Below are 57,671 nucleotides of genomic sequence, written 5' to 3'. Positions count from 1 at the left end.
CCGGCGATTTCCCGATCCCGGTATCTCAGCGACGCAGTGCAAGTATGAGCTGCTGGCCATTCACGGCCTTGCACACGCGATCGTTCAGTCGATTGCTTGCCAAAGGCGTCACTTCTTCGAGCGGCGTGAATTTTCCTGTGAGTTCAAGGAGCCGGATGTACCGCGGCATTTGTCCGTCAGATCGTCAGATCTGAAATTATGCTTGCAGATCAACGGCGAAGCGTCGTTCGAAATGAAGGAGTGGGAGTAGTGCTGCGGGCAGCTATCGCGTAGTTTGGCGTAGTCTTGGAAGTCTCTTGTGTAATAAGAATGCTGTGACCGAAGTGGTTAGCCCTTCTAAGAGCGGCCACAATGGCGCGCTTGACAATAGAGTGCGTCAGCGCAGTTGAGCATGCAAAGAGGACAGGGTGGTCAATGGCCTGCCGCTCAGCATGCACCTGAACGGCCGTACTTGTTGGAGGATTGCTCGCGCGCGCCGGGCAATCCTTCCAGTTCGTGACGGACCGATATACCCGCCTCGCTAGATCGACTGAGCTATTTCGGCTCCGCCAACTCGCCGGCGAGAGGCTGCAACGCCTTCGTCATCTCGTCGAGGCGCTTCTGCCACTCGGTACCGGGCATGAAGGCGAGCACCGGAGCATCACCAGGTGAGCTCTTGACGTAGTCGGGATCTCTTAGGCTCTCAGCGATTACAGCTTCGAGCTTTTTTGCGACATCGTCAGGTGCCCCCTTCGGTAGCGCAAAGCCGCGCTCCGCGGTCATGATGACGGAAACGCCGGCTTCTTCTCCAGTGGGTACGCCGGGCAAGGAGGTGGAACGAGCGTTCGACAAGATTGCGATGGCCCGGAGCGCTCCCTTGTTGGTGCCGTGCAGTTCGGGCACCTCGCTCAGGCTGACCATTCCGACATCGAGATGACCGCCAAGGACGTCGGTCCTCTGTGCTGCGGTTCCGCGATAGGAGATCTCGTTCGGCTCGACGCCAGCAGCCTTGGCGAGCATGCGGATAGCCAGATGGCCGTTCGTGCCGGCGCCGTTGTGGCCGAAGGTGACCGAACTGGGCTTCTTGCGCAGCGCGTCGAGCACGCTTGCCAAAGTCGTGAACGGGCTGTCATTGCGAACGACGATCACGCTGGGATCGTCGACCACGCGTGCGACCAGGCGAATTTCATCCATCGTATACTGGGTCTTCCGCGTCATCGGCAGGAAATTGTAGCCGGGCACGTTTACGACGCCCATCGAATAGGCGTCCGGGGCTGCGCGTGCGATCGCGGCGAACGCGATCTCGCCGCCGGCGCCGGGCTTGTTGAGAACGACAAATCGCGCGTTTCCGCCGAGCCGCTTTTCGACGAAGGGAAGCAGCTTGCGCGCCATGACGTCGGTGCCGCCGCCAGCGGCGAAGCCGACGACGACCTCGACCGGCTTGTCGTCGGGCCACGCGGCCATCGCGGCCCCCGAGGCGGTCAGGCCAAGCATCAATATTGCCGTTCGAACCTTCCTCAACATGAAGGCTGTCCTTTCATTCTTCGTAACAAACAGATTTGGGCTGCTCGGTCTCTAACCTTGCCAACCTGGTCCGGCACTATCGATGCGATGCCATGACTCGTCCAGCGACAGGAAGGCGCGCGACAAGCACGCAGCCGGTCTCGGATTCCGTGATGTAGAGATTTCTGTTGTCAGGGCCACCATAGGCCAAATTGGTGGTGGCGAGGCCCTGGCAGGAACGGACCCGATAGAGCGGCTCGCCGAGACGGCTGAAAATCCAGACGGTGCCGAGACCGGCGTGAGCGATGGCGAGATTGTCCTGCTCGTCCATCGCAAGGCCGTCCGGTCCGCCGAGGCTCCCTGAGAGCTGGATGAAGATGCCGACCTTCGATGCCGTACCGTCGGGCATCAGCGGGATCCGCCAGATCGCGTTGCCGCGCGTGGCGGCGACGTAGAGGATGTGTTCGCTGCCGTTGAGCACGAGACCGTTCGGGCTCGGGACGTTGTTGACGATCTGGTCGAGCGTTCCGTCCACGCGCAGACGATAGACACGGCCGGTCGGGTCGTGCATGCCGGTCTGCCCTTGGTCTGTGAAGTAGATATCGCCATTGCCGGCGAACACCAGGTCGTTGACGCCCTTGAAGCGCTCCGACCAGCGCCGCTCCAGCATGGAGGTGACCCTGCCGCTGGCCGGATCGAGCGTCATGAGGCCATGGCGATAGTCCGTGATGACGATCCGCCCGTCGCGCGCGATCTTCAGTCCGTTCGGCTCGCCGTCGTATTCGGCGACCAGCGCGAACTCTCCGGCGGGCGAGATGCGGAAGATGCGTCCGTAGGGAATGTCCACGATATAGAGATTACCGTCGCGGTCGAATGACGGGCCTTCAAGGAAGGAATCCGCGGCAAGTCCGCGGCGGTTGACCAGCGACCAGGCATTGTCGGGGTCCTTGCGGCGGAACTTGTCAGGCAGGCGGGCGAAGACCTCGGTCTTGATCTCTTCGGGTGGTGCGTACATCGGGGCAACTCGCTCAGGGAACGGCAGTGACTTGCGAGGGCAGCCACATTGCGATCTCAGGGAAGATCACGAGCAGGCCGAGCAGCACGAACATGATCAGGTGGAACGGGATGGTGCCCGCCACGACGTCGCTCAGCTTGCCGGTCCAGATGCTCTGGATCACGAACAGGTTGATGCCGATCGGAGGCGAGATCTGGCCCATCTCGATGAAGAGCACCAGGATCACGCCGAACCAGATCGGATCGATACCGTACTGCACCAGAACTGGATAGAGCAGCGGCACCGTAACCACAATCATGCCGAGGCTTTCGACGAGGCAGCCCAGCACCGTGTAGAGAACAAACAGGGCAAAGAAGAACTCCAGCTTGGAGAGCTTCAGGTTGACCAGGAACTGGGTGATCTGCTCGCCGACTCCGGCGTAGCTGATCGCGTAGGAGAACAGGAAGGCGGCATAGACGATGAACAGGATGTTGCCGCAGACGCGCACGGTGGTTTGCAGGGCGCGCCAGAGAATCGCGACGCTGAACTCGCCCCAGAACACCGCGATGATCATCGCCAGCACGCAGCCGACGGCCGCAGCCTCGGTCGGCGTTACCAGGCCCGAATAGATGCTGCCGATGGTGCCGCCGATCAGCACCATGAAGGGGATAACGTCGAGCAGGGCCGAGAGAAGTTCACGAGCCGACCGGGCGCCGTCTTCCCGCGGAGCGATTCCAGGCCTGAACCAGGCGTGCATGGCGATATAGGCCATGAACATCGCGGTCAGCAGCAAGCCCGGCATCACGCCGGCCATGAACAGTTTTGCGACGGACGTCTCGGTGAAGGTGCCGTAGACGATCATCGCGATGCTCGGCGGTATCAGGATGCCGAGCGTGCCGCCCGCTGCCAGCGAGCCCGCCGACAGGCGCGGGCTGTATTTGCGCTTCTGCAGTTCCGGCAGCGCGACGCGCCCGATCGAGGCGGCGGTGACCACGCTCGAGCCGCTGATGGCGGCGAAGATCGCGCATCCCGCGATGTTGGTTTGCAGCAGGCCGCCGGGGATCCAGGACACCAGCCTGGACAGGCCGTGATAGACCCGCAGGCTCAGCCGGCTTTCCTGGAGGATTTCGGCCATCAGGATGAACAGCGGGATCGCACTCAGCGTAAAGCTGTTCATGCTGCCCCAGCTGACGAGGCCGATGCCCTTCAATCCCGGCAGACCCGCGTGCAGCAGCAGATAAAGGACAGAGGGTACGGTGATTGCAAACGGGATCGTCATGCCCACGCAGAGCAGGCCGACGAAGATCGCGAGGACAAGGATCAGTTCGACCCCGGGGGTCATGGCTGCGCACTCCCGCGCAGGCGGCGAACCTTGGTCAGGATGGTCCGGACGATGGCGAGGCAGAGCAGGAACGTGCCGAGCGCCATGGTGGTCTGCGGCATCCACAGCGGCGTCTGCAGCGGCGTGGGCGCCACGTCCTCTGAGCGCCACGAGTTCATGACCAGGCGCGCGAGCTGCCAGGTGATGAAGGCGGAGGCGACCAGCGACATCAGGTCGAAGACGATCTGCGACACGAGCCGGGCGGATTGTCCGAGGCGGGCCTGGACCAGTTCGACCCGGTGAAACGCGCCATGGGCCTCGGCAACCGACATGCTCAGGAATGTCATCGCCACCAGCAGATAGCCACCGATCTCGTCGGTGATCTGGAGCGACGTCGCGAATACGTTGCGTGCGATCGCCTCGGCTCCGATCAGGATGATCATGGCGATCAGGAAGAGCGCGCAGATCGCTTCCGAGGCCTTCTCGACCGGACTGGGGCCCGACGAGACGTTGTCGATAAGGTGGACGGCGCCGTCAGGCGCCACCTCCCTGATCTCGATGCTGCTGGCCATGATCGATCACCGGCCGAGCGCCGCACGAACCTGCTTGAGCGCGGCCGCAGCATCCGGTCCCTTCGATTTCGCCCATTCATCCCAATAGGCCGAGATCGTCTTCGTGCCGACATCGAGATCGCCGGGCTGCTGCTCCGTCACCGTCATGCCGCCTTCCGCGAACTTCTTGCTCAGGCTGTCTTCCTCATCCGCCATGGCCTTGGTGATCAGCGGCATGTTGTCGGTGACGGCCTTGCGGACCTTGGCCTGGATCTCCGGCGTCAACTTGTTGAAGCGCTCCTTGTTCACGATGACGACGGAATTGAAATAGTTGATGCCGAGCCGGTAGTTGAACTTCAGCAGGTCCTTCCAGGTGTTTCCGCCGCCGGTGTTCGCGGTGAGCACGCCGTCGACGATGTTTCGGTCGAGCGCGGAGGGAACTTCGGGGGCGCCGAGCGTGACCGGCACACCGCCGAGCCGCTTGATGAACTCTCCCTGCTCGGGCGAGGTCACGCGGATCTTCTGGCCCTTGATGTCGGCCAGCGAGGTCAGCTTCTTGCTCGAGAAGGCAACCTGGTAGGGGTAGAGATATTGCCCCAGCACCAGGACGCCTTTTTTCTCGAAGGCCTTCTCCAGGTACGGCGCCATGATGTCCGCCGCCTTCTTGTATTCATCGAGCGAGCGGATCAGCATCGGCAGTCGCAGGACGCCGCCGATCGGCACGTTGCCGAGAAAATATCCGTCGTCGCCCATCTGCACGACGTCGTCGCTAACAGCCTGAGTGATGGTGGTGGTGTTGATCGGAAGCGAGCCCCCAAGGTGCAGCCGGACCGACAGCTCGCCGCCGGTGTCCTTCTCGATCTGCTCGGTGATTGCAGTCATGCCCTTGGCCGCCGCCACCGTCGCCACGGGATTGTAGATGTAGAGATCCCATTTCTCGGCGGCCGCAGCTGGCGCTGCAAAGCAGGCCAACGCAATTGCCCCCGAGATCACGCCTACAAGCTGGCGACGGCTCGTCGAAGTCATCGTTCTCTCCCGATCTTTTTCTCGTTGGGCGAACTATGTTGGATCGCGTTCCCCCCAGCAAGAGAGCGATGCAGCGTATTCAATCGCATATGTGATAATTGGCGCGATCGTGCCGAACCGTATTGATCGAATTGCAATCACGTAGAAGTTGGACGTCCCGCGCGGCACGCGCCAGCCGCGGCCAGTGAACAAGAGAGCTTCGGGATGGACACGACCCCTGCAGACGGCCCGTTGGGCGGAATCCGCGTCATCGACCTGACCAACGTGATCATGGGACCGTTTGCGACCCACATCATGGCCGATCTCGGGGCTGACGTGATCAAGATCGAGAGCGAAGAGGGTGATTCCTTCCGGACTTATCGGCCCAATCGCCATGAGGGCATGGCCGGCGGCTTTCTCCATCTCAACCGCAATAAGCGCAGCGTCGTGCTCGACCTGAAGCAGCCGTCGGGGATGGATACCCTGCGCAAGCTGATCGCGACAGCCGACGTGTTCGTCCACTCGCTGCGGCCCAAGGCCATCGACAAGCTTGGGCTTGGCTACAAGGCGGTCCGCGCCATCCAGCCTGATATCATCTATTGCGGCGCCTATGGATTCAGTGAGAAGGGGCCCTACAGCGACAAGGCAGCCTATGACGATATCATCCAGGCCGGCTCGGGGCTCGCGGCATTGCATTTGGCGGCGCGCGGTGAGCCGGCCTTTATGCCGACGGTGCTGTGCGACAAGCTGTCCGGGCAGGCGATCGCTTATTCGGTGATGGCGGCGCTGTTCCAGCGCGAGCGCGGTGGCGGCGGTCAGGCGATCGAGGTACCGATGTTCGAGACCACGGCGGAGTTCGCCTATATCGAGCATCTGCTGGGCTTCGCCTTCGAGCCGTCTCTCGGCAATCCCGGCTATAGCCGCGTCGTCAGTCCACGCCGGAAGCCGTTCCGTACCGGCGACGGATACATGTGCATCCTGCCTTACTCGGACCGCAACTGGCGCGACTTCTTCGATTTCGTGGGTCGCCCTGAACTGAAATCCGACGCCCGCTTCTTTCCTCTGGTCGAGCGGGCAGCCCATCTCGAGACACTCTACGAGATCATTGAGGAGGAAGCCCCAAGGCATTCCACGGCCGCATGGGTGTCGTTTTGCGACGACGTCAGCATTCCCTGCATGCCCGTGCTTGGCCTCGCCGATCTGCCTGAAGACGAGCACATGAAGGCGGTCGGGATGTTCAGCCGGGCCGAGCACCCGTCGGAGGGGGCCTACAAGTCCATCCGGGCGCCGGTGTCGTTCAGCTCGGCGCCGTTCCGGCTGCGCCGCCACGCGCCGCGGTTGGGCGAGCATACGGCCGAGATTCTTGCGGAGCTCGGCATGGACGCCGCGAACACGGTATTCGTCAGCAGCCAGAGCAAGTGAGGCAAGACATGTCGGACAGTGTAACTTACGAGCAGGATGGCGGGGTCGTCATACTCACGCTCAACGAGCCGGAGACGCGCAACGCGCTGTCGCCGTCCATCGTCGATGCGCTGGTCGGCCATTGCCAGCGCATCAATCAGGACATGTCGGTCAGCTGCGTGATCGTCACGGGGGCGGGAGAAAGCTTCTCGTCGGGTGGCAACGTCAAGGAAATGCGTGATCGTACAGGTCTGTTCGGCGGCATTCCCGCCGAAATCCGGCGCGGATATCACCACGGAATCCAGAAGATCCCGATGGCGATGTATGACCTCGAGGTCCCCGCGATAGCTGCCGTTAACGGCTTTGCCATCGGCGCCGGCTGCGACCTGTCGCTGATGTGCGACATCCGCATCGCGGCGGACGATGCACAGTTTGCCGAGAGCTTCATGCGCGTCGGTCTGGTGTCTGGCGACGGGGGTGCCTGGTTCCTGCCGCGCGTGGTCGGCCTCTCCCGCGCCTATGAGATGACGTTCACGGGCAACTTCATCAAGGCGGAGCAGGCGCTCTCCTGGGGGCTGGCGTCTCATGTCGTGCCGAAGGCCGAACTGATGGATGCCGCCCGCAAAATGGCACGGCAGATCGCGTCGAACCCGCCGCACTCGATCCGCATGTGCAAGAAGCTGGTGCGCGATTCCGGGGCGATTGATCTCGGCACCCATCTGGAGATGGCGGCCAGCATGCAGGCCCTGGTGCAGTATACAGCCGATCAGCACGAGGCGGTGACGGCGTTCCTGGAAAAGCGCAAGCCGGTGTTCCGGGGCGCTTGATGGCTGGAGTTCAGCTGAACGACAATATTCGATTGATGGAGGCTTGATTGCGCGCATTCCGGTTCGAATCCCTGACGTTGCCGCCCGAGGCCGACGAGATGAGGCGGAAGGTCCGCACCTTCCTGCAGGAGGAGCGTGACAATGGTGGTTACGCGGCCCACCGGACGTCTTGGTCGACATTCGATCCGGAATTCAGCAAACGCGCCGCCAAGGCCGGTTTCATCGGCATGACCTGGCCGAAGCGGTATGGTGGCGGCGAGTACTCCAACCTGCAGCGCTTCGTCGTAACCGAGGAGATGCTGGCGGCCGGCGCACCGGGCGGCGCGCATTGGATCGCGGATCGGCAGTCCGGCCCGCAGATCCTCAAGCACGGCAGCGAGCGGGCTCGGCAGCTGATCCTGCCAAAGATTGCCGCGGGCGAGTGCTATTTCGGTATCGGCATGAGCGAGCCCGACTCCGGCTCCGACCTTGCGGCGGCCCGCACCAAGGCGGACAAGGTCGAAGGTGGCTGGGTGATCAACGGCACCAAGATCTGGACCTCCAACGCGCATCGCGTGCATTACCTGATCGTGCTCGCCCGCACCGAGCCGCCCAACGAGAACCGTCATGCCGGTCTGTCCCAGTTCATCGTGAATACGGGCTCGGAGGGCATTGAGATCAGGCCGATCATGAACGTGTCGGGCGGCCACGAGTTCAACGAGGTGTTCTTCAAGAGCTGCTTCGTTCCCGATGACATGATGATCGGAAAGCCGGGGGAAGGCTGGACCCGCGTGACGGGCGAACTGGCGTTCGAGCGCGCCGGCCCGGATCGCTTCATGTCCGACATCAGGCTGCTGGTCGAACTCGTCGACAAGGTCGGGCGGGAGCCGAATGAGCGACAGGCGGTCGAGATCGGCCGGCTCGCATCGCACTTCGCCACGCTGCGTCGGATGTCGTCGTCGATCGCCGGGCTCCTGGAGCGTGGCGAGAGCCCGGAGACGGAGGCCGCCCTCGTCAAGGACGTCGGCACGGCGTTCGAACGGGAGGTTCCGGAAATGGTGCGGAAGCTGCTGCCGATCGAGGCAAGTCTCGATGACGACGACGAGTATTCACAGGCGATGGCGCATGTGTTGCTGCACGCGCCGTCGTTCACCATTCGGGGCGGCACGCCGGAAATCCTGCGCGGGATGATTGCCCGCGGTCTCGGCCTGCGCTGACGAGGAGGACGCCATGGAAGACATGTCCGCAATCGTGCTCGAGCAGGCCGACCGCCTGTTCGCACAACACATCGACAAGAAGGTCCTGTCGGCGGCCGACTCCGGTCAATGGCCAGATGCGCTTTGGCGTGCGGTAGAAGATGCCGGCCTGCCGCTGGCGCTGGTGACCGAAATGAAAGGCGGGGCGGGGCTGGCCGCGGACGTTGCGGCAAACCTGATCCGCAGATCGGCATTTCATTCCGTCCCGCTACCGCTGGCGGAGACCATGATAGCCAACGCGCTCTGGACCGACGCCGGCGGCGAGGTTATCGCAGGAGCGGTGACGCTTGCGCCGGTCAATCCGCAGGATCGCGTCGCGCTCGCATCAAGCGCCACGGGCGCGACTCTGCAAGGTGTGGCCCGGCATGTCGCCTGGGGCAAACAGGCAGCGACGGCGCTCGTCTTCGCACGCGACGCGAATGGCAAGGCCTTCCTCTGTCGCGTACCGACCGATAAAGCGCGTTCGAACAAGTTGCGGCGGAACGTCGCCTATGAGCCACGCGAAGATGTCGACTTCAGCGGTGTGCAACTCGCCACGAGCGATATCCTGCCGGCGCCCTCCTGTCTCGGCCCGGATAGCCTGATGCCGTTTGGCGCTGCCATCCGTGTCCAGCAGATGATCGGCGGGATGGAGCGGTGCATGGATTATGCGCTGTCCTACGCCAATGAGCGTGTCCAGTTTGGCCGCCCGATCGCGAAATTCCAGGCGATCCAGCACATGCTGGCGATTGCGGCAGGCCACTTTGCCGCCGCATCGGCGGCAGGCGATGCGCTGACGGAATCGCCGAGGCTGGGCGATGACGCGCTGGCTGTGGCGATCGCAAAATCCCGCTGCGGCGAATCCGCCGGGCAGGTCGCGGCCCTTTGCCATCAGGTCCATGGCGCGATGGGGTTCACCCAGGAGCATCCGCTGCATTACGCCACCCGCCGTCTGTGGTCGTGGCGCGACGAATGGGGGGCTGAACCCTGGTGGCAGGAAAAAATCGGCCGGATGATTTGCGCGCAGGGCGGCGAGGGCCTGTGGCCGCTGCTCGTCGACGGGCCGGCAGCTGCCGGTGCGCTCTAGCTCGAGGATATAGGGCGGAGATAGCGCTGCACGACATCGTTGAGCAGGGCCACGATCTCCGTCTGCCGCCGCGTGATATCCTGAAGAGGACCCGACACCGCGACAGCAAGCGCCCGGTTCCAGCCATCGATACTCGCGGGAAGCGGCACGGCAATCGATCCGGCGCCAGGGGTGACGAGACCCGCCGAGAAGAAGAAGCCTTCATGGCGCGTGCGCTCGACGTTCTCGAGCACCCGGTTGATGTCGATGCGCGGTATGTCGAGCGCGGCTTCCGCGTTGGTGCGCGTGCAGAGGCTGCGGATCTCCTTGTCGCTGCTGGCGCTCAGCAGCGCAAACCCGGTGGCCGACCAGACCACGAGGCGCCTGGACCCTGGCGGAACATGAAAGCGCATGGTCGCTCGCGCCTGCAAAACGTGGATATATTGCGCATAGATCCCGCTCCGGGCGGCGATGATGACGGTATCGCCAGTCTTTTGGGACAGCTCTTCGAGCATCCGTATCAGGCTGCCGTTTCTGACAGGCCCCTTGTCGAGCCAGGTTCCGAGCAAGGTGACGCGCGGCGAGGGCAGGAAGCTGCGGCTTTCCTGCAGATAGTCCATGTAGCCGAGCTCGACGAGGCAGTTGAGCAGGATCGAGGTCGACGATTGCGGAAATTCCAGCCGCTCGGCTACTTCTGCAACGCGCGCGTCGCGCTGGATCTCGTCGAAAAATTCGAGAATTCGCAGCACACGTCCCGCCGACTTGACCGATCCGGTCGCCGGAGGCCCGTAGCTCGTAGCTTCCGTGATGTGGCTATCCGCCAACGCTTTCTTTCTTGTCCTAGGCATGTCTAACCCATCGAAATCCGGTCGCGGCGCTATACCAGGGCTTAATTAATGCCCTCCTGAAGGTTCGGTCCAGTCATTAGCGGGGGACCTGTCCATTGCGACGGTCCGAAACAAACGGCGACGCTTCACAAGGGGAAATGTCACGATGCGCCTCACAAACGGAGTGGTTGCAAGTGGCGCATAAGCGTCTGACATCTCCGGTACATCTCAAAGGGCAAAACGCGAGTATAAGCTCCCTGGCCGATGTCGAGATTACTGCGGCTTAGGACAATCAAGAACAAACGACCCAAGGCCGAGCGGCGCAACAACTCGCAGCCATGGTCTTGGCAGGAGGAAATCTAGAAATGCAGAGAAGACAATTCGGGCTTGGCGCCGTCGCTCTATTCACAAGTTTCTGTGCCGCTTCGGCTGCAATCGCCGGAAGCTACGATACGGGTGCGACGGACACGACAATCAAGCTCGGCCAGACAATGCCGTATTCGGGGCCGGCCTCCGCCTATTCCGCGATCGGCCGCGCCGAGATCGCCTATTTCAAGATGCTCAACGACAAGGGCGGCATCAACGGCCGAAAGATCGAGCTGCTCAGCATGGACGACGGCTATTCGCCGTCGAAGACTGTCGAGCAGGTTCGGCGCCTTACCGAGAGCGACGAGGTGCTGGCGATGTTCTCGATGCTCGGCACCGGCCCGAACATCGCGGCGCAGAAATATCTCAACGCCAAGAAGATCCCGCAGCTGTTCCCGTCGAGCGGCGCCAGCCGCTGGAATGATCCGCAGCATTTCCCCTGGACCACCGGCTCGCAGCCGACCTACCGGACCGAGGGCCGAATCTACGCCAAATGGATTCTGGCCAACAAGCCCGACGCCAAGATCGCAGTCATCACGCCGAACGAGGATCCCGGCCGCGACTACCTCGCCGGCTTCAAGGAAGGTCTCGGCGAGCACGTCAACCAGATCGTCTCGGAAGCGGTGTACGAGACGACGGACCCGACCGTCGATTCCCAGATCGTCAAGTTCAAGGCCGCCGGCGCCGACGTTGTTTTCAACGAATGCACGCCGAAATTCGCGGCGCAGGCGATCAAGAAGATCGCCGAACTCGGCTGGAAGCCGCAGATCATCCTTCCTGCCGTCTCCAATTCCGTCGGCTCCGTGCTGGTACCGGCCGGGCTCGAAAATTCCGTCGGCATCGTCACCGGCGCCTTCCAGAAGGATCCCGGCGATCCGCGCTGGGAGAATGACGCCGGTATGAAGGCCTGGCGCGAATGGATGAAGACCTACAATTCCGGAGCGGATCCTGCCGACATCTTCAACGTCACCGGCTACACCATGGCACAGATCATGGAGCTGGTGCTGCAGCGCGCCGGCAACGATCTGACGCGCGCCAATCTGATGAAGCAGACGCAGTCGTTCAATGATGTCGAGCTGCCGATGCTGCTGCCCGGCATCAAGCTCAACACCTCGGCCCAGCAGGTGACGCCGATCCGTCAGTTGCAGATGGCGCGCTTCAACGGCAAGTCCTGGGAGCTATTCGGCGACGTGATCGGCGAATAGCGTCGACGCAATACAATGGGCGGGCAGGGCGGCAGCCTAGCCTGCTCGAACTTGCCCCCGCAACCGTTCCTCCAACGACAGTGAAGAGACGATGGCACCAACCGGCCCTCTCAGCGGTATCCGCGTTCTCGATCTGACGAGCGTGCTGTTCGGTCCCTATGCTGCGCAGATGCTCGGCGACTGGGGCGCCGATGTCATCAAGGTCGAACCGCCTGGAGGCGACACCTGGCGCTACACCGGGGTGTTTCGAAACCGCGGCATGAGCGGCCAGTTCATGGCGGTCAACCGCAACAAGCGCAGCCTCGCGCTCGATCTGAAGCATCCCGAAGGCAAGGCCGCGCTGGCGAAGCTGATCCCGACCGTCGACGCGCTCGTTACCAATGTGCGGCCAGCCGCGATGGCGCGACTTGGGTTCGGGTATGGTGATTGCGCAAAACTTAATCCACGGCTGATCTACGCCGCGGCGACGGGCTTCGGCCAGGACGGCCCGTGGGCAGCGCGCCCCGCGTTCGACGAGATCATTCAGGCCGCCTCCGGCCTAGCATCCTCGATCGGATCGGACGAGGAGCCGGAATTCGTACCGAGCCTGATCGGGGACAAGATCTGTGCGATGGCGATGGCTGGCGCCGTCTCTGCCGCCTTGTTCCGGCGCGAACGCAGCGGGCAGGGCCAGATGGTCGAGGTGCCGATGCTGGAGACCATCGCCGGCTTCAACAGCATCGAGATGCTGGGCGGCCATGCCTTCGATCCGCCGATCGGGCCGACCGGCTACAAGCGGATGAAGAACCGGCGCCCGGTCCGGACGAAGGACGGCTGGCTGACGATGCTGCCCTACTCCGGGGACAATTGGTGCGCTTTCTTCGAGGCTGTCGGCCGCCCTGAATTGAGCGACGAACTCGGCGTGCGCGATCCCGTGCTGCGCTCCCAGAACATCGACAAGATCTACGACCGCATGAGCGAGATCGGCCCGACCCGCACCACCGCGGAGTGGGAGGAATTGCTGCTGCGGCTGGACGTGCCGCACGCCGCCTTTGCCCGCATCACCGAGATCGGCGAGCAGCCGCATCTCGCGGCCGTCGGACTGTTCGCCGATATCGACCACCCCACCGAAGGACGTATCCGGCAGGCGCGCCCGGCCACGAAGTTCTCGGAAAGTCCGGCCGGCATCCATCGCATGGCGCCGCGCCTCGGCGAACATTCGCGCGAGGTGTTGCGCGAAGCGGGCCTGAGCGAAGCTGAAATCCAGGCGGCCATCGACGGCAAGGCCGTCACTGTCGCATAGCCATCCAGATCGGCTCAAGCGTGTCCGCTGGACTTGGGTTTCCGTCGTGTCCTGCCTGACGATGGTTGGCCCATTGCGAATGACTCGGAGACTTGCCGACTGCTGTCCGAGTATGACGACACAGCAGTGTCCATACTAGCATCGCACTAGCAAAACACGTGATTGACCAACCAGCCCGCTGCGCTTCGTTGCCTCAGAACCGATGCGAGCATCTCAGGGAGCAAAGTGAAGCGGAGTTACACGTATACTTGGCGACATCGGAGAGCGAGAAGTTCGCGTTGAACCAGCTCAACGGGCCACTGGGCACCGCATCAAGTACCTTAAAGTTGACGTGATACCGGCGATGAGGGTGCCCAACGAGGATATCGTAACGAGGAAATCGTAAAGCGATACCAGTTCGAGACCAATTCATTGAGGTGACCAAGGAGGAACTCGACGAGATCGCGCTGGAATCCACGCGGGCCATCGAGATGAGTTCGTTGGCAGGCGGATACCGACCCTCGCTACCTGATCCGACCTATTAACTGCGGCCCGACGGGAAGGTAGGCCATGACGCTTTCCTAGTAATTCGCGAGACCATTCGGGAAATGCGACTTGGGGCCTGCTGCTACTTCCACTCCCGCCCACGAGATTGGCGTTAGCAACGAATGGTGTCGAGGCCGATGTTGAGCGGAGCATCACCACGTAAGGCAGCAGCTTTCTTGCGCTCCTTGCCGGTCACGGCTGATCACAATATTGCCCCCGCCGAGCCGAGCCCGGCCGCCTCGATGATCGGGGGCAGGCGCTCAGCACGGACCTCACACCAATTTAAGATGACCACGAGCTCGCGTTTACTTGCCGGTGAAGCGCGGCGCGCGCTTTTCGACGAAATGGGCAACGCCTTCCTTGAAGTCTTCGGTTCCCCGGCAGATCGCGACTTCCCTGTTCGCTAGCTGCGTTGCTTCGGCGAGCGTTTGCCGAGGGGCTGCCGCGAGTTGCTGCTTGATGATGCGCATGGATCGGGGCGAGCAGAGATTGGCGAAATCCGACGCGGTCTGCTGAACCGTCTCGCGAAAAGTGTCTGCGGGCAACATTCGGACGAGGCCAAGCCGCTCGGCTTCCGCCGCCTCGACGACGCGCCCCGAAAGAAGAAGGTCCGCGGCATTCATCGGCCCGATGAGCTGACGTAACATCCAGGCGCTGCCGTGTTCTGCGATGAGGCCGCGCCGGGCGAAAGATGTCGTCAGCTTTGCACCCGCGGCCATGAAGCGCAAATCGCAATACAACGCGATGCAAAGACCAACACCTGCGATGGCGCCATTGATGCCCGCAATGATCGGCTTGGGGACGGCGAGCAGGTAGCTGTATCGCTGCGCCAGATCATCGTCACTTTCCGCGGGGACCACCGGGGGGGCGGCGCTCGTGTTTCCCGACGATGCGTCGGAGAGGCGTCCCATGTCGGCGCCGGCGCAGAAGCCCCGGCCCGCGCCGGTGATCACGATCGCGCGCACGCCGACGTCCTCGGACGCGATCGTCATCAGGCGGCGCAGCTCGCTCTCCATGACCGACGTCCAGGCGTTCATCTTGTCCGGCCGGTCGAACGTGATCGTCGCAACACGATCGGACACTTCGAACTTCATCTGTTCGGCGGAAACCATTGGCGACCTCTGTTGGCGAGCGCCTTGTAGCAAACACGAGGATTCCGCGAAATAACTTTCGTCCACGGGAAAACTTTTCTATCTATGTGAAAAAGAAAGCGAGGAAATATGTCCAAAGAGGTCATCAAGACGGCCAAGCGGCTGTTCGAAATACTGGAATATTTCGATGAAGTGCAGCGACCGTTGAGTCTCAAGGAGGTCGCGTTGCGCTTCGGCTATCCCGTCTCCAGCGCGTCCGCGGTCCTCAAGAGCATGGTGGTGCTCGGCTATGTCGATTTCGACCGCTATTCGCGGACCTACATGCCGACGATGCGGATCGTTCAGCTCGGACACTGGGTGCAGGGCGCGCTTTTCGGCGAGCGTGGAATTTCGGCGCTGGTCAACCACCTCAACAAGGAAACGGAAGAGACCGTCAGCATCGCAACGCAGAGTGACCTGTACATGCAATATATCCATGTTCAGCCATCACCGCGCACGATCCAGTTTTCGATCAGACCAGGGACGATCCGGCCCCTCGCGCGCTCGGGCCTTGGATGGATGCTATTGAGCGCCCGTTCGGATGATGTGGTCGAGAAGCTCGTGCGCCGCATCAACTTCGAAGAAGAGGACCGAAAGAAGAAGGTCGACCTGAAGGAGCTGATGCAAAAACTCCGTAAGATCCGCAAAGATGGCTACGTCATCTCCCTTCATACCGTTACAGCCGGTGCTGGAGTGATTGGCATGTTGCTCCCGGAGCGGCGTCATGGTCGCATCCTGGCGATTGGCGTCGGGGGCCCGGTTGAACGGCTGGTTTCCAAGCGAACGCAGATCCTCAGATCGTTGCGCGAAGGCATCGACAAATTCGTCTCAAGGGAGGACCTCACACCTGCGACGAAAGCCCGCGACTAAGCAGTTCATTTTCACATATCTGTAAATATCAACGCATATCTGTAATGCTCTAGCTTTCAGCATCGGCTCGGCACATTGTCCTCCCACTCCACGCCCCGAATGCGCGGAGATACTAAGATGGTCAATAAGGGTGGGATCGTGCAGGAGAAGGTCGTCGATCTGAAAACCAGGGATGGGGTGATGAACACGTATGTGTTTCATCCTGACCGTCCAGGACCGTTCCCTGTCGTCATCTTCTATATGGACTCGGTCGGTGTCCGCGAGGAGCTGTCAGACATGTGTCGGCGTCTCGCGACGGTCGGCTACTACGTCATCATGCCGAACATGTATTACCGCATGGTCCGCTGCGTTGATCTCGACGCCAATCGCCTGTGGGACCCGGCTTGCGTGGACAAGCTGGAGCTGATGTGGAAGCTCAACCGCCATCTCACCAACACGATGGTGATGGAAGACACTCAGGTCATGTTCGACTTCCTCGCCAATGAGGAGGCTGCGCGACAGGGCAAGACGGGATGCGTTGGCTATTGCATGAGCGGCCGCTACGTCTATCGCGCGATGGGCGTGTTTCCGGATCGCATGGCCGCAGGCGCGTCTGTCTATGGTGCTCGGCTCGTCACCGACCAACCAGATTCCGCACATCTCGTCACGGACAAGATCAAGGGCGAGATCTACTTTGCCCTCGCCGAACACGATCACTACGCACCGCCCGAGATGCTGGAGCAGGTGTCGCAGGCAATTAAGACGGCCGGTATTAACGGACGGTTGGAATACTATCCAGAAGCCGAGCACGGTTTCGCGTTTCCAAGCCGGCGCCTCTACCACAAGGCCAGCACCGAGCGACATTGGGAGCGCCTGTTCGATCTCTTTCAGCGCAATCTGAATTGAGTTCGAACATCTGAGCCGACCTGCATTCAAGGAACCCGCCGGGGCGTCGCAGCGCGTCCGGCAGAAAATCATAAGGGAAGAACGATGAAGCTTGCGGATCGTATAAAGGTCATGTTTTCGGCAGGGGCCGTCGTGGCCACCACTTTGCAGCTCGCTTACGCGCCCAGCGCGATGGCTGCGGACCCGGTAAAGATCGGCCTTGCGCTGCCGCTGAGCGGCGCGGCAGCGACTTACGGACAAGAGCTGCAGCGCGGCGCCGAATATGCAGCGGACCTCATCAATCAACGCGGCGGCATTCTCAGTGGCCGGAAGCTCGAGCTGGTTTTCGAAGACGAAAAAGGCACTCCGCAGGGCGGAGTCGCAGCGGTCCAGAAGCTGATGTCCGTCGGGCGCGTGAAGGCGATTACCGGTGGGACCAATAGCTCGGTCGTGCTCGCGGAATCTTCCGTGACGAAGAAGCGGATCCTGCAGGTGAACGCGGGCGCACAGGCCGATGCCATCACCGATCAGGGCAGCCCCTGGCTATTTCAAATCAACAATACCGTCTCGCTGAATTCGGAGGCGTTTAACGCCTATATCGTCAAGACGTTGAAGCCGAAGACGGTCGCCTACATGGGCGAGAATTCCGAGTTCAACAAAACTGTTCTCGAGAAGCTCAGAGAGAGCCTCAAGTCGGCTGGCATTGAGCTGGTCAGTACATCAACCTACGACGCGGAGACGAACGACTTCACGTCGATCCTCACCAAGATCAAGGCAAGCAATCCGGACATGATTTACGTCGCCGACGCCTATCCGGCGCGCGCTGCTCAGCTCTGGAAGCAGGTGCGCCAAATCGGTGGCTTCAAGACTGAGGTGATGTCGCCAGGCGTTGTGACGCCGGGCATGATCAAACCCTCAGAAGGCGCCATGAATGGCGTTATCACGGGTGAGATTTTCATGGCGTCCGATCCGGGGCCGGACGGGAAAGAATTCGTCGAGAATTACCAGAAGAAGTTCAACAGTGTCCCGGGCAAAGGCGAACTGGTGATCTTCGAAGCGATCAACCTGATTGCGTCCGCGATGGACAAGGCCGGCACCGATAGCGACTACGACAAGATCTCCAAGGTCATTCGCGAAGGCGCCTGGCAGAGCCCGCGTGGCCTGCTGAAGTTCGACGAAAAGGGCAGGGCGCGCGCGCCGTACTTCTACATTCAGCGGGTCGAGAACGGGGCTGTCGTTCAGCTCGAGCGCGTCAGCTCGAACTGAAGATCGACCGCAGATCAAAGTAGAAGGTACGTCGCCTTTGGAACTTCTGGCTCAAACCCTGGTCAACGGATTGGTGCTGGGCGCCGGCTATGCCGTCATCGCCGTCGGCCTGACGCTGATCTTTGGAATCGTGGGCATCGCAAACTTTGCCCATGGCGCGTTCTTCGCCATGGGCGGCTACGCCTGCTATTTGCTGACGTCGCAAGGCCTGAGCTATTTGGCCGCTGTTCCGCTGTCCGTCCTGATAGTCGTGATCATCGGAGCGCTGACCGAATGGATTGTCATCAGGCGAAGCCTCTACGGAGACTCACATCACGGCTCGTTGATCGTGACCTTCGCGCTCGGTCAGGCGGCGGTGGCCGGACTGATCCTGATCTTCGGGCCGGATCCGCTTCCTGTGCCGTCGCCTTTAGGGCAGAGCACGATGCGATTTTTCGGGATCTTCGTCACTTCGCAGCGCGCTTTCATCTTCGTTTTCTCGGTGCTCGTGCTCGGTGCCCTTGGCCTGTGGCTTCGTCTGAGCATCAAGGGTCAGCAGGTCGTCGCGGTTGCCCAGAACGCGCGCGGTGCGCTTTATTCCGGGATTGACGTGCCCTGGATACGCGCGCTTGCCTTTGTGCTCGGGGTCGCCGCGGCGGGTCTTGCCGGTGCCCTGCTGGCGCCGATCACGACGATCTATCCGACCATGGGATATAGCGCCCTGATCGTCGGATTTACTGTCGTGATCCTCGGCGGCATGGGCAGTATTCCCGGCGCGATGCTGGGAGCGCTTCTGATCGGTGTCGCCAACGCGCTGTTCGAAACTTATGTCTCGGTCTCCTGGACGCCCGCGTTGGGCTGGGCGCTTGTCATCGCCACGCTGCTGTTCCGTCCACAGGGACTGCTTGGTCAACTCCAGCAGCATCGGCACTAGTATGGCGACCCAGGACTTCGGCACGATGATCGACAGGAAGCAGCTCGCTGTCTCGGACAGGGAAAGGTCTGCACGCACCGCGCGGGAGGCCTCCTACGTCGCCTGCGCCCTCATTGTCATCGCCGTGTTCGCTTACACCTTCACCGACCCGTTTGTGGTAACTCTGGCAGGCTATACCTGCGCGTTCGCCTTGTTTGCCTTGAGCATCAACATCATCCTCGGCGGTGTCGGCGAAGTCCCGCTTGGCCAATGCTTGTTCTTCGGTGTCGGGGCTTATGGCGCGGCGATCGGAATGGGCAAACTGGGGCTGCCTTTCGAGGTCTCGGTGCTCATCGCGCTCGTCTTGTCCGTAGTGCTGGCCGCGATCATCGGCGTCATTACGCTGCGCCTGACCGGTGCGTATTTCTCGATCGTCTCGTGGGGGCTTACCGGCGTCGCCATGGTAGCGGCGACAAATCTCGAGGAAATTACCGGAGGTCCGCTCGGTCTGTTCGGGTTCCCGCCAATCGAGATCGGTCCACTTCAATTGTCGGATCCGCAAACCTACTTCGCGGTCACGGCCACTATTCTCCTGCTCGCAATCCTTTTTCTCGTAGCCCTGCGCCGGTCTCCCTTCGGCGCCGCGATGGAGAGTGTGCGCCAAAATCCCCATCTCGCCCGCTCGGTGGGCGTCGATGTCGCGCGTGTCCGGCTGAAGGCATTTATGCTGAGCGCGCCGTTCGCTGCGCTGGCCGGCGCTCTGGCTGTTCCCTACAGCCAGATCGTGACACCCGAGGTGTTCAGCGTTGCAAACACTGTGGACGGACTCTTGATGGTACTGCTGGGCGGCGCTCAGCTTGTGGTCGGTCCCGTCATCGGTGCAGCAATGTTCACGTTGATTCCGCAGGCCTTGAACCTCGATCCGAACATAAGGATCCTGGTGTTCTCGTCGATCATCATTCTGATCATGATGTTTGCCCCAGGCGGTCTGCATCAATTGGGTGTCGTCCTGCGGGATCGGTTCGGAGGGAAGACAGATGACGATCGCAGTCGCTGAGCGTCCGGCCGTCTCGGCCCGGGATATCGTCAAGCGGTATGGAGGCGTGACGGCCTTGAACGGCGTCAGCCTCGACGTTCAGGAAGGCGAGATTTTCGGCATCATCGGTCCGAATGGCGCGGGCAAGTCGACGTTGTTCGACATCCTCTGCGGTATCACAGCCCCGACAAGCGGATCGATCCGCATCATGGGCAGCGAGATCGCGGGGATGCCGCCGCACCACATCGCGCGCTCGGGTGTCGCCCGAACCTTCCAAAGGACAGCGGTGTTCGCCGAAAGCACGGTGCTCGAAAATCTCCTGTTCGGGCGCCATGCAAGCTTTCACCACGGGGTGCTGGGACGGATCGTCGGTAGCAAGTCGTATGCGGAAGATCAGCGGGCTTTCGAGGCCGGCGTCGAGGAGGTGCTCGCGCTGATCGGCCTCGACGGCGAGCGGCACCGCAAGGCCGGCGTGCTGGCCTATGGTGTGCAGCGCCGGCTCGCCGTCGGCATCGCCTTGATGTCCGATCCCAAGATCATGTTCCTCGACGAGCCCGCAGCCGGCATGAACGGCCGCGAGACTGCCGATTTCATCGCGCTGATCCGTGCGATAGCCCCGGGGCGGACGATCCTGATCGTCGAGCACGACATGGCCGTCATCCGGCAGCTTTGCGGCCGCGCGCTCGTCGTCGTCGACGGCACGCCGGTCGTGGTAGACGCGCCACATCACGTTCTCAATCATCCGGAGGTCGTGACCGCATATTTGGGGGCTGACGATGACGAGTGACGGCACGCTGCTGACCGTCAAGGACGTCTCGGCAGCTTACGGCAAGGTCGTTGCCCTCCGCGGAGTCTCGCTCTCGGTCAATCGCGGCGAGATCGTCGCCATCCTCGGCGCCAACGGCGCCGGCAAGACCACGCTCCTGAATGCCATCTCCGGCGTTCTGCCGATCACCGCGGGCCGCATCGAATTCGCCGAACAGCGCATCGATGGGCGCAAACCCTGGACGCTCAGCCGCGCGGGCATCAGCCACGTCCCCGAGGGACGCGAGATATTTCCGTCGATGACTGTCGAAGCGAACCTGAAGATCGTCGACGCGTTCGGCAGTGGCCCCGTGTTCTCGGTCGAAGACGTGCTGAACATGTTTCCGCGCCTGCGCGAACGTTTCCGGCAGGCGGCCGGAAATCTCAGCGGCGGTGAGCAGCAGATGCTGGCGATCGGCCGCGGCTTGATGGCGCGTCCGCGGCTCATCCTGTTCGACGAACCGTCACTCGGTCTGTCGCCGTTCTTCTCCAAATTCGTGCTCGGCGCGATTGGAGCGCTGCGGGCCAAAGGCCTCTCGGCGCTTCTGGTCGAGCAGAACATGCGCGCGGCGCTCAAGATTGCCGACCGCGCCTATGTCCTCAGAGTGGGCTCGATCGTGCGCGAAGGAACGGCCGGCGAAATCGCCGATGCCCCTGATATCCAGGAAGCCTATCTCGGCGCTTAGCGCAATCAGTTCGTTGCAGGGATTTGAGACAGACACATGCAAGGTCGACGCAATCTTCCACTCGATGGCCTCACGGTCATCGATCTCGGGCAGGTTTATCAGGGGCCGTACGCGACCTACCTGATGGCCAAGGCCGGCGCCAAGGTGATCAAGGTCGAACCGCTGGCCGGTGAGCCGGTGCGTCAGCGCGACAGCGTCAGCCGCGGCTCGGGCGCGCCGTTCGCGATGCTCAACGGCCACAAGAAGTGCATCACCCTCGATCTGAAATCCGCGAAAGGCAAGGAGATCCTCAAGCGTCTGGTCAAGGACGCCGACGTCCTCCTGGAAAACTACGCACCGGGTGTGATGGATCGTCTGGGCATCGGCTGGTCCGTGCTGCACGAGCTCAATCCCCGATTGGTCTACGCATCGGGATCCGGTTACGGACTGTCGGGTCCGGATAAGGACAATCTGGCCATGGACGTGACGGTTCAGGCCGTGTCAGGCTTGATGAGCGTCACCGGCTTTCCAGATAGTCCGCCCGTCAAGGCCGGCCCGGCCCTGGTCGACTTCATGAGTGGAATTCACCTCTATGCCGGGGTGGTGACGGCGTTGTACGAGCGGCAGATCACGGGCGTCGGCCGGCTGGTGGAAGTGGCGATGCAGGAGGCCGTGTTTCCCGCGCTCGCCTCGAACCTGGCGTACATGTACGACATCGGCAGGGCACCGCCGCGCACCGGCAATAGACACGGGGGGCTCTCCGCGGCGCCTTACAACGTCTATCCGGCAAGCGACGGCTACATCGCGATCATTGCGACCAACGACAAGCATTGGGGCAATCTGCTGCAAGCGATCGGACGGACTGAACTCGCGGACGATCCGCGATTCCGCGACAAGGTCGCGCGCGTTCGCAACATGGACGAAACCGACCAGTTGATCGCGGACTGGAGCTCGAAGATCACCCGCGAGGAGGCCTGCGCGGCCCTGGCGAAATTCAAGGTTCCGTCCGCGCCGGTCCGCGACCTCGAAGAGGTCTGCAATGACCGGCATATGCATGCGCGCGGGATGCTGGAATGGCTCGAGCATCCGCAATTCGGACGGATCGTGATTCCGGACAGCCCGATCCGCATCCACGGTGCCGACAGGCTGCCGGCCGCGATCTCCTCCAGATTGGGTGCGAACACCGACGAGGTACTGTCGTCTATGCTCGACATGTCGGAATCCGAAATCGCCGTGCTCCGAACCGAGGGCGTAATCGGCCCGCACCCTTCATCCACCTAACGAGAGAATGACGATGTCAGCTTCGGAAACCCTCGTCGTCGAAACTGCCGCGCGTGTCCTTGCGGATTTGGCCGATCCGCAGACCATTGTCCAAAGCCGCGACGATGCCTGGAAGGTACCGCTCTGGTCGTCGCTTCAGGAGATCGGGCTGGACCTTGCCTGGGCTTCCGAGACCGCTGGCGGGGCAGGGGCGTCGCTTGACGATGGCTTCGGCATCATTCGCGAGGCCGGCCGCGCGGCATTGGGAGTGCCACTCGCGGAAACGCTTCTCGCCGGGTGGCTGCTGGATCGTGCGGGTCTGACCGCGCCGGGCGGCCCGATGACGGTGGCGCCGGTGCGGCCGAAGGATCATCTCACGCTCGACAAGGCCGGCCGCGTCAACGGCCGGGCCCGCATGGTGCCCTTTGCAAGCGATGTCGAGCATCTCGTCGTTCTGGCCACCGGAGACGACGGGCCGTCAGTGGCTCTGGTCCGAACGGCCGATTGCAAGCTGAAGCCCGGCAAAAGCCTGGCGGGCGATGCGCGCGACACCGTGGAGTTCGCGAACGTGCTGCCGGTTCATCGTGCGCGCCTGAAGGAATCGGGAGCGCGCGAGAAGGACGTCCTCCTGCTGATGGGCGCAGCTGTGCGAGCGCAGCAGATTGCAGGCTCTCTGGACAGGATCCTCGAACTCTCCGTTCTTTACTCGCAGCAGCGTGTGGCGTTCGAGAAGCCGATCTCGAAATTCCAGGCGATCCAGCACAGCCTCGCGCGGCTCGGTGGAGAAGTTGCTGCGGCAGCGTCCGCTGCGGCGTCAGCGGCTGATACCATCGTCAATACCAGCTTCGATGACGACGCCGCATTGCTGGAGATCGCAGCGGCCAAGATCCGTTGCAGCGAGGCTGCGGAGGTCGGGACAGGCATTGCCCATCAAGTGCACGGCGCGATCGGCTTCACTGACGAGCATATCCTGCACCGGTTCACGCTCCGTCTGCTGTCGTGGCGGGATGAGTTTGGCGACGAAACGTTCTGGAGTCTCAAGCTCGGCGAGCTCATTGCAGCCAGAGGTCCCCGGAAACTCTGGCCCCTGCTGGCCTCTCGCTGAAAGGAGCCGCGATGTCCCTCATTCATTTCGATGCCATGCGCCTGCCGGCTCATTGCCAGGAACTGCGCAAGGAGGTCCGGGCGTTTCTGGAAAGCGAGATCGCTGCCGGCACGTTCGATCCGGACAGGCCGGAGGTCGGCGACAAGAACGCGGACGAGTTCTCGCGCCGCGTCGGCGCGAAAGGCTGGATCGGCATGACGTGGCCGAAGAAATATGGCGGTCAGGAGCGCAGCTTCCTCGAGCGCTATGTCGTCACCGAGGAGATGCGCATCGCCAATGCGCCCGTGCGGCGCTTCTTCGTCGCGGACCGGCAGAGCGGCCCGACCCTCATTCGATACGCCCATGAAAAGATCAAGCAGGACGTCCTTCCCCGCATCATCCGCGGCGAGCTGTTCTTCTGCATCGGCATGAGCGAGCCCAACTCCGGCTCGGACCTGTTCGCGGCAAGCACGAAGGCGACCAAGACGGACGGCGGCTGGCTGATCAACGGAACGAAGGTTTGGACGAGCAGCGCGCACATTGCGGACTACATGATCGGCCTGTTCCGGACCTCGGGTTCGACTAAGGAGAACCGGCGGCACGGCCTGACGTCGTTCCTGGTCGACATGAAGACGCCGGGCATCACCTGCCGGCCGATCGGGCAGATGAGCGGCCAGCGCGACTTCAACGAGGTCGTGTTCCAGGACGCTTTCATCCCGGACGATCACGTCATCGGCGAGGTCGACGGTGCCTGGAAGCAGGCAACCAGCGAGCTGGCCTATGAGCGCTCCGGCCCTGAACGGTTTCTCGAAACCTACGACGCGCTGCTTGCTCTCACTCACGCGGCGGGCGCGAAACCGGACGTGCGCGTGACCGTCGGCATCGGTCGGTTGGTCGCGCAGTTGCACACGCTGCGCCGCATGTCGGTCTCGGTGGCTGGGATGCTCGAAGCAGGCCGTGAACCGGTTGTGGAGGCCGCGATCGTCAAGGACCTCGGCACGGTGTGGGAGCAGGGCCTGCCGCACCGGGTTCGCGAGCTCGCCTCGTTGCTCGACCTCGAGGACGACGAGGAGGACACCTTCCGCAACAAGCTCGACTTCGAGCTCAAGATCGCACCGAAGCTGACAATCCAGGGCGGCACCACGGAAGTCCTGCGCGGCATCATCGCGCGCGGATTCGGACTTCGCTGATCAAGAAAAGGGAATCTGACACCACATGAGCACTGATATCGCGGTTACCACGCAGGGCCACGTCGCAATGATCGAGATCCAGCGGCCGCCGCTGAACTATTTCGATCTTCAGCTCATCCGCGACATCGCCGATGCGCTCGAAAAGATCGATGCAAACAGCGAGATCCGGTCCGTCGTTCTTGCCGCGCAGGGCAAGGCGTTCTGTGCCGGCGCGGATTTCAATACGCCGGCCCGGGACGCGCCGGCCAGTGGCGACCAGCGAGACGGCGGCCACCTCTATATCGAGGCCGTCCGCATCTTCCGGAACAGGAAGCCGATCGTCGCAGCGGTGCAGGGCGCCGCGATCGGTGGCGGCTTTGGCCTCGCGATGTCGGCGGATTTCCGTGTGACCTGCCCCGAGGCCCGGTTTGCCGCGAACTTCACGCGCCTTGGCTTCCATCCGGGCTTCGGACTGACCGTCACCCTGCCGGAAGCCATCGGCAAGTCGAACGCCGAGCTGATGTTCTACACCAGCCGGCGCGTCACCGGTGAACAGGCGCTGGCGATGGGATTGGCCAGCGTGCTGGTTCCTCAGGACCAGGTTCGCGCGGCCGCCATGTCGCTCGCGCAGGAGATTGCCGAATGCTCGCCGCTCGGCCTGCTGTCCACCCGTGCGACGATGCGTGCCGGACTGGCGGACCGCGTCAAGAAGGCGACGGACCATGAACTCGCCGAGCAGAACCGTCTGCGCGTGACGGACGATTTCCGTGAAGGCGTCAAATCCACGGCGGAGCGCCGATCCGCCAATTTCACCGGCAAGTGAGGGGGCAAAATGATCGAGAAGCTCGAAAAATTGCCGGATGGCAGCGCTGATTGCCACGTCCACATCTATGGGCCGTTTGATCGTTTCCCGGTCGACTATTCCGGCAAATTTGCTCCGAAGCAGGAATTCCCGGTCGAGATGCTATTCGAAGTCTGGAAGTCGATCGGCATTTCGCGCGGCGTGATCGTCCATGCAGGCAATGCCGGCTCGGATAATGAGGTGACGTTCGAGGCGTTGAAGCGTTTTCCGGACAAGCTGCGTGCAGTCGCTATCCTCAATCAGGACGTGACCGACAAGCGGTTGGACGAGTTGACCGATGCCGGCTTCAAGGGCGTGCGCATCAATCTCCTGTATCAGGACGGCAAGCCTGTGTTGTCGGGCGGCGGCATGAATCTGGACGACCTGAAGGCCTTGGCGCCGCGCATCGCCGAGCGTGGCTGGCACGCGCAGCTCTGGATCGAGACCGGCGATCTGCAGCAGCTTGCGCCGGAGATCGAAAAGCTCCCGCTCGACTTCGTCATCGACCACCAGGGCCGCACCATGGCAGACAAAACTGTCAGTTACAGCGGCTACCAGTGGTTCTGCGACCGCGGCCTCAAGAGCGGCCGCTATTGGTGCAAGCTGTCTGGCGCGGACCGCAACACGCGCATTGGCAGCCCGTACAAGGACACCGAGGACTTCATGAAGGCGCTGGTTGCCGCCAACCCGGACCGGCTGGTCTGGGGCAGCGACTGGCCGCATGTCGGGCACGCAGAAGACGCCGTCCCGAAGGAGTCCGTGCTGATGGATCTGTTCAGGCGTTGCGTGCCTGACGAAGCCGTCCGCAAAAAGATCCTGATCGACAATCCGACCCGGCTCTACGGCTTCTGATCGCCGAGAGCTGCAAAAAGATCACGCCGGGCTGGGCCCGGCGGAATTCCTGGGCCGTAGAGCCACCGTCGAACTCGCAGTTGCGATAAGCACGTCGTTGGCGTCCCGCAGCTCGGCCTCCATGAAGCCGATGCTGCGGCCCTGCCGAACGACCTTGCCATGGGTGCGGTACAGGCCGGGATGCGCCGGAAGCAGGAATGCGACCTTGATCTCCAGGCTCGCGACCGTGATCAGGTATTCACCGCGCAGCAAGCTGGCGGTCGCCATGGCCGCATCGAGCCAGCCCGTGACGATTCCACCTTGCACGATGCCACCCTTGGGATGGCCTTCAGTGGAATGACAATGCCGCGGCTCGGCATGCCATTCGATCACGACGCGATCGCGTGTCTGATCGTAGGCGACAGCGCCGACGCCGAGCAACTCCCAAGCCGCTGGCCGTCGGGCCTCGGTCTGCTTGATCAAATCTTGGTACGACATGTCTGGTGATGGCTCGCATTGCTGGATGTTCACGAGGCGAGCCGCAGCACGCTCCGCAAACAATCAGCACAGGCAATGTCGCTGCGCAACCACCCCCGGCGGTTATCAGCTATCCGCCGCGATGCCTTTCTGCCATGTGGAGGGATTTCCGCCAAAGCCGCGGCGGGCCCGCTTTTCGAGCCAGTAACCCATTTGCGGCGGGACCGCGCTGAAAGTCGGGTCGACGCCGAGTTTCTGCGCCGCATCCATCGCCCAGTTCGGGTTGTGGATGAACTCGCGGCCGACGGCGACGAGGTCGGCCTTCTTGTCCTGAAGGATCGCTTCGGCCTGGTCGCCGTGAATGATGAGACCGACTGCCATGGTCATGATATCGGCTTCGCGGCGGATATAGTCCGCGAACTGGACCTGATAGCCGTACTCGTTGAGGCGGAAGAAGTTGGGGACCTTGCTGTTGAGCCCGCCGGTGCTGCAGTCGATGACATCGACGCCCTTCGTCTTGAGGATGCGCACTAGCCTGGCGTTCTCCGTCGGACCCCAGCCGGCCTCGTCCTCTATCGACAGGCGGACGAACAACGGCTTCGACGCCGGCCAGTTGGCGCGCACGGACTCGGCGACCTCGATGGCAAACCTCATGCGGTTGGCTTCGCTGCCGCCATAATCGTCCGTGCGCTGGTTCGCTTCCGGCGAGAGGAACGAATGGATCAGATAACCATGGGCGGCGTGCAGCTCGACGACGTCGAAGCCGGCCCGATCGGCGCGCGCGGCCGCCTTGCCCCAGGCGTCGATCGCATCGGGAATTTCGCTGCGCTCCAGCGCGCGGGGCGTGAAATAGCCGTTGCCGAACGCAAGCGCGCTCGGACCGATCAGGTCCCAGCCGTCAACGTCATCGACGTCAGCAAGGTCCTGGGCGGAGAGGGTGCCATCTCCCTCCCAGGGCCGCCGGGCCTTTCCTTTCCGGCCGGTATGACCGAGCTGGATGCCGGCTGTGGCGCCGTTCGACTTGATGAAGCTCGCGATGTCACGGAGCGGAGCGATGAACTTGTCGTCCCAGATGCCGAGGTCTCCGACCGTTCCGCAGCCGCGGCGCTCGACCTTGGTCGACTCCACGATCACCATGCCGGCGCCGCCTGCGGCGAACTTGCCCGCGTTGGCGATATGCCAGGCGGTCGGAAAGCCGCGCTCCGCAACGTATTGCAGCATCGGCGGGACCACGATCCGGTTCTTGAATGCGACGTCCCGAATGCGTAGCGGCGAGAACAGCAGCGTTTCGTTCATCCCGGACTCCCTTGTTTGTTGCGGGGAAGATTAGGGGGCCGGTGTTCGCGTGCCAATGCGTGTCACTGACGGCGCAGCATTTCCATGGATGTGAAAAGGGACGCACGTTGACGACATCCGCGGCAGCGCCAGGCGGCAGCACTGCGTCCGCCGCCCGGCTTTCTCACAATACCTGGCGATCACGACTTCTTCATCAGCGAACACTTGCTTTGTTCGCGCGGAATGTTGGCGTCTTCGGCCGGGACGGTTGCGACGACGTCATAGAAATCCCACGGCGTCTTGGACTGCTCCACCGTCTTTGCCCGCAGCAGATAGTAGTCGTGGATGTGCATGCCGTCTTCGCGCACATAGCCCGTCTCCGAGAAGAAGTCGTTCACGGGCATTGAGCGGAATTTTGCTAGTACCGCAGCGGTGTCGAGCGTGCCGGCCGCCTGGACGGCCTTCAGGTAGTGCATGGTCGCCGAGTACATGCCGGCCTGAACCATGGTCGGCATGCGGCCGAGCTTGTCGAAGAACCGCTTCCCGAACGCGCGCGAGGCATCGTTGCGATCCCAGTAGAAGGCTTCCGACGTGTACAGACCCTGCATGTTCTTCAGGCCGACCGACTTGGCGTCGGTGATCTGAAACAGCAGCGCTGCAACTTTCATCTTGCTCTTGAGACCGAGCAAGCCGAATTCGTGAGCCTGCATCAGCGAGTTGGAGGTATCACCGCTGGCATTGGCGAGCGCCAGCACATTGGCGCCGGAGCTCTGGGCCTGCAGCAGGAAGGAGGAGAAGTCGCTGGTGTTGAAGGGGTGGCGCACCGAGCCGACGACCTTGCCGCCGTTCGCTTTGACCACAGCCGAAGCATCCGTTTCGAACGCATGACCGAAGGCATAATCGGCCGTCAGGAAGAACCATTCGTTACCGCCTTGGTTCATCAAAGCCTTCGCTGTGCTGCGCGCCAGCGTGTTGGTATTGTATGTCCACTGGAAAGTGTTGGGAGAGCATTTTTCGTTGGTGATCGTCGAAGCGCCCGCCGACGACACAATCATCATCTTGTTCTTGTCGCGGACGAGGTCCGCCAGGGCCAGCGCGACCGCGGAGTTGCCGATATCGAGAATGACGTCGACGTTTTCGGTATCGATCCATCGCCTGGCGATGCCCGAAGCAATATCCGTCTTGTTCTGGTGATCGGCGAAAGTGAGCTCGATCGGCTGTCCCAGCAGCTTGCCGCCGAAATCGGCGATCGCCATTTTGGCGACTTCGACCGCCGCAGGCCCGGCGGCATCCGCATACTGCCCCGACTGATCGTTGAGCACGCCGAGCTTGACCGGCTTCGATGCAGGCGCCTGCGCGTGAGCCGAAGCAAGGCTCAGGAAAACCATCGATGCTGCCAGCGCACTTTTCATTTCTTCACTCCCTTTGGAAATGTCTGTTTCTTGAACTTCGATTGATTTCGCGACGAGATCCGCGCGAGCGAGGTCTTATTCGGCCGCCTCGCGGTATCGCTCCACCCCGTCCAGGCTTTCGCCATTTGCTCGAAGGGCGCCGCCCCATTTCGCCAGCCACCAGCCATATTGCTCGGGCCATTTTTCGAAATTGCCGGTCAACCCGAAATGCTCTGCGGCGTGGAGAGCCCAGAACGGATCGTAGAGCATCTGGCGGGCGAGGAAGATGAGATCGGCCCGCCCGTCCTGCAGGACTTTCTCGGCGAAGTCAGGGGTCCGGATCATGCCGACGGCGCCGGTCGCAATGTCGGCGTCACAGCGAATGCGTTCGGCAAAGGGTACCTGGTAGCCGGGACCGCGGCCGAGATTGGCATTGGTCGATCCGGCGCGCAGATTGCCGCCCGTCGAACAGTCGACCAGATCGACGCCCAGCTTTTTCAATTCGCGGGAGAAGACAACGCTGTCCTCGATCTCCCAACCGCCGTCGATCCAGTCTGTCGCGGATATGCGCACGAACAACGGCGTGGATGAAGGAAGCGCAGCCCTTACGGCGCGCGTCACTTCGAGCGGAAAACGCATCCGGTTTTCGAGCTTGCCACCATATTCATCGTTGCGGAAATTGGCGAGCGGCGACAGGAACGATTGCAGCAGGTAGCCGTGCGCCATATGAAGTTCGATGACGTCGAAACCCGCGAGCACGGCGCGCCGCGCGGTCGCGACGAAGGCATCGCGCACGCCCTCGAGACCTTGCTTGCTGAGAGGAATAGGGGTCTGAAAACCATCGGAGAACGCGACATCCGACGGGCCCGTGGGCACCCAGGTTTCCTCGCCCATCTCGATATCGCGGTCGGTCAGATGGCTGTTGCCCCGGAACGCGCGCTGCTGGCTGGATTTGCGTCCGCCGTGATTGATCTGGATCGCGGCTTTTGAGCCTCCGGATTTGATGACATGAACGATCTGGCGCATGCCGTCGATCTGGCCGTCTTCCCATAATCCGGGATCGCCGTTGGTGATGCGCCCCTTCCGGGTGACCGATGTCTGCTCTACGAAGACGAGACCGGCGCCGCCTTGGGCGAACTTGCCGTAGTGAACCAGATGGAACGGCGTGACGTAACCGTTCACGGCCGAATACATCCCCATCGGCGAGACGACGATGCGGTTGCTCAGCTCGACGCCACGGAATGCGATGCTTTCAAACAGCTTGACCATTGTGATCTCCCCCTGAATTTCGCGGACCGAGACATTCGCCCCTCGATGTTCGTCATGCTTGTGCGATGGCGCCGGCGCGGCGGAGCGCATCGATCTCGCCGTCGGACAGGCCGAGATATTGCGACAGCACTTCGCCATTGTGCTGACCGAGACGCGCGGACGGGATGTAGTCCGGCGCCGCTGTATCATGCAGCACCAGCGGACTGCGATGAACGAGGATGTCGCCGTATTCGGGATGGGCGATCTCGCGCAGCATGCCGCGGGCGTGGAGATGCTTGTCTTCGGTCACCTCGCGCAGGTCGCGAACCGCGGCGCAAGGAACCCGGTTGGCGCGGCAGAGCTCGGTGATCTCGTCGCGCGTGAGCTGCGAGGACCAGTCGGACACCATCTGGTCGGTCAGGTCGATGTGCTTCAAACGGTCAAGCACCGTCTTGAAGCGCACGTCGTCGGCCAGTTCCGGCCGCCCCATCGCGCGCGTCAGTCCAGTCCAATGGGATTCGTTGACGCTGATGATGGCGACGTGGCCGTCGGATGCGGGGTAGACATTATAAGGCGCCTCGGCCAGTCCGCCGTGACGGTTGCCCGTGCGGGGAGCCGCCGCCTTGCGATTGAAGACATCGGCCAGATTCGAGGCCATTGCCGGATAGACGGTCTCGACCATCGCGATCTCGACCAGCCGGCCGCGGCCGCTCTTCTCACGGTCGTAGAGCGCGGTGAGGATGCCCGCGTAAAGATGTACGCCGCTGATGAAGTCGGTGATAGCCGGGCCGGCCTTGACCGGCGGACCATCGGAAAAGCCCGTCACGCTCATGATACCCGACACGGCCTGCACCGTCAGGTCCATCGCCAGATTGTCGCGGCTCGGACCCGACAGGCCGTAGCCGGTCGCCGAGCCGTAGATCAGCCGCGGATTGATCGCGCTGAGCTCGGCATAGCCGATGCCCAATCGATCGAGCACGCCCGGCGCGTAGTTCTCAATCAGCACATCGGCCTTCGCCGCGAGCTCCTTCAGGACCCTGACTCCATCAGGCGACTTCAGGTTCAGGCTGATGTTGCGCTTGTTGGCGTTCAGCATCGCGAAGGGGACGGCGTTGCCCTTGCTGATGCGGGCGCGATGACGCACCGGCTCGCCGTTCGGCGGCTCGACCTTGATCACGGTCGCACCGGCCTGCGCCATCAGGAAGCCGGCATACGGACCCTGATACACCTGGCCGAGATCGATGACGATCACGCCGTCGAGCGGCAATGTTTTGTTATTGTCCAAAGTGTCCCCGGTCCTGTCAGAAATTGTAGAGCCGCGCCGGATTGGCGATCAGGATCTTTCGGCGGGTGGCCTCATCAGGTACGCATTCGTGCAACAGACGAAGCAGGTCCTGGAGGTCGGGCATCGTCTCGGCGCTGTGGCCGACATGGGGCCAATCGCTGCCCCACACGACCTGGTCGGGCCCCGCCCGAACGATGGCGCGCATGAAGGGCGCCGTGTCCGCATAGGGACGGCCGATGCGCGTGTTGCGGTCGGCACCGGATATCTTGGTCCAGTAACGCCCGGTCTTCAGCCGGTCGGTGAAGGCCCGGAAATCCGGGTGCTCGTGGCCCTTGTCAGCCATCGTCCGTGACATGTGGTCGATCACGTAGTCGAGTGGCAGCTTCTCGAGTTCGGCCGCGGCGGCGGCCAGATCCGAGCTCTCGATCCAGAGCTGGGCGTGCCAGCCGCGCTCCGCGATGCGAGGGGCGAGCTTGACCAGATCGTCGTAGCTGGTGCCGAGCGTCGAGACTGGCTTGCCGTCCTGCCGGATCATGGTCACGCGCACCGCCTTGAAGCCGGCGTCGGTGAGTTCATCGAGCCGCCGATCCGAGACGTCAGGCCGCAGGATCGCGACGGCGCGAAGCCTGTCGGGGTAGCGACGCAGCGCGTCGTAAGTGACGGCGTTGTCGTCTCCCGATCCGACCGCATGGACAATGACACCACGCGTGATGCCGAGCTTGTCCCAGATGACAAAGGCGTCTTCGATGGTGAACGGCTTCGCGGCGGTAAATCGTCCCTCGTCTCCCTGCGGAAAGCGATCGAAGGGGCCGTAGATGTGAAAATGACAATCGCAGCTGCCTTCAGGCAATCTGTAGTCCATGCAAGCAAATCCCTGTTCGGTCCTAATGTTGCCGCTGCTGCGCGCCGTGGCCCGGTCAGCGTCACCGACGTGAATGCGACGGTCGACATTCGAGGAGAATCGTCGGAGGAGGTTCAACTTGGCGACGGGACGCCCGCGCAGCGGCCAGTCGACATCAGTCGATCGCAGCATTCCATTCCCGGCTCCATGACGTCTCCCTGCAGCACGCCCACCGGTGTGTGTGACGTTTGTTTTTTGAGCGGCTATGACGCCGGGCCTCGTCGACCAGGAAGAACACTAGGAGCGGCGCGGCTCAGAGTCCATAAATTACATATATGTAGTTTCATTTCCATATATATGGAAGAACTGGTTGCGAGGGAGGCCGGAGAATTGGTAATGCTCGCAACGCTCAGGGACCGCTTGACGAGGGTCGTCCCATAGTGCGGAACTCTTTCCAATGTGTAAGCGATGGATTCCAGCATCAAGTCGGCCAAGCGGATCTTCGAAGTCCTCGAGTACTTCGAGGATGTGAAGCGCCCGATTTCACTCAAGGAAGTCGCGACCAAGTGCGACTATCCGACGTCCAGTGCCGCGGCCCTGCTGAAAAGCATGGCGATGCTCGGATACCTGTTCTACGACAGCTACAATCGCACCTATATGCCGACGATGCGCATTGCGCAGATGGGCCGATGGCTGGACACCGGGCTCTTCGGCGACAGCGCCATCCTTGCCTTGGTTGATTTCGTTCATGGGAAGCTCGACGAGCTTGTAAGCATCAGCACACAATCTGATCTGCATGCTCAGTACATTCACGCCCTGCAAACCAGCAAGCGCCTGCGCTTTGAAGTTAAACCCGGTGATGTCCGGCCGCTTGCGATCAGCGGAATCGGACGCACGCTGCTCAGTGGTCATACCGACGTTGAGATTGAACGGCTCCTGCGCCGCATCAATGCCGTTTGCCCGCCGGAAGAGCACTTCGAACTGAAAGCGTTGATGAAGATAATTAACGGCATCCGGCGCGACGGCTACATGTTTTCAAAGCACATCATCGTCCAGGATGCGGGTGTGATTGCAGTCCTGCTGCCAAAGCGCGACTTTGGACGCAATCTGGTCCTCGGTGTCGGCGGGCCGGTCTCCCGTCTTGAGGAGCGGCAGGACGAAATCCTAGCCTGTATCCGCGAAGGTGTTGCGCGGTTCCTGGCGTGAACTCGGATGATGGGCGCGCTCAGAGACTTTGAATGCACACTCGCGTTCGCCGCGACCCCAAATGCGTCAGCTTTGACCCCGAACCGAATCAAGAAGACGGCGTTTTCTGATGCGGAGCTTTCCTCCACTGCTGCCGGATAGCAGCGGGACGGGCACCTTTCTGTCTTTGACGGTATCTTGAAATCTCCGTGCCTGTGAGCCTGTATCAGTCTTGGATACGCAAGCGAGGGGCGATCCTGTCGATAGACCCCAATAGGTAGCGGAATTGCTAGCGCTTCGGGTCGATGAATTTTTCCTGTGAATTCAAGAGCAAAAATTTGCAGCGGGTATACCGGCGGCATTGCTCCGTCGGAGTTGAGAATTTCTTCTTAGAAATCAATGACGAGCCGGCGTGCTAAACGACTGAGTGGGGGTAGTATGGGCGGCGGCTGTCTCGCAATTTGGCGTGGTTTGGTGGGGAGGTTCTCACTTCCTTTCGTATTCGAGCGTTGACCCCACTTAACCTCGATCGGTGCGTGAATTCCACGTGCTTCCACGAGCAGAGTACCGTGGCGCATTATAGCGTGCAGAATAGCAAGAGCCACGAGAGGCGGAGCCTCGGAGTCACATCGGCTCGATGCCGATTTTCTTGATGATCCTCGCCCATTTCGCGGCTTCCGAGGCCATAAATTCCTTCAGGCCGTGCGGGTCCATCACCAGCGGCTCCGCGCCCTGTTCGACGAAGAGGGCGCGCACTTTCGGGTCGTTCACGGCTTCGGCCATCGCTTTATACAGCCTTTCGACGACGGCTTTCTCGGTATTCGCCGGCGCAAGCAGCGCGAGCCAGGCCGCGCTCTCGTAATTTTTAAGGCCGGCCTCGGCCGCGGTCGGCACATCCGGCAGCGCCGTCATGCGCTTGTCGCTGGCAACCGCGAGCGGACGTGCATCACCGCTTTTGATCAGACCGAGGACGTTCGGCAGGAGTTGGAAGCCGAGCGGGACCTGTCCGGCAATGAAGTCCGGCGTGTAGGCGGCGATGTTGCGGTAGGGCACGTGCGTCAGTTCGGCGCCCGTGAGCTGCTCGAAGTAGGCAGCCGACAGGTGTTGCGAGGAGCCGACGCCGACGGTCCCGTAGTTTAGCTCGCGCGGATGCGTCTTGGCGTAGTCGATCAGCTCGGCCAGCGATTTTGGCGGCAGCTTCGAGTTGATCACGATGACATTCGGCAGCGTCGCAAACAGACCGATCGGGGCGAGATCTTTCAGCGGATCGTAGGGGAGGTCCTTGTAGAGAGACTTGTTCGCGGCCAGCGGACCGGAGGTGCTCATCAACAAGGTGTAACCGTCAGGCGATGCATGAGCCGCCGCGGCGGTGCCGATATTGCCGCCGGCGCCGGGGCGGTTGTCGACCACGAAGGCCTGCCCGAGCGATGTGGACATTCGGTTGAGCAGGATGCGCGTGACGACGTCGCTGGCGCTGCCGCCGGCAAAGGGCACGAGCACTTGCACCGGCCGGGCGGGATACTCCTGTGCTCGTACAGTACGAAGTCCCGTGGCGGCGAGCGCTGCGCCCGCGCCAAACGACAGCAAGGACCTACGGTTGAGGCGAAAGCCGTTGGCGCACGGCGCCGTGCTGTCCGCGATCTTGCTGCGACCGAACCGTGTCATCTCGGACTGGACCTCCCTGTGTCTTGTTCTGCAAGACCTGGAATCGTCCGGGACAGGAGTCATCGGGATGAGCGCCAGGTTCGCGAGCTTCTGCGCCTGGACTGTAGTTAGCAGGCCATTCCGGCCGTGATGTCGGCTGGTCTCAAAACTTACCAGCGCGTCTCATTTTGCAGCGGGCGTGACATCTTGTCCGCGCGGAATTCTGCATTCAGGAGATCGCCTTCCGACTCGGTTTCCTGCGCTCCTTACGTGAGGGCGAAGTTGCGTTACCCGAGGCAGGCTCCACGAACCCGCTCGCCACGGCGGCGGCCTGCGCAAGATCCTGGCTGATGACATCGAGCACGGCCTTGGCTGCGACTGAGACGGCGCGCCTTGGGTGATGCACCCATGCAATCGAGCGCACGATCCTCTGCTCGTCGAAGCGATGCGCCCGGATGCTGCCGCTGGCGAGCGATTGCCGGAGCGCGATGGTCGGCAGCACCGTCGCAAAGTCAGTGGTCGCGATCACGTCGCAAAGCGCGGGCAGGGTGTCGAGCTCCAGCCGCGGGCGCAGGTCGATGCCGATTGCGGCGGCGTGCTCGTCGAGAATCAGTCGCAGGCCGTGGCGCTTGGAGGGCAGCACGAGGTCGACATTCGCGATGTGGTCGAAACGCAGTTTTGCCGGCGGCCTGATCGGGCCGTCCTTGCGGCAGGCGAACACCATCTCCTCGTCCATCACATGATGCGCGGCCAGTGGCGTCTTGCGGCGCGGCACGTTGATGAGCGCGAGATCGAGTTGGCCGGTGTTGACCCAGTCGACCAGCGTCTCGGTGTAGCCCTCGCAGGCTGACAGCGTGATCTCGGGGTAGCGGCTCGCGACCGTCGCCGACGAGCTCGCCATGGTGCTCTGCGCCACCGAGGTGATGAGGCCGACCGAAACGCGGCCCGAGATGCGCCCGCCGAGCTGCGCCATCTCCTGCCGCGCATATTCGGCATCGCGCACGATCGGCGCCGTCAGCCGCACCAGCGCTTCGCCGGCGCTGGTCAGAGTCATGCCCTGGACGCTGCGGTCGAACAGTTTCTGGCCGAGCTCGGCCTCGAGCTTGGCGATCTGCATGCTCAGCGCCGGCTGCACGATGTTGAGCTGGCGCGCAGCCCTTGTGACGTTCTTCTCCTCGGCCAGGCACAGGAAATATTGCATTTGCCTGAGTTCCACGGGGCTGTCCTTCGTTCGCCGGTCTTGTCCTTTGTTATCATTTCAGATGATTGGTGACATAAGCAATCATTATTTGTTCTGATGGATGCGATTGCCTAGTCTGGTTATGGACCGCAGCCTCAAGGGCGCGTGCCCGAGGGAGCGAAACCAGACCTATGCAGGACTCAATGCCCAAGGGGATGATCATCGGCATTTCCGGCGCCTCCGGCGTCACCTATGGCGTGCGCCTGCTCCAGCTCCTGCGCAATGCCGGCGTCGAGACGCATCTGGTGATGTCGAAGACCGCCGAGCTGACCTTTGCCTACGAGACCGATCTGAAGATCGCGGAGGTGAGGGATCTCGCCAATGTCTGCCATGGGATCGACGACATGGCGTCCGCCATCTCCAGCGGCTCGTTCCGGACCGCCGGCATGATCGTGGCGCCGTGCTCGATGCGCTCGATGTCCGAGATCGCCTCCGGCGTGACCACGACGCTTTTGACCCGCGCCGCCGACGTCGTGCTCAAGGAGCGCCGGCGCCTGGTGCTGATGGTGCGCGAGACCCCGCTGCACACCGGGCATCTCAGAACGATGACGGCGCTCTCCGAGATGGGCGCGATCATCGCGCCGCCGGTGCCGGCCTTCTACGCCAAGCCCGAGAACCTCGAAGACATGGTGGAGCACACCGTCGGCCGCGTGCTCGACCTGTTCGACATCGATATCGGCGTCGTGCGCCGCTGGGGCGAGGACGAGGCGCTCAAGCGCCGCCCGCCGCAGCTGCGCAAGATCGCGCCCTGACCGTTAGACGCTAAGGATAAAGTTCATGCAAATGGAAAATCCGGCCAGGAAGAGCGCCACGGCGCAAGCCGATCTGCGCGGCTGGCTCGCTTACCTCGCTGAACGCGGCAAGCTCGCGATTGCCCGCGAGGGCATTGGCCTCGCCGATGAGCTCGCTGCCGTCGCCAAGCGGCTGGAGCGCGACAGCGCCGTGCTGTTTCCGCGCCCCGACGGGCACGAGATTCCCGTTGTCGCCAACCTGTTCGCCGGCCGCGACTGGGTGGCCGATTCCATCGGTGTGACCGAGGACGAGTTGTTGCCGGGGTTCCTCGCTGCCGCGAACCATCCGTTGCCGACGCATGAGGTGCCTACCGGGCCGGTGCAGGACGTCGTCCACGAAGACGTCGATCTGCTCCGCCAGCTTCCGGTGCCCAAGCACAATGAGCGCGACAGCGGTCCCTATATCACGGCCGGCCTGCTGATCGCGCGCAATCCCAAGACGGGCGTTCAGAACGTCTCGATCCATCGTTGTCAGATCAGCAGCAGGAACCGCATCGGCGTGTTGCTGCTGCCGCGGCATACTTTCTCCTATTATCGTCTCGCCGAAGAGCTGGGCCAGGCGCTGGAGATCGCGATCGTGATCGGCGCGCATCCGGCCTTGATGCTGGCCTCGCAGGCGATCGCCGCGCTGGACGAGGACGAGATGGCGATTGCCGGTGCGCTGTTAGGTGCGCCCGTCGATGTCGTGAAGTGCCGGACCAATTCGGTCCGCGTGCCCGCCCATGCGGAGATCGTGATCGAGGGGCGCATTCTCCAGGGCGTGCGTGAGCCCGAGGGCCCGTTCGGCGAATTCCCTCAATATTACGGTCCGCGCGCCAATCGCGAAGTGATCGAGGTCGATGCGATCACGCATCGCGCCAAGCCGATCTTCCACACCATCGTCGGCGGCGGTTTCGAACATCTCATCCTCGGCGGCGTGCCGCGTGAGGCGACGCTGCTGCAGCATCTGCGCCGCAGCTTTCCCAATGTGCTCGACGTCCGCCTGACGCGCGGCGGCACCTGCCGCTATCATCTCGCGATCATGATCGACAAGGCCAATGACGGTGAGCCCAAGAACATCATGATGTGCGCCTTCGGCGCGCATTACGACATCAAGCAGGTGATCGTGGTGGACAAGGATGTCGACATCTCCTCGTCCGACGAGATCGAATGGGCGGTGGCTACGCGCTTCCAGGCCGACCGCGACCTCATGGTCGTCGCCGGTGCGCTCGGCTCGAAGCTCGATCCGACCACCGACAACGGCATCAGCGCCAAGATGGGGCTCGATGCGACCGCGCCGGTCAGCGCGCCAGAGCTCGCCTTCAAGCGCATCCGCGTCAAGGGCGAGGAGGACGTCGATCTCGCCACCGCGTTGCAGGCCGACCCCAGTGCAGCGGTCGCGCGTCTGCTTGCGGAGGCGCGCGCATGAGCGGAGTACCACCCGCCTGCAACTTGCGTCTTTGTGCGCGGTTGGAATATGAAGCGGGTGCCGCTAATAGTGCCGCGCCAATGAAGCGATCATTTTGCAGCGCAATGCTGCCGGGAGGATGGAACTGATGTCGACGGCCCTGCGCATCGCTCATGGCGCTTTCGGCAGGGTCGCGCTGCTCGACATGGACCGTTCGCTGGTCCGCCACGCCCATCATCACTGTCACGTCCTGCTCAAGGTCGAGGGCGCGGACACGCAGTTCATGGTCGGCGACCAGGTGACGCCGCTGACTGATACAGCGGCCGTGCTGGTCGACGGCTGGAAACCGCATGCCTATGTGCATGACGCCAATCGTCCGCGCACGCTGATCATGGCGCTCTATATCGAGCCGGAATGGCTGAAGGAGTTCCGTCCCGGCTGGGCCGCAAGCGGCGCGCCCGGCTTCTTCGAGCGGCCCTCGGGCGAGGTGTCGCCGCGCATCCGCCAGCTCACGCTGCATCTGGCGGCTGAAATGATGGCGAATCCAGACGCCGTGCGCACCCACGTGCAGACGCTGTCCGACCTGATGATCGCGGTGATCGAGCGTTTCACGCCGTGGCGGAGCTTTCCGATTTCGATCCGCGGCATGAGCGCTGTGAGCTGCGACTGGCGCATCCGCCGCGCGATGGACGCGATGCGCGTGCAGGACTCTTACGGCAATGTCGATCAGTTCGTGAAGGGCGCAGGGCTCTCGCGCGCGCAATTCTTCCGCCTGTTCGAGACCTCACTCGGTATCTCGCCAAAGATCTATCTCAACGTCGTCCGCATGGAACGCGCGCTCGAAGCGGTCATGCGCGAGGACACGCCGCTCGGCGAACTCAGCGAGCGCTTTGGCTTTCCGGAGCCGGCGCATTTCACGCGCTTCTTTCGCGATCATGCCGGCGTCAGCCCGCGCGAGTTTCGCAACGTCTCGCGTCTTGCTGGTTGAGCCTCGCAGGCTGATATTGCGCTGCACGCTCTCGAATGAGACGATTTGGTAAGTCGTGAGAGCGGGCGGTATGGCCCGCGCCGCCGCCGTCCTGACATCTGTCACCGCCGCGTCAAAGAGCGCGTCGGGAGGTATGCCGGGACATGTTGCAGGCGGTCAAATCCGCAAATCCGGAACGAGGCGATGAGCCGTGGGTCGGGCGTTCGATCGAGCGCGTCGAGGACGCAGCGCTGCTCACGGGCCGCGGCCGCTTCATCGACGATCTCGGCGTCCCGCCCGGCACGCTGCATGCGACGATCCTGCGCTCGCCGCATGCCCATGCCGATATTCTCTCGATCGATGCTGACGCTGCAAAGCGCCTGCCGGGCGTCGCCGCGGTTTTGAACGGCAGCGACGTCAAGACCGTCACCACGAGCCTCGTCGTCGGCGTGAAGGCAGCGGTCGAGTGCTGGCCGATCGCCATGGACCGCGTGCGCTATGTCGGCGAACCCGTTGTTGTGGTGGTCGCAACCGATCGTGCGCGTGCCGAGGATGCGGCCGAGCTGATCAATATCGAATATCGTCCGCGCGTTGCGGTCGTCGATCCGCTCGGGACTCTCGCGCCCGGCGCGCCCATTCTCCATGACGGCTTTCCCGGCAATCTCGCCAGCGATCGCCACTTCCGTTATGGCGATCCCGAGAAGGCCTTCGCGGATGCGCCGCATCGCTTCTCCATCGACATCCGCTATCCCCGCAATTCCTGCACGCCGATCGAAACCTACGGCGTCGTCGCCTCGCACGATGCCGGCGAAGACGCCTATGAGGTGCTCGCCAATTTCCAGGGCCCGTTCAGCATCCACACGGTCATTGCGCGGGCACTGAAGGTCCCGGGCAACCGGTTGCGGCTGCGTACGCCGCCGGATTCCGGCGGTAGCTTTGGCGTCAAGCAGGGCGTATTTCCCTATATCGTGCTGATCGCGGCCGCAGCACGTATCACTGGTAAGCCGGTGAAGTGGATCGAGGACCGGCTCGAGCATCTCACCGCATCGGTGTCGGCGACCAACCGCGCGACGAAATTGTCGGCGGCGGTAGCCGCGGACGGGAAGATCCTCGCGCTGGACTGGGACCAGGTCGAGGATTGCGGCGCGCATCTGCGGGCGCCCGAGCCGGCGACGCTGTATCGCATGCATGGCAATTTGACCGGCGCCTACGACATTCCCCACGTCAAGATCCGCAACCGCGTCGTCGTCACCAACAAGACACCGACCGGTCTCAACCGCGGTTTTGGCGGCCCGCAAGTCTATTTCGCGCTGGAGCGATTGGTCCAGAGGATCGCAACCGGCCTTGGCCTCGATCCGCTCGATGTCATCAAGCGCAACCTGATCGACGCCGGCGCATTTCCCTATCGCACCGCGACCGGCGCGCTGCTCGATTCCGGCAATTACCAGGAAGCCGTCGCGCGCGCGGTGGAGCAGGGCATACTTGCCGAGCTGAAGGCGAAGCGCGACGCGGCGCGGGCGCAGGGCCGTCTCTATGGCATCGGCTTCACCGCGGTGGTCGAGCCCAGCGTCTCCAACATGGGTTACATCACGACCGTGCTGACAGCGGCCGAGCGCCGCAAGGCCGGTCCCAAGAACGGCGCGCAGGCGACGGCCACGGTCGGGCTCGATCCGGTCGGCAGCGTCACCGTTCATGTTGCGTCGGTGCCGCAGGGGCAGGGCCATCGCACCGTGCTGTCACAGGTCGTCGCCGATGTGTTTGGCCTCCAGCCGAAAGACATCCGCGTCAACACCGAGATCGACACCGCCAAGGACGCCTGGTCGATCGCATCGGGCAATTACGCCAGCCGCTTTGCGGCGGCGGTGGCGGGCACCACAAAGCTCGCGGCCGAGCGCGTCGCCGGCAGGCTCGCCCGCATCGCCGCCAGCCAGCTTAACGTCGAAGCCGCCGACATCGTCTTCGCAAAGGGCTTCGTCGCCTCGAAGCATAATCCGGAGAACCGCATTGCGTTCTCGCGCGTGGCCGCGCTCAGCCACTGGTCGCCTGGCTCGCTGCCTGACGATGCCGGCCAGACCATCCGCGAGACCGTGTTCTGGACGCCGCCGGAGCTGACGCCGCCCGACGAGGACGACCGCATCAACTCCTCGCTCTGTCACGGCTTCATCTTCGACTTCTGCGGCGTCGAGATCGATCCCGTCACCATGGAGACGCGGATCGACCGCTACGTCACCATGCACGATTGCGGCACCATCCTGCATCCCGGCATGGTCAACGGCCAGATCCGCGGCGGCTTTACCCAGGCGCTCGGTGCCGCGCTGCTCGAGGAATATGCCTACGCCGAAGACGGCAGTTTTCTGACGGGAACGCTCGCCGACTATTTGCTGCCGACCACGACAGAGGTGCCGGAGCCCGAGATCTTCCACCTGGAGACGCCGTCGCCGTTCACGCCGCTTGGCGCGAAGGGCGTCGGTGAAGGAAACTGCATGTCGACGCCGGTGTGCCTCGCCAATGCGGTCGCGGATGCGCTCGGCGTGGACGACCTCACTTTGCCGCTGGTGCCGGCGCGGCTTGCCGAACTGGTGCGCGGTGCCGAGCCGCCGCCGCCCGCTGGCGGTGCGACTGCTGCGCCGGTGCGCGAGGGTGACCGGCGGCTGCGCGGCGAGGGGCAGGCCTCGGTGAAGGGCGCGCCAGAGCAGGTCTGGGCGATGCTGCTCGATCCCGCCACGTTGCAATCGGTCATTCCCGGCTGCCAGAGTGTCGACAGGATCACCGACACGCATTTCCGCGCCGACGTCACGCTCGGCATCGGCCCCGTCAGCGGTCGCTATCGCGCCGATGTCGAGCTGTTTGATCTCGATCCACCACGCGCGGTCACCCTGCGCGGCGGCGCCACCGGCGCGCTCGGCTTCGGCAATGCTGAAGGACGCATCACGCTCGCGCCCGACGGCAATGGCGGAACCAGGCTGACCTACAGCTTTGACGCTGCGATCGGCGGCAAGGTCGCCAGCATCGGCGGCCGTCTGCTCGATGGCGCGACGCGCGTGATCATCGGCCAGTTCTTCACCGCGCTTGCTCGTAAAGCCGGCGGTGGTGGCGCGGAGGGCGGCGGCTTCTCGTTGTTCGCCGTGTTGGCGAAGCTCGCTAGCCTATTCGGGGGGCGCCGATGAAGCCGCCCGCATTCGACTATCTCCGCGCCGAGAGCGTTGGCGATGTCCTCGAAGGCCTCGCGCAGCAGGGCGGCGATGCCCGCGTGCTCGCCGGCGGGCAGTCGTTGATGGCGATGCTCAACATGCGCCTCGCCAAGCCAAAGCTGCTGATCGACATCATGCGGCTCAGGGAGCTGCGTCAGATGGAGCGGAAGGGCGATGCCGTCGTCATCGGCGCCGGGGTGCGCCAGGCCGATTTGCTGGCATGGCCTGATCTGGCCGAAACGCTGCCGCTGGTGTCGCTGGCGCTGCCCTGGGTCGGGCACGTGCAGACCCGCAGCCGCGGCACGATCTGCGGCTCGCTCGCACATGCCGATCCCAGCGCCGAGATGCCGCTCGCGCTGGTCGCGCTCGGCGGCGAGGTATTTTTGCGCAACGCCAAGCGACGGCGCCGGGTCGCTGCCAAAGACTTCTTTGCCGGCATGATGCTGACCGCGCGTGCCGATGACGAGTTGATCGAGGGCATCTCGCTGCCTGTGGTCAAAGGAGCGCGCGTCGCCTTCCGCGAGGTCGCGCGCCGTCACGGCGATTTTGCCATCGTCGCCTGCGCCGCGATGAAAACGTCAACGGGCGTGCGCCTCGCTGTTGGTGGTGTCGCCGACGTGCCAACCGCGCGCGACTGGCCGCGGCTGGAGGGCAGCGCGCTCGACGATGCGCTGAATGCCTTCGCCTACGAACTCGGCGCCCGCGATGACGTCCACGCCACCGCGCGTTACCGCCGCGACCTCGTGCGCAGGATCGGCCGCGACCTGATCGGCGAGGTGCTGCAATGACCCGTCTCAAGGCCGATCAGCGCCATGCGGTCCGCTTCACGCTCAACGGCAAGCCGGTCGAGGCAGAAGCCGAGCCGCGCATGCTGCTGTCTGACTTCCTGCGTCACCAGTTGGGTGCGACCGGCACCCATGTCGGCTGCGAGCACGGCGTCTGCGGCGCCTGCACAATCGTCGTCGACGGCATGCTGACGCGCTCTTGTCTTACGCTCGCGGCTCAGGTCGAGGGTTGCGAGCTGGAGACGGTGGAAGGGCTCGCACCTTCTGCCGACCGGCTCGGCGTGCTGCAGCAAGCCTTTCGCCGCAACCACGCGCTCCAGTGCGGCTTCTGCACCGCCGGCATATTGATGTCGCTCGATCATTACCTCGCGAAGAATCCGGCGCCGACGGAGGTCGAGATCCGCGATCTCCTCAGCGGGCATATCTGCCGCTGCACCGGCTACACCCCGATCATCCAGGCGGCGTTAGATGCCGCTGCTGAGCTTGCTTTATCCAAAAAAGAGACGTCGAATGCTTGATCTCGCCAGGAGCTTTATCGCCAGTGCCGCGCGCGATCCCCACGCGATTGCCCTGGTCGACGGCGACCTCCGTCTGACTTACCGGCAATGGTACGACAAGATCTCCGCGCTCGTGGCCTCGTTCGACCGTCTCGGCCTCAAGCCGGGCGACCACGTCGTCACGCTGCTGCAGAACCGCTGGGAAGCGGCGACGCTGCACTGGGCGTGCCAGTTCGCCGGCCTCGTGATCACGCCGATCAACTGGCGCGCCAAGGCGGATGAGCTCGATTACTGCATCGAGAACGCCGAAGCTTGCGCGATCGTCTATCAGGACATTTCCGCTGAGGCGGTGCAGGGCTCGGCGCTGGCGGGCAAGCTGCTGCGCGTGTCCGTCGATCCCGGCACCGGCGAGGCGACGAGCTTTGCCGATTTGATCAAAAACAGTGCGCCGGACGCCGCGCCGCGTGTCGGCACCGACGCCTGGTCGATCATGCTCTATACGTCAGGCACGACCTCGCGCCCGAAGGGCGTGCCGCGCCGGCATCGCGCCGAACGCGCCGCGGCGATCGCCCATGTCGCGCAAAATCTCTACGGCCGCGGCGAGCGCACGCTCGGCGTCATGCCGCTCTACCACACCATGGGCGTCCGCTCGCTGCTGGCGATGTCGCTGATCGGCGGCACGTTCATCTGCCTGCCGCGCTATGACAGCCGCCAGGCGCTGGCGCTGATCGAGCAGGAAGCGATCACCAACCTCTATCTTGTGCCCACGCTCTATCATGACCTCGTCCATCACGAGGCCTTTGCCAAAACCGACGTCTCCAGCGTGCGCAAGCTCGGCTTTGCCGGCGCCTCGATGACCGATGGTTTGCTGAAGAAGCTCAACGAGGCGTTCAAGCCGGAGTTGTTCGTCAATCACTACGGCAGCTCCGAGATCTACACCTTCACGATCGACCAGAACGCCGCTGCAAAACCCGGCTCGGCCGGCAAGGCCGGGCTGAACCAGCACGTCAAGGTCGTGCGTATCGGCGCGAAGTCGATCGCGGATATCGCCGCCGTCGGCGAGGAGGGCGAGATCATCGCGACCCTCGTCGGCGACGAAGCTTTCGAAGGTTACTGGCGCCGCCCCGAGGCCGACGCCAAATCGCTGCGGGAGGGCTGGTACTTTACCGGCGATACCGGCCTCATTGATCCCGACGGCGATCTCTTCGTCACCGGCCGCGTCGACGACATGATCATCACCGGCGGCGAGAACGTCTCGCCGGTCGAGATCGAGAGCTGCCTGTCGCTGCATCCCGCTGTTGACGAGGTCGCGGTGGTCGGCGTCGCCGACGAGAAATGGGGCAAGGTCGTCGCCGCCTTCGTCAAGCGCAATCGCGCGGTGTCGGAAAGAGAGCTGGAACAGTTTTGCCGCACCTCTGGCCTTGCCAATTTCAAGCGGCCGCGCCGCTACGTCTTCGTCGACGCGATCCCGAAATCGCCGGTCGGCAAGCTGCTGCGGCGACTGCTCGTCGCCGGAGAATACGAGGCCGAGCGCCTGCCGCCGCCGGACGCGGCCTGATCATCAACCATCAACAATCAACAGAAGGAAGACAACATGGCGTCACCCTATTCATTCACCGATCCCCGGCTCGCCAAGCTCGACGGGTTCAAGGTCGAGATCGACGAGGCGCGTGAGCGCGCCGACATCATCCTGGGGAGGCCGCCCTACAACGTCGTGGCGATGCCTCAGCGCGACCAGCTGCGCCTGACTTTCGAGACGCTGGACGAGGATCCGCGCGTGCGCGTCATCGTGCTGCGCGGCGAGGGCGAGCACTTCTCCAGCGGCGGCAATATCGGCGGCTTCATGGAGGCGAGCCCGGAGCACGTCTCCAAGCTCGCCTGGAACATCGCCGCGCCCGCGCGCTGCGCCAAGCCCGTCATCGTCGCGAACCGCGGCTATTGCTTCGGCGTCGGCTTCGAGCTGTCGCTGGCCTGCGATTTCCGTATCGCCTCGGAGACCACGCAATACGCGTTGCCGGAGCAGAAGCTCGGCCAGATCCCGGGCTCGGGCGGCTCGGCACGGCTCCAGAAGATGGTCGGCATCACCCGCACCAAGGACATCGTGATGCGCTCCAAGCGCATCTCGGCCAAGCAGGCCTATGACTGGGGCATCGCCACCGATTGCGTGCCGGATGCCGAGCTGGAGACGGCGACCGACAAGCTCGTCGATGAGCTCCGCACCTTCTCGCCGCTGGCGCAGCGCACCGCCAAGAAGCTCCTCAACGACACCGAGGATTCGACGCTCGCCATCGCCATCGAGCTCGAAGGCCATTGCTACAGCCGCCTGCGGCAGTCGGAAGACTTCAAGGAAGGCGTCGAGGCCTTCAACGCCAAGCGTCCGCCGAAGTTCACCGGCCGCTGAGACGCGACGAAACTGCCGCGGTTCGCAATGGTGCGAACCGCGGTGTCATTCAAAACGGGGGAGGTCAAACAACATGGCTGAGATGGATATGCCGGTCGCGGGTGCACAAGCATCGGCCGATAACAAGCAGATGGTCAACGCGATCATCGCCTCGGTGCTCGGATGGGCACTCGATCTGTTCGATTTGTTCATTCTGCTCTACGTGGCGCCGGTTGTCGGCGCGCTGTTCTTTCCGTCGAGCAATCCGGCACTGTCGCTGGCCGCGGTCTACGGCTCGTTCGCCGTCACGCTGCTGATGCGGCCGCTCGGCTCGGCGATCTTCGGCCATTATGCCGACGTGCACGGCCGCAAGCAGGCGATGCTGATCGCCATCATCGGCGTCGGCGTCAGCACGGCGGCGTTCGGCCTGCTGCCGACCATCGCGCAGGTCGGTGTGATCGCGCCGGTCATCTTCCTGATCCTGCGCCTGGTGCAGGGCATCTTCGTCGGCGGCGTCGTGGCGTCCACCCACACCATCGGCACCGAGTCCGTGCCGCCGCAATGGCGCGGTGCGATGTCCGGTCTGGTCGGCGGCGGCGGTGCCGGCATCGGCGCGCTGCTGGCGTCCTTCATCTTCCTGATCACGTCCTCGGTCTTCCCCGGCGATGCCTTCGCGGTGTGGGGCTGGCGCTTCATGTTCTTTTCGGGACTGCTGAGCTCGCTACTCGGCTGGTTCATCTTCCGCAACCTCGAGGAGTCGCCATACTTCAAGGAGCTCAAGCGCCAGCAGGGCAACAAGCAGGCGAAAGTCTCGAAAGCGCCGGTCAAGGACGTGTTCTCCGGCCAATATCGCGGCGTGCTGCTGGTCAATCTGCTCATCACCTTCGGTGGCGGCGCGGGCTACTACCTGACCTCGGGCTATCTGCCGAGCTTCCTGAAGGTCATCAACGCGGTCCCGAATCAGACCTCGTCGCTGATCCTGATGGGCGCGAGCGTGTCGGCGTTCTTCTCCGCGGTGCTGGTCGGCGCGCTCAGCGACCAGATCGGCCGCAAGAAGACGTTTTTGCTGATCGGCGTGCTGGCTGCGGTATTGCTGCCGCTGTGCTATCTCAATCTCGCAGCGACAACGGACACGACGCAGATCACGCTCTATGCGCTCGCCATCGCCTTCATCGGCAATGCCGGTTACGCCCCGGTGCTGATCTTCCTCAACGAACGTTTTCCAACGGCGCTGCGCGCGAGCGGCACCGGCCTGTCCTGGAATATCGGCTTTGCGCTGGGCGGCATGATGCCGACCTTCGTCTCGCTGGTAAGCGGCAGCCCCGCGGAGATTCCGATGTCGCTGGCCTACTTCGCGGTCGGTGTGTTCGTGATCTATCTGATCGGTGCGATCGTGATCCCCGAGACCAAAGGCGACTTCCGCTGAAGCAAACCGGCGCGGCCACGACGGCCGCGCCGACCATTGCACGACGAGACAGGAATGGATGAGCTGCATTTCGACGATGTGATCGTCGGCGGCGGGTCGGCGGGCTGCGTGCTCGCCAATCGGCTTTCCGCGGATGGGGGGCGTCGCGTGCTTCTGATCGAAGCCGGGATGGATACGCCGCCGGAGGCGACGCCGCCCGAAATCCTCGACAGCTATCCGATGACGCTGTTCTTCGGCGACACGTACATCTGGCCCGGCCTGTCGGCGGCGGCCGGCCGTAATGCCGAAGGCAAGCCTGTTATCCGCGCCTATGAGCAGGGACGGGTGATGGGCGGCGGCTCCAGCATCAACGTGCAGTCGGCCAATCGCGGCCTGCCGCGCGACTATGATGAATGGCGCGATCTGGGTGCGCGGGGCTGGGGCTGGGCGGATGTGCTGCCATATTTCCTCAAGCTAGAATCCGATCTCGATTTCGACGGACCGCTGCACGGCAAGCACGGTCCAATCCCGATCCGACGCATCGCGCGCGAAGCGATGCCGCCGTTCGGCCACGCCGTCGGCGAGGCGTTGTCCGCAACTGGCCTGCCATTCCGAAAGGACCAGAACGGCGAGTTCGAGGACGGCATTTTTCCGCCGGCGTTTTCGAACCGCAATGACCAGCGTGTCTCCACGGCCGCCGGCTACCTCGATGCGGCGACGCGGGCGCGGCCGAATCTGACCATCTGGGCCGACAGCGAGGTCGAGCAACTTCGGCTTGACGGCCGCCGCGCAACGGGTGTGATGGTCGCTCGCGGCGGCGAGCGGCTCACCGTCGGTGCCCGCCGCGTAATCCTCACGGCAGGCGCGCTGCAATCGCCGGCGATCCTGATGCGGGCGGGCATCGGCCCCGGTGCGGCGCTGCAAGCTCTGGGCATTCCCGTGGCGATCGATTTGCCCGCGGTCGGCAGCAATCTGCGCGACCATCCCGCGCTGACGTTCTGCCAATATCTGCCGAGGCAGCTACGGCTGCCGCTGACCCGGCGGCGCCCAAACTTTGCCGCGATGCGCTTCTCCTCCAAACATCGAGGCTGCGATGCTTCCGACATGTACATCACGGCCTCGGCGCGCGGAGGCTGGCACGCGCTGGGCACGCGGCTCGGTCTCTATTTCCTCTGGTGCAACCGGCCGTATTCGAGCGGATCGCTGAAGTTGGCGACGCCCGATCCCGAGACTTTTCCGGTTGTCGATTTCAACCTGTTGTCCGATCCGCGTGATCTCGAACGGATGATTGCGTCCGTCCGCCTGCTTGCGAGCCTGGTCGTCCATCCCGCGGTCAATCCTGAGGCCGGTGATTTCTTCCCGGCCTCGTATTCCCCGCGCATCAAGCGGCTCAGCCGGTATGGCACGGTCAATCGCATCGTCGCATCCATCCTCGGGCCGATGCTCGACGTGCCTGCGGTCCTCCGGCAACTCCTGATCCGGCTGGTCCTGCTCAACGGCACCGCCTTCCGGGCGACGCTGGCGGACGACCGTGCCCTTGAAGCCTTTGTGCGGCAGAGCGTGTTCGGCGTCTGGCACCCCGTGGGGACATGCCGCATGGGCGATTCCGCCGACCCCACGGCGGTAGTCGATCCCGAGGGCAGGGTGATCGGCAGCGACAATATTTTCGTGGCGGATGCCTCGATTATGCCGCGGTTGCCGACGGCCAATACCAACATCCCCGTGATCATGGCGGCCGAGAAGATCAGCGATGCGCTTTTGCCCCGAAGTTAGAGTGGGATGCCCCGACCGCAGGCGCGCGCAAGGATGGCCGAAATCGCCCGACACGTCACCGAACTTCCGGATCAGCTAGACTGGACACCGACCGAAGCTGACTATCAATGGGGTTGTGCGCCAATGACCGCTGACGGTATCGGCTGACAGTCGGCCAAAGCCCAAGAGGAGTCCGTTTCGGCTTAGTGTACGTCTATGTTCGTCGACTGATACCGATAGTTGCTGAAAGTGCCGCCCCTCAGAGCCTCGGAAATTTTCCTGTGAATTCAAGACCAAAAATTTGGGTCGGGTATACCGTCGGCATTAGACCGTCAGCTTTGAGGATTTATGCTTGTTAATCAACGCGAAAACGGCTTCCTGAATCATTGAGTGGGAGTAGTGCGGGTGGCGAGGATAGCGCAGTTTAGCGTATTTGGTCGAACTGTTCTCCGCCCGTCGCGCTGAGAGGCGGGCCGGCCAGCGAGCTCGGCTTATCCCGGCGGAGATCTGAAAGCCATTGTCTTTTCATTGATGGAGAAATTCCGCGCGCTTGGTCGTACATAAAGGTCGGGCGCTCAGAGTCTTCGACACCGATAGGTCCGGGCCACAGGGGTTGATTAGCACCGATCCTTTCGGCCAAGGTAGCCTCAAGCAGCTCGGGCATGGATTGAAGAATTCAGAAAGTTCAATTTCTGAGGTGGGCTGCGTGTGGATGACGTGTGCACCGACGGACCAACAAGGATTCGGTTACAGCCATCATGCGCTTTTGACAGCAGGGCCTCCGGTTGCGGCACGAGGATTCGGCGGCTTGATAGCTCTAATTGCCCGATCTGATTGATCCGTCTGCGCAATCCCAGCCGCGACATGCCCGCGGGCGCCGCAATGCATGTCAAAAAAGTATCAGTCGCACATTGAAATCGTGGTGGCGGGTCCAGATACCGCTCGCTACGATCTCGGGCGAGAGGAAGCGCTGAAGCAAATTCAGCCAATAAGGGAACAGGTGCGGCTCATTGCAAACCGCACCGGCCTGAAGGGAGCGGATATGGAACCGGACCTGGAAGTTGTCCAGATACGGCGCGGCGAGTCGTTCAAGGCGTGGTCGCACGGCTACCCATTCCACACCGTCCGCTGGCATTTCCATCCCGAATACGAGCTCCACCAGGTTGTGACGACCAGCGGTCGCTATTTCGTCGGCGACTTCATCGGCGAGTTCGAGCCGGGCAATCTCGTGCTCACCGGCCCCAATCTGCCGCACAATTGGGTGAGTGATGTGCCGGCCGGAAACACCATCCCGCTACGCGGGCGCGTCCTCCAGTTCAGCGAAGAGTTCATCGGCGACCTGATGAAGGTCATGCCGGAGCTGTCGGGCCTCGCCGCGCTGCTGGATTTCTCCCGGCGCGGCGCGCTCTTTACGCGCAGCACCAGCGACAAGATCTCTCCGCTGATGGAGGAGATCGTGACTGCGAACGGTGTGCGCCGGATCGAACTGTTCCTGATGATCTTGGGGACACTCTGCCGCGCCCGCAATGCGCGTCCGCTCTCCAGTCCGAATTATCTGCCCGACCCGTCCGGGTATATGTCGGCGGGCATGAATAAGGCGCTTGCCTTCATCCGACAGAATTTGACTCAGCCTTTCGGTGAAGCCGAGCTTGCGGCGATCGCCGGCCAGTCGCAAAGCGCGTTTTCGCGCTCCTTCCGCCGGCACACGGGCATGTCGCTGGTGCAATACGTCAAGCGCCTGCGCGTCAATCTCGCCTGTCAGATCCTGATGAGCGACGAGCAGGCTTCCATCACCGACATCTGCTTCGAGGTCGGCTTCAACAATCTCTCCAACTTCAATCGGCAGTTTTTGGCCGAGAAAGGTATGCCGCCTTCGCGCTTCAGGCGATTGCTCGCGCAGAACATCGATACGGCACGCGCGGCCTAGCCGGCGAAAAAGCAAAGGAGGAGACCAAAACGGGAAGAATGACGCGGGCATGCCGATGGCAGCCCGCGACAGGAATCGCTTGTCCAGGAATTCCGTGCGGCTTCAGAGCCCCGGCACTCATCGCCGCCGGGACGGGAGCCGCGAAGGCCCATCTTCAAGGATCAACCACAGCACTCCAGTTCTGGAAAGGAAAGTCCGAATGAAAAAGTTCTCCCCGAAACATGCAGGCACGCTTGCTCTGGCGGTGTCGCTGCTCGGCACAACGGCCATGATCTCGCAGGCCGCAGAGGTGAAGGATGCGACTGTTGCCTTCCTGATGCCGGACCAGGCCTCCACCCGCTACGAACAGCACGATTATCCGGGCTTTGCCGCGGAGATGAAGAAGCTCTGCGAGAGCTGCAAGGTGATCTATCAGAACGCCAGCGCCGATGCAGCGCGGCAGCAACAGCAGTTCAACTCGGTCATCTCGCAGGGCGCCAAGGTGATCGTGCTCGACCCCGTCGATTCCACCGCCGCAGCCTCCCTCGTCAAGATGGCGCAGTCGCAGGGCATCAAGGTCATTGCCTATGACCGGCCGGTGCCCGACGCCAAAGTCGATTTCTACGTCTCCTTCGACAACGAAGCCATCGGCAAAGCCATCTCCGACTCGCTCATCAAGCATCTGAAGGCCACCAACGTCGCGGCGAAGGAAGGTGAGGGCGTGCTCGAAATCAACGGGTCGCCGACCGATGCCGCTGCGGGCCTCATCAAGAAGGGCATCCACGCGGGCCTTGATAAGAGCGGCTATCCGCTTCTCGCCGAATACGACACGCCGGACTGGGCGCCGCCGAAGGCGCAGCAATGGGCGAGCGGCCAGGTCACCCGCTTCGGTAAGAAGATCCTCGGTGTGGTGGCCGCCAACGACGGCACCGGCGGTGGCGCAATTGCCGCTTTCAAGGCCGCGGGCGTCGATCCGGTGCCGCCGGTGACGGGCAACGATGCGACGATCGCCGCGCTTCAGCTCATCATCGCCGGCGATCAGTACAACACGATCTCCAAGCCCAGCGAGATCGTGGCCGCTGCGGCGGCCGAGGCGGCGGTGAAGTTCCTTTCCGGCGAGACGCCCAAGGCGGAAACCACGCTTTTCAACGCGCCATCGAAGCTGTTCGTGCCGGCGGTCGTCACGCAGGAGAACCTGAAGGCGGAGATCATCGACAAGAAGATCCAGACGGCCGATCAGCTCTGCACCGGCCGATATGCCGTCGGCTGCAAGAAGCTCGGCATCACGCAATGAATGCCTGGGTCCCGGCCGCTCGCCGCGGCCGGGACCGACGTCGAGAGGACGGACTGGATATGACCACGACCCCGGATGTCGATCGCGCGCAGGGCGGACCGCGTCAGCCGGTCCTGAGTCTTCGCGGAATTTCCAAGCATTTCGGCGCCGTGTCCGCCCTGACCAACGTTGATCTCGACGTGCATGCCGGCGAGGTCGTGGCGCTCGTGGGCGACAATGGCGCTGGGAAATCCACCCTGGTAAAGATCCTTGCCGGCGTGCACCAGCCCAGCTCCGGAACGATCGCCTTCGGCGGCGAACATGTCGTCCTGTCCGATCCGGCCACCGCGCTCGGCCTCGGCATCGCCACCGTTTTCCAGGATCTGGCGCTCTGCGAGAATCTCGATGTGGTCGCGAATATCTTCCTCGGCCGCGAGCTCAATCCGCTGCGGCTCGACGAGGTCTCCATGGAGCTTCGCGCCTGGACCTTGCTCAACGAATTGTCGGCGCGGATTCCGAGCGTGCGCGAGCCCGTGGCATCGCTCTCCGGCGGACAGCGCCAGACGGTTGCGATCGCGCGTTCACTGCTCACTGAACCGAAGCTCATCCTGCTCGACGAGCCCACCGCCGCACTCGGCGTCGCCCAGACCGCCGAGGTGCTCGACCTCGTCGAGCGCGTTCGCGCCCGCGGCCTCGGCGTCATCATGATCAGCCACAACATGGAGGACGTTCGCGCCGTCGCCGACCGGATCGTGGTGCTGCGGCTCGGCCGCAACAACGGTGAATTCGAGCCCGACGTCTCCAACCAGGATCTCGTCACGGCGATTACCGGTGCGGACGAAAACTCGGTCTCGCGCCGCGCCAGCCGGCGCCGCGCCCATCAGCCGCCGGAGCTTGGGCGATGACGGGCGAGACGCACCCGGTTTCGACGGCGCGGCTGCTCGACCGCAGCGACGAACGGGTCAAGCACGCGGATACGCTCGGCAACACGATCCGCGCCTTTGTCGACCGGGTGCGGTCGGGCGACCTCGGCTCGCTGCCGGTGGTCGTCGGGCTCATTGTCATCTGCACGGCATTCGAGAGCCTCAACCCGGTCTCTCTCGCGCCGGACAATCTGGTCAATTTGCTGTTCGATTGCTCGACGGTGGGCGTGATCTCGCTGGGCATCGTCTGCATCCTGATGGTCGGCGAGATCGATCTCTCGGTCGGCTCGGTGAGCGGGTTTGCATCGGCACTCGTCGGCGTGCTCTGGGTCGGTCAGGATTGGCCGGTCGCCGTTGCGATCGTGACGGCGCTGGTGCTGGGCGCGGCCATCGGCGCGCTCTATGCGTTTCTGTTCAATCGCCTGGGGATGCCGAGCTTCGTGTCGACGCTGGCCGGCCTGCTGGCGTGGCTCGGCCTGCAGCTCTATCTGCTCGGCTCCTCCGGTTCGATCAATCTTCCGTACGGATCGCCATTGGTCAATTTCGGTCAGATGCTCGTCATGCCGCCGATCGTGTCTTATGTGCTGGCGGCGGTCGCGATCCTGGTCATGTTCGTGACCGACTACCGGACGGCCGCGCGTCGGCGGGCGGCGGGCCTCTCGGCCAGTTCGCTCGGCCGCATGGTGCTGAAGGCGCTGCTGGTCACCATCGTGCTCGAATTCGTCGTGTATTATCTCAATCTCGGGCGCGGCATTCCCTGGATGTTCGGCCTGTTCGTCGGCTTGTGCGTGGTCATGAACTACGCGTTGACGCGGACCAAATGGGGCCGCTCGATGTCCGCCGTCGGCGGTAATCGCGAGGCGGCGCGCCGCGCCGGCATCAACGTTCGCCGCGTCCATTTGTCCGCGTTCGTGCTGTGCTCCACACTGGCGGCCGCCGGTGGCATATTGGCCGCGGCGCGGCTGGCATCGTCCAGCCAGCAGGCCGGGACCGGGGATGTGAACCTCAACGCAATCGCCGCCGCGGTCATCGGCGGCACGAGCCTGTTCGGCGGCCGCGGCAGCGCCTATTCCGCATTGCTCGGCGTCATCGTCATCCAGTCCATCGCGAGCGGCTTGACGCTGCTCGATCTCTCCTCGTCGCTACGGTACATGATTACGGGCGCGGTCCTTGCCATTGCGGTCATCGTCGATTCGCTGGCACGGCGCTCGCGTCTCTCCCATGGCCGAGCTTGAATAACCCGAACAAGAAAAGGACAAGCCTTGGCCCAAGAACTTGCAGGAAAAGTTGCCGCGATCACCGGCGCCGCGTCGGGCATCGGTCTGGAATGTGCCAGAACATTGATCGGCGCGGGTGCGCGGGTGGTGCTGATCGATCGTGCGGAGGAGGCGCTGAGCAGCGTCTGCGCCGGGCTGGGCGACCGGGCGATTCCATTGCGTGTCGACCTCACCGATCTTGTGAGCGTGCAAACCATGATGCCGCAGGTGCTGGAGAAGGCGGGCCAGCTGGACATCTTTCATGCGAATGCCGGCGCCTATGTCGGCGGCGAGGTGCTTGGCGGCGATCCCGACGCCTGGGACCGCATGCTCAATTTGAACGTCAATGCGCTGTTCCGCTCCATCCATGCGGTACTGCCGCATATGGTCGAACGAAAAAGCGGCGACATCATCGTCACCAGTTCGATCGCAGGGCTCGTCCCCGTCGTCTGGGAACCGATCTACACCGCCTCAAAGCACGCCGTGCAGGCTTTCGTGCACACGCTGCGCCGGCAGGTCGCCAAGCATGGTTTGCGCGTCGGCGCGGTTGCACCAGGTCCGGTCGTGACCGCGCTCATCAAGGACTGGCCCAAGGCGAAGGTGGAGGAGGAAATGGCGGCCGGCGGGTTGATGCAGCCGGTGGAGGTCGCAGAGGCGGTGCTCTTCATGCTGACGCGTCCGAGAAACGTCACCATCCGCGACCTCGTCATCCTGCCGCAGAGCAACGATCTGTAGCGTCTCATGACCAAGCAATCCGATAACCGCCATTTCCTTGGCATCGATGTCGGCACCAGCAGCGCACGGGCCGGCGTGTTCGACCGCGCCGGCAAGCTCCTTGCGAGTGACAGCGCCCCTGTCGCGCTCTGGCGGGAGGCCGGCGATGTCGTCGAGCAGTCCAGCCAGGATATCTGGCATGCCGTCTGTCGCAGCGTGCGGGGCGCGGTGGCGCAGGCCGGCGTCGCGCCCGACAGCATCGCCGGCATCGGCTTCGACGCGACCTGCTCGCTGGTGGTGCTAGGCGAGGGCGGCGCGCCGCTGCCCGTCGGACCGTCCGGCGATCCCGCCCGCAACGTCATCGTATGGATGGATCACCGCGCCGCCGATCAGGCGCGCCGCATCAACCAGACGGGCGAAAAAGTTCTCGACTATGTCGGCGGAACGATCTCACCCGAGATGGAGACGCCGAAACTGTTGTGGCTCGCCGAGAACATGCCAGACACGTTCTGCCATGCGTGGCAGTTCATGGACTTGACCGACTTTCTCTCCTGGCGGGCGACAGGGAGCCTGTCTCGCTCCACATGTACCGTGACATGCAAGTGGACCTATCTGGGTCACGAAAACCGTTGGGACGATCAATTCTTCCGCAAGGTCGGCCTCGGCGTGCTCGCGGACGAGCAGTTTCGCAGGATGGGCACCGAGATCGTGCCCGGGGGAACGAGATTGGCGGCGGGCCTGACGGCGAAGGCCGCGGCCGATCTCGGCCTCATTGCGGGTACGGCGGTCGCCGCCGGCCTTATCGACGCCCATGCTGGCGGCGTCGGAACGGTGGGCGCGCGCGGTACGGCGGGCACGGTGCTGACGCGCATGGCCTATGTGTTCGGAACCTCCGCCTGTACCATGACGACCACGTCGGCTCCGTCCTTCGTCCCCGGCGTGTGGGGACCCTATTTCTCGGCCATGGTGCCCGGGCTCTGGCTCATATGTGGAACGGCCCGGGCTGCAAGCTCTTTCTCTGGTTGAACAAGGGATGACGGTGCGGTCATATGTTCGGCCTGTGAAGCGGCGCCTGGCCGC

General features: G+C 63.1%; 50 protein-coding genes and 1 pseudogene. 36 read left to right on the top strand and 15 right to left on the bottom strand.

Features of this window, described 5'->3' with window-relative positions; genetic code table 11:
- Positions 1-534 precede the first annotated feature (534 nt).
- The 5 genes from IVA91_RS25800 to dctP all read right to left on the bottom strand — a co-directional run bounded on the left by IVA91_RS25800 (position 535) and on the right by dctP (position 5,374).
- Positions 535-1,503, bottom strand: coding sequence for a tripartite tricarboxylate transporter substrate binding protein (locus IVA91_RS25800; protein WP_247279483.1), 969 nt, complete (start codon positions 1,501-1,503; stop codon positions 535-537).
- Between the two features lie 76 nt (positions 1,504-1,579).
- The gene (locus IVA91_RS25795) at positions 1,580-2,497 is read right to left on the bottom strand and encodes an SMP-30/gluconolactonase/LRE family protein (RefSeq protein ID WP_247279482.1); all 918 of its coding nucleotides are present in this window, start codon (positions 2,495-2,497) and stop codon (positions 1,580-1,582) included.
- Positions 2,498-2,510: 13 nt separating this feature from the next.
- Positions 2,511-3,818, bottom strand: coding sequence for a TRAP transporter large permease (locus IVA91_RS25790; RefSeq protein WP_247279481.1), 1,308 nt, complete (start codon positions 3,816-3,818; stop codon positions 2,511-2,513).
- Entirely contained in the window at positions 3,815-4,369 is a 555-nt protein-coding gene (locus tag IVA91_RS25785; protein ID WP_247279480.1) for a TRAP transporter small permease, read from the bottom strand. Before IVA91_RS25785 ends, IVA91_RS25790 begins: the two co-directional genes overlap by 4 nt.
- 6 nt (positions 4,370-4,375) lie before the next feature.
- Positions 4,376-5,374: a TRAP transporter substrate-binding protein DctP gene (dctP, locus tag IVA91_RS25780; protein ID WP_247279479.1), complete on the bottom strand. Its 999-nt coding sequence runs from the start codon at positions 5,372-5,374 to the stop codon at positions 4,376-4,378.
- A 204-nt stretch (positions 5,375-5,578) separates the two neighbouring features.
- Between dctP and IVA91_RS25775 the strand changes: the two genes are divergently transcribed.
- Genes IVA91_RS25775 through IVA91_RS25760 form a run of 4 tightly spaced genes read left to right on the top strand, consistent with a single transcriptional unit; the run spans position 5,579 to position 9,882 of the window.
- Positions 5,579-6,775, top strand: coding sequence for a CoA transferase (locus IVA91_RS25775; protein WP_247279478.1), 1,197 nt, complete (start codon positions 5,579-5,581; stop codon positions 6,773-6,775).
- 8 nt (positions 6,776-6,783) lie between these two features.
- The gene (locus tag IVA91_RS25770; protein ID WP_247279477.1) at positions 6,784-7,581 is read left to right on the top strand and encodes a crotonase/enoyl-CoA hydratase family protein; all 798 of its coding nucleotides are present in this window, start codon (positions 6,784-6,786) and stop codon (positions 7,579-7,581) included.
- A 47-nt stretch (positions 7,582-7,628) separates the two neighbouring features.
- On the top strand, positions 7,629-8,777 hold the full coding sequence (locus tag IVA91_RS25765; protein WP_247279476.1) for an acyl-CoA dehydrogenase family protein: 1,149 nt from the start codon (positions 7,629-7,631) through the stop codon (positions 8,775-8,777).
- Between the two features lie 13 nt (positions 8,778-8,790).
- Complete coding sequence (locus IVA91_RS25760) at positions 8,791-9,882, top strand: acyl-CoA dehydrogenase family protein (protein ID WP_247459419.1); 1,092 nt, start codon at positions 8,791-8,793, stop codon at positions 9,880-9,882.
- On the opposite strand, the gene IVA91_RS25755 is transcribed toward IVA91_RS25760, so the two are convergent.
- Complete coding sequence (locus tag IVA91_RS25755; RefSeq protein ID WP_247279474.1) at positions 9,879-10,709, bottom strand: helix-turn-helix domain-containing protein; 831 nt, start codon at positions 10,707-10,709, stop codon at positions 9,879-9,881. The two genes, IVA91_RS25760 and IVA91_RS25755, sit on opposite strands and share 4 nt — an antisense overlap.
- Positions 10,710-11,053: 344 nt before the next feature.
- On the opposite strand from IVA91_RS25755, the gene IVA91_RS25750 reads away from it, so the two are divergent.
- The 3 genes and pseudogenes from IVA91_RS25750 to IVA91_RS25740 form a co-directional block, all read left to right on the top strand.
- Positions 11,054-12,259, top strand: a complete 1,206-nt coding sequence (locus IVA91_RS25750) for an ABC transporter substrate-binding protein (protein WP_247279473.1) — start codon at positions 11,054-11,056, stop codon at positions 12,257-12,259.
- Positions 12,260-12,350: 91 nt separating this feature from the next.
- Positions 12,351-13,541 (top strand): CoA transferase, encoded by a 1,191-nt coding sequence (locus IVA91_RS25745; protein ID WP_247279472.1) that lies wholly within the window; start codon positions 12,351-12,353, stop codon positions 13,539-13,541.
- A 188-nt stretch (positions 13,542-13,729) separates the two neighbouring features.
- A pseudogene (locus IVA91_RS25740) lies at positions 13,730-14,131 on the top strand (Ku protein); the annotation flags it as partial.
- 240 nt (positions 14,132-14,371) lie between these two features.
- On the opposite strand, the gene IVA91_RS25735 reads toward IVA91_RS25740, so the two are convergent.
- Positions 14,372-15,178: an enoyl-CoA hydratase-related protein gene (locus IVA91_RS25735; protein WP_247459418.1), complete on the bottom strand. Its 807-nt coding sequence runs from the start codon at positions 15,176-15,178 to the stop codon at positions 14,372-14,374.
- A gap of 108 nt (positions 15,179-15,286) precedes the next feature.
- Between IVA91_RS25735 and IVA91_RS25730 the strand changes: the two genes are divergently transcribed.
- From IVA91_RS25730 to IVA91_RS25675, 12 genes are all read left to right on the top strand, one after another.
- Positions 15,287-16,066 carry an IclR family transcriptional regulator C-terminal domain-containing protein gene (locus tag IVA91_RS25730; protein ID WP_247279471.1) on the top strand — a complete coding sequence of 260 codons (780 nt, stop codon included), beginning with the start codon at positions 15,287-15,289 and terminating at the stop codon, positions 16,064-16,066.
- Between the two features lie 117 nt (positions 16,067-16,183).
- Positions 16,184-16,951: a dienelactone hydrolase family protein gene (locus IVA91_RS25725; RefSeq protein ID WP_247279470.1), complete on the top strand. Its 768-nt coding sequence runs from the start codon at positions 16,184-16,186 to the stop codon at positions 16,949-16,951.
- An 84-nt stretch (positions 16,952-17,035) separates the two neighbouring features.
- Entirely contained in the window at positions 17,036-18,196 is a 1,161-nt protein-coding gene (locus tag IVA91_RS25720; RefSeq protein WP_247279469.1) for an ABC transporter substrate-binding protein, read from the top strand.
- A 70-nt stretch (positions 18,197-18,266) separates the two neighbouring features.
- Positions 18,267-19,109, top strand: a complete 843-nt coding sequence (locus IVA91_RS25715) for a branched-chain amino acid ABC transporter permease (RefSeq protein ID WP_249809565.1) — start codon at positions 18,267-18,269, stop codon at positions 19,107-19,109.
- Position 19,110: 1 nt separating this feature from the next.
- The gene (locus tag IVA91_RS25710; RefSeq protein WP_247279467.1) at positions 19,111-20,145 is read left to right on the top strand and encodes a branched-chain amino acid ABC transporter permease; all 1,035 of its coding nucleotides are present in this window, start codon (positions 19,111-19,113) and stop codon (positions 20,143-20,145) included.
- Positions 20,126-20,911, top strand: a complete 786-nt coding sequence (locus IVA91_RS25705; protein ID WP_247279466.1) for an ABC transporter ATP-binding protein — start codon at positions 20,126-20,128, stop codon at positions 20,909-20,911. Before IVA91_RS25710 ends, IVA91_RS25705 begins: the two co-directional genes overlap by 20 nt.
- Positions 20,901-21,614 (top strand): ABC transporter ATP-binding protein, encoded by a 714-nt coding sequence (locus IVA91_RS25700; protein WP_247279465.1) that lies wholly within the window; start codon positions 20,901-20,903, stop codon positions 21,612-21,614. The genes IVA91_RS25705 and IVA91_RS25700 overlap by 11 nt, the downstream gene beginning before the upstream one ends.
- 36 nt (positions 21,615-21,650) lie before the next feature.
- Positions 21,651-22,874, top strand: coding sequence for a CoA transferase (locus IVA91_RS25695; protein WP_247279464.1), 1,224 nt, complete (start codon positions 21,651-21,653; stop codon positions 22,872-22,874).
- 13 nt (positions 22,875-22,887) lie between these two features.
- A complete protein-coding gene (locus IVA91_RS25690; protein ID WP_247279463.1) occupies positions 22,888-23,958 on the top strand; it encodes an acyl-CoA dehydrogenase family protein in 1,071 nt (356 codons plus the stop codon).
- An 11-nt stretch (positions 23,959-23,969) separates the two neighbouring features.
- The gene (locus IVA91_RS25685; RefSeq protein WP_247279462.1) at positions 23,970-25,127 is read left to right on the top strand and encodes an acyl-CoA dehydrogenase family protein; all 1,158 of its coding nucleotides are present in this window, start codon (positions 23,970-23,972) and stop codon (positions 25,125-25,127) included.
- A gap of 25 nt (positions 25,128-25,152) precedes the next feature.
- Positions 25,153-25,929: an enoyl-CoA hydratase/isomerase family protein gene (locus IVA91_RS25680; RefSeq protein WP_247279461.1), complete on the top strand. Its 777-nt coding sequence runs from the start codon at positions 25,153-25,155 to the stop codon at positions 25,927-25,929.
- 9 nt (positions 25,930-25,938) lie between these two features.
- Positions 25,939-26,799, top strand: coding sequence for an amidohydrolase family protein (locus IVA91_RS25675; protein WP_247279460.1), 861 nt, complete (start codon positions 25,939-25,941; stop codon positions 26,797-26,799).
- A gap of 21 nt (positions 26,800-26,820) precedes the next feature.
- Here the strand turns inward: IVA91_RS25675 and IVA91_RS25670 are convergent, their stop codons facing one another.
- From IVA91_RS25670 to IVA91_RS25645, 6 genes are all read right to left on the bottom strand, one after another.
- A complete protein-coding gene (locus tag IVA91_RS25670) occupies positions 26,821-27,276 on the bottom strand; it encodes a PaaI family thioesterase (RefSeq protein ID WP_247279459.1) in 456 nt (151 codons plus the stop codon).
- Positions 27,277-27,381: 105 nt separating this feature from the next.
- Complete coding sequence (locus IVA91_RS25665) at positions 27,382-28,551, bottom strand: NADH:flavin oxidoreductase/NADH oxidase (protein ID WP_247279458.1); 1,170 nt, start codon at positions 28,549-28,551, stop codon at positions 27,382-27,384.
- 179 nt (positions 28,552-28,730) lie between these two features.
- On the bottom strand, positions 28,731-29,942 hold the full coding sequence (locus tag IVA91_RS25660; protein WP_247279457.1) for an ABC transporter substrate-binding protein: 1,212 nt from the start codon (positions 29,940-29,942) through the stop codon (positions 28,731-28,733).
- 75 nt (positions 29,943-30,017) lie between these two features.
- Positions 30,018-31,190 (bottom strand): NADH:flavin oxidoreductase/NADH oxidase, encoded by a 1,173-nt coding sequence (locus IVA91_RS25655; protein ID WP_247279456.1) that lies wholly within the window; start codon positions 31,188-31,190, stop codon positions 30,018-30,020.
- A 52-nt stretch (positions 31,191-31,242) separates the two neighbouring features.
- Positions 31,243-32,454 carry a CoA transferase gene (locus IVA91_RS25650; RefSeq protein ID WP_247279455.1) on the bottom strand — a complete coding sequence of 404 codons (1,212 nt, stop codon included), beginning with the start codon at positions 32,452-32,454 and terminating at the stop codon, positions 31,243-31,245.
- A 16-nt stretch (positions 32,455-32,470) separates the two neighbouring features.
- The gene (locus IVA91_RS25645; protein WP_247279454.1) at positions 32,471-33,316 is read right to left on the bottom strand and encodes an amidohydrolase family protein; all 846 of its coding nucleotides are present in this window, start codon (positions 33,314-33,316) and stop codon (positions 32,471-32,473) included.
- A 447-nt stretch (positions 33,317-33,763) separates the two neighbouring features.
- Here IVA91_RS25645 and IVA91_RS25640 point away from each other — a divergent pair, with 447 nt between their 5' ends.
- Positions 33,764-34,501 (top strand): helix-turn-helix domain-containing protein, encoded by a 738-nt coding sequence (locus tag IVA91_RS25640; RefSeq protein ID WP_247279453.1) that lies wholly within the window; start codon positions 33,764-33,766, stop codon positions 34,499-34,501.
- A gap of 603 nt (positions 34,502-35,104) precedes the next feature.
- On the opposite strand, the gene IVA91_RS25635 is transcribed toward IVA91_RS25640, so the two are convergent.
- Positions 35,105-36,145 carry a tripartite tricarboxylate transporter substrate binding protein gene (locus IVA91_RS25635; RefSeq protein WP_247279452.1) on the bottom strand — a complete coding sequence of 347 codons (1,041 nt, stop codon included), beginning with the start codon at positions 36,143-36,145 and terminating at the stop codon, positions 35,105-35,107.
- Positions 36,146-36,353: 208 nt separating this feature from the next.
- Positions 36,354-37,325: a LysR family transcriptional regulator gene (locus tag IVA91_RS25630; RefSeq protein WP_247459432.1), complete on the bottom strand. Its 972-nt coding sequence runs from the start codon at positions 37,323-37,325 to the stop codon at positions 36,354-36,356.
- A gap of 170 nt (positions 37,326-37,495) precedes the next feature.
- Here IVA91_RS25630 and IVA91_RS25625 point away from each other — a divergent pair, with 170 nt between their 5' ends.
- From IVA91_RS25625 to IVA91_RS25550, 16 genes are all read left to right on the top strand, one after another.
- Positions 37,496-38,116 (top strand): UbiX family flavin prenyltransferase, encoded by a 621-nt coding sequence (locus IVA91_RS25625; protein WP_247279451.1) that lies wholly within the window; start codon positions 37,496-37,498, stop codon positions 38,114-38,116.
- Between the two features lie 25 nt (positions 38,117-38,141).
- The gene (locus tag IVA91_RS25620; protein ID WP_247279450.1) at positions 38,142-39,563 is read left to right on the top strand and encodes a UbiD family decarboxylase; all 1,422 of its coding nucleotides are present in this window, start codon (positions 38,142-38,144) and stop codon (positions 39,561-39,563) included.
- A 127-nt stretch (positions 39,564-39,690) separates the two neighbouring features.
- Entirely contained in the window at positions 39,691-40,530 is an 840-nt protein-coding gene (locus IVA91_RS25615; RefSeq protein ID WP_247279449.1) for an AraC family transcriptional regulator, read from the top strand.
- A gap of 143 nt (positions 40,531-40,673) precedes the next feature.
- The gene (locus IVA91_RS25610) at positions 40,674-43,676 is read left to right on the top strand and encodes a molybdopterin cofactor-binding domain-containing protein (protein ID WP_247279448.1); all 3,003 of its coding nucleotides are present in this window, start codon (positions 40,674-40,676) and stop codon (positions 43,674-43,676) included.
- Positions 43,673-44,488, top strand: coding sequence for an FAD binding domain-containing protein (locus tag IVA91_RS25605; protein WP_247279447.1), 816 nt, complete (start codon positions 43,673-43,675; stop codon positions 44,486-44,488). Before IVA91_RS25610 ends, IVA91_RS25605 begins: the two co-directional genes overlap by 4 nt.
- The gene (locus IVA91_RS25600) at positions 44,485-45,003 is read left to right on the top strand and encodes a (2Fe-2S)-binding protein (protein WP_247279446.1); all 519 of its coding nucleotides are present in this window, start codon (positions 44,485-44,487) and stop codon (positions 45,001-45,003) included. The genes IVA91_RS25605 and IVA91_RS25600 overlap by 4 nt, the downstream gene beginning before the upstream one ends.
- On the top strand, positions 44,996-46,540 hold the full coding sequence (locus IVA91_RS25595; protein WP_247279445.1) for an AMP-binding protein: 1,545 nt from the start codon (positions 44,996-44,998) through the stop codon (positions 46,538-46,540). Before IVA91_RS25600 ends, IVA91_RS25595 begins: the two co-directional genes overlap by 8 nt.
- A gap of 36 nt (positions 46,541-46,576) precedes the next feature.
- Complete coding sequence (locus tag IVA91_RS25590; RefSeq protein WP_247279444.1) at positions 46,577-47,383, top strand: enoyl-CoA hydratase-related protein; 807 nt, start codon at positions 46,577-46,579, stop codon at positions 47,381-47,383.
- A gap of 73 nt (positions 47,384-47,456) precedes the next feature.
- Positions 47,457-48,788, top strand: coding sequence for an MFS transporter (locus IVA91_RS25585; protein WP_247279443.1), 1,332 nt, complete (start codon positions 47,457-47,459; stop codon positions 48,786-48,788).
- A 54-nt stretch (positions 48,789-48,842) separates the two neighbouring features.
- A complete protein-coding gene (locus tag IVA91_RS25580) occupies positions 48,843-50,540 on the top strand; it encodes a GMC oxidoreductase (protein ID WP_247279442.1) in 1,698 nt (565 codons plus the stop codon).
- A gap of 1,021 nt (positions 50,541-51,561) precedes the next feature.
- Positions 51,562-52,446 carry an AraC family transcriptional regulator gene (locus IVA91_RS25575; protein WP_247279441.1) on the top strand — a complete coding sequence of 295 codons (885 nt, stop codon included), beginning with the start codon at positions 51,562-51,564 and terminating at the stop codon, positions 52,444-52,446.
- Positions 52,447-52,645: 199 nt separating this feature from the next.
- Entirely contained in the window at positions 52,646-53,719 is a 1,074-nt protein-coding gene (locus tag IVA91_RS25570) for a sugar ABC transporter substrate-binding protein (protein WP_247279440.1), read from the top strand.
- A 59-nt stretch (positions 53,720-53,778) separates the two neighbouring features.
- Positions 53,779-54,603: an ATP-binding cassette domain-containing protein gene (locus IVA91_RS25565; protein WP_247279439.1), complete on the top strand. Its 825-nt coding sequence runs from the start codon at positions 53,779-53,781 to the stop codon at positions 54,601-54,603.
- Entirely contained in the window at positions 54,600-55,856 is a 1,257-nt protein-coding gene (locus IVA91_RS25560; protein ID WP_247459410.1) for a sugar ABC transporter permease, read from the top strand. The genes IVA91_RS25565 and IVA91_RS25560 overlap by 4 nt, the downstream gene beginning before the upstream one ends.
- A 27-nt stretch (positions 55,857-55,883) precedes the next feature.
- The gene (locus IVA91_RS25555; protein WP_247279437.1) at positions 55,884-56,612 is read left to right on the top strand and encodes an SDR family oxidoreductase; all 729 of its coding nucleotides are present in this window, start codon (positions 55,884-55,886) and stop codon (positions 56,610-56,612) included.
- Positions 56,613-56,618: 6 nt separating this feature from the next.
- Complete coding sequence (locus tag IVA91_RS25550) at positions 56,619-57,617, top strand: FGGY family pentulose kinase (protein ID WP_256466418.1); 999 nt, start codon at positions 56,619-56,621, stop codon at positions 57,615-57,617.
- Positions 57,618-57,671 lie beyond the last annotated feature (54 nt).

The organism is Bradyrhizobium sp. 153 (genome assembly GCF_023073835.1).
Classification (GTDB): domain Bacteria; phylum Pseudomonadota; class Alphaproteobacteria; order Rhizobiales; family Xanthobacteraceae; genus Bradyrhizobium.
The sequence above is the reverse complement of the archived record's forward strand: the minus strand, read 5'-3'. Positions and strand labels throughout refer to the sequence as shown.

Excerpts from the sequence above, each read along its gene's own strand:
- IVA91_RS25800 (WP_247279483.1), bottom strand. The coding sequence starts at position 1,503 with ATGTTGAGGAAGGTTCGAACGGCAATATTGATGCTTGGCCTGACCGCC.
- IVA91_RS25795 (WP_247279482.1), bottom strand. The coding sequence starts at position 2,497 with ATGTACGCACCACCCGAAGAGATCAAGACCGAGGTCTTCGCCCGCCTG.
- IVA91_RS25790 (WP_247279481.1), bottom strand. The coding sequence starts at position 3,818 with ATGACCCCCGGGGTCGAACTGATCCTTGTCCTCGCGATCTTCGTCGGC.
- IVA91_RS25785 (WP_247279480.1), bottom strand. The coding sequence starts at position 4,369 with ATGGCCAGCAGCATCGAGATCAGGGAGGTGGCGCCTGACGGCGCCGTC.
- dctP (WP_247279479.1), bottom strand. The coding sequence starts at position 5,374 with ATGACTTCGACGAGCCGTCGCCAGCTTGTAGGCGTGATCTCGGGGGCA.
- IVA91_RS25775 (WP_247279478.1), top strand. The coding sequence starts at position 5,579 with ATGGACACGACCCCTGCAGACGGCCCGTTGGGCGGAATCCGCGTCATC.
- IVA91_RS25770 (WP_247279477.1), top strand. The coding sequence starts at position 6,784 with ATGTCGGACAGTGTAACTTACGAGCAGGATGGCGGGGTCGTCATACTC.
- IVA91_RS25760 (WP_247459419.1), top strand. The coding sequence starts at position 8,791 with ATGGAAGACATGTCCGCAATCGTGCTCGAGCAGGCCGACCGCCTGTTC.
- IVA91_RS25755 (WP_247279474.1), bottom strand. The coding sequence starts at position 10,709 with ATGCCTAGGACAAGAAAGAAAGCGTTGGCGGATAGCCACATCACGGAA.
- IVA91_RS25750 (WP_247279473.1), top strand. The coding sequence starts at position 11,054 with ATGCAGAGAAGACAATTCGGGCTTGGCGCCGTCGCTCTATTCACAAGT.
- IVA91_RS25745 (WP_247279472.1), top strand. The coding sequence starts at position 12,351 with ATGGCACCAACCGGCCCTCTCAGCGGTATCCGCGTTCTCGATCTGACG.
- IVA91_RS25735 (WP_247459418.1), bottom strand. The coding sequence starts at position 15,178 with ATGGTTTCCGCCGAACAGATGAAGTTCGAAGTGTCCGATCGTGTTGCG.
- IVA91_RS25730 (WP_247279471.1), top strand. The coding sequence starts at position 15,287 with ATGTCCAAAGAGGTCATCAAGACGGCCAAGCGGCTGTTCGAAATACTG.
- IVA91_RS25725 (WP_247279470.1), top strand. The coding sequence starts at position 16,184 with ATGGTCAATAAGGGTGGGATCGTGCAGGAGAAGGTCGTCGATCTGAAA.
- IVA91_RS25720 (WP_247279469.1), top strand. The coding sequence starts at position 17,036 with ATGAAGCTTGCGGATCGTATAAAGGTCATGTTTTCGGCAGGGGCCGTC.
- IVA91_RS25710 (WP_247279467.1), top strand. The coding sequence starts at position 19,111 with ATGGCGACCCAGGACTTCGGCACGATGATCGACAGGAAGCAGCTCGCT.
- IVA91_RS25705 (WP_247279466.1), top strand. The coding sequence starts at position 20,126 with ATGACGATCGCAGTCGCTGAGCGTCCGGCCGTCTCGGCCCGGGATATC.
- IVA91_RS25700 (WP_247279465.1), top strand. The coding sequence starts at position 20,901 with ATGACGAGTGACGGCACGCTGCTGACCGTCAAGGACGTCTCGGCAGCT.
- IVA91_RS25695 (WP_247279464.1), top strand. The coding sequence starts at position 21,651 with ATGCAAGGTCGACGCAATCTTCCACTCGATGGCCTCACGGTCATCGAT.
- IVA91_RS25690 (WP_247279463.1), top strand. The coding sequence starts at position 22,888 with ATGTCAGCTTCGGAAACCCTCGTCGTCGAAACTGCCGCGCGTGTCCTT.
- IVA91_RS25685 (WP_247279462.1), top strand. The coding sequence starts at position 23,970 with ATGTCCCTCATTCATTTCGATGCCATGCGCCTGCCGGCTCATTGCCAG.
- IVA91_RS25680 (WP_247279461.1), top strand. The coding sequence starts at position 25,153 with ATGAGCACTGATATCGCGGTTACCACGCAGGGCCACGTCGCAATGATC.
- IVA91_RS25675 (WP_247279460.1), top strand. The coding sequence starts at position 25,939 with ATGATCGAGAAGCTCGAAAAATTGCCGGATGGCAGCGCTGATTGCCAC.
- IVA91_RS25670 (WP_247279459.1), bottom strand. The coding sequence starts at position 27,276 with ATGTCGTACCAAGATTTGATCAAGCAGACCGAGGCCCGACGGCCAGCG.
- IVA91_RS25665 (WP_247279458.1), bottom strand. The coding sequence starts at position 28,551 with ATGAACGAAACGCTGCTGTTCTCGCCGCTACGCATTCGGGACGTCGCA.
- IVA91_RS25660 (WP_247279457.1), bottom strand. The coding sequence starts at position 29,942 with ATGAAAAGTGCGCTGGCAGCATCGATGGTTTTCCTGAGCCTTGCTTCG.
- IVA91_RS25655 (WP_247279456.1), bottom strand. The coding sequence starts at position 31,190 with ATGGTCAAGCTGTTTGAAAGCATCGCATTCCGTGGCGTCGAGCTGAGC.
- IVA91_RS25645 (WP_247279454.1), bottom strand. The coding sequence starts at position 33,316 with ATGGACTACAGATTGCCTGAAGGCAGCTGCGATTGTCATTTTCACATC.
- IVA91_RS25640 (WP_247279453.1), top strand. The coding sequence starts at position 33,764 with ATGGATTCCAGCATCAAGTCGGCCAAGCGGATCTTCGAAGTCCTCGAG.
- IVA91_RS25635 (WP_247279452.1), bottom strand. The coding sequence starts at position 36,145 with ATGACACGGTTCGGTCGCAGCAAGATCGCGGACAGCACGGCGCCGTGC.
- IVA91_RS25630 (WP_247459432.1), bottom strand. The coding sequence starts at position 37,325 with ATGCAATATTTCCTGTGCCTGGCCGAGGAGAAGAACGTCACAAGGGCT.
- IVA91_RS25625 (WP_247279451.1), top strand. The coding sequence starts at position 37,496 with ATGCAGGACTCAATGCCCAAGGGGATGATCATCGGCATTTCCGGCGCC.
- IVA91_RS25620 (WP_247279450.1), top strand. The coding sequence starts at position 38,142 with ATGCAAATGGAAAATCCGGCCAGGAAGAGCGCCACGGCGCAAGCCGAT.
- IVA91_RS25615 (WP_247279449.1), top strand. The coding sequence starts at position 39,691 with ATGTCGACGGCCCTGCGCATCGCTCATGGCGCTTTCGGCAGGGTCGCG.
- IVA91_RS25610 (WP_247279448.1), top strand. The coding sequence starts at position 40,674 with ATGTTGCAGGCGGTCAAATCCGCAAATCCGGAACGAGGCGATGAGCCG.
- IVA91_RS25605 (WP_247279447.1), top strand. The coding sequence starts at position 43,673 with ATGAAGCCGCCCGCATTCGACTATCTCCGCGCCGAGAGCGTTGGCGAT.
- IVA91_RS25600 (WP_247279446.1), top strand. The coding sequence starts at position 44,485 with ATGACCCGTCTCAAGGCCGATCAGCGCCATGCGGTCCGCTTCACGCTC.
- IVA91_RS25595 (WP_247279445.1), top strand. The coding sequence starts at position 44,996 with ATGCTTGATCTCGCCAGGAGCTTTATCGCCAGTGCCGCGCGCGATCCC.
- IVA91_RS25590 (WP_247279444.1), top strand. The coding sequence starts at position 46,577 with ATGGCGTCACCCTATTCATTCACCGATCCCCGGCTCGCCAAGCTCGAC.
- IVA91_RS25585 (WP_247279443.1), top strand. The coding sequence starts at position 47,457 with ATGGCTGAGATGGATATGCCGGTCGCGGGTGCACAAGCATCGGCCGAT.
- IVA91_RS25580 (WP_247279442.1), top strand. The coding sequence starts at position 48,843 with ATGGATGAGCTGCATTTCGACGATGTGATCGTCGGCGGCGGGTCGGCG.
- IVA91_RS25575 (WP_247279441.1), top strand. The coding sequence starts at position 51,562 with ATGGAACCGGACCTGGAAGTTGTCCAGATACGGCGCGGCGAGTCGTTC.
- IVA91_RS25570 (WP_247279440.1), top strand. The coding sequence starts at position 52,646 with ATGAAAAAGTTCTCCCCGAAACATGCAGGCACGCTTGCTCTGGCGGTG.
- IVA91_RS25565 (WP_247279439.1), top strand. The coding sequence starts at position 53,779 with ATGACCACGACCCCGGATGTCGATCGCGCGCAGGGCGGACCGCGTCAG.
- IVA91_RS25560 (WP_247459410.1), top strand. The coding sequence starts at position 54,600 with ATGACGGGCGAGACGCACCCGGTTTCGACGGCGCGGCTGCTCGACCGC.
- IVA91_RS25550 (WP_256466418.1), top strand. The coding sequence starts at position 56,619 with ATGACCAAGCAATCCGATAACCGCCATTTCCTTGGCATCGATGTCGGC.